The 57,671-nt window shown below is 71.6% G+C and carries 40 protein-coding genes and 1 riboswitch (2 of these 41 running past the window's edge); of the genes, 15 read left to right on the top strand and 25 right to left on the bottom strand.

The features are described 5' to 3' along the window. Positions 1 to 963: the end of an ATP-binding cassette domain-containing protein gene (locus tag ACG83_RS02395; RefSeq protein ID WP_054564503.1), read on the top strand. The gene continues 1,719 nt to the left of window position 1, outside the view; only the last 963 of its 2,682 coding nucleotides appear in the window; its start codon lies off the left edge, out of view; its stop codon occupies positions 961 to 963. 221 nt (positions 964 to 1,184) lie between these two features. After that, positions 1,185 to 2,444 (top strand): triacylglycerol lipase, encoded by a 1,260-nt coding sequence (locus ACG83_RS02400; protein ID WP_054564504.1) that lies wholly within the window; start codon positions 1,185 to 1,187, stop codon positions 2,442 to 2,444. Positions 2,445 to 2,567: 123 nt separating this feature from the next. Here ACG83_RS02400 and ACG83_RS02405 read toward each other — a convergent pair whose 3' ends face one another. Continuing rightward, the gene (locus ACG83_RS02405) at positions 2,568 to 3,440 is read right to left on the bottom strand and encodes a hypothetical protein (protein WP_054564505.1); all 873 of its coding nucleotides are present in this window, start codon (positions 3,438 to 3,440) and stop codon (positions 2,568 to 2,570) included. 221 nt (positions 3,441 to 3,661) lie between these two features. After that, positions 3,662 to 4,828, bottom strand: coding sequence for an alkaline phosphatase PhoX (locus ACG83_RS02410; protein ID WP_054564506.1), 1,167 nt, complete (start codon positions 4,826 to 4,828; stop codon positions 3,662 to 3,664). Positions 4,829 to 5,496: 668 nt separating this feature from the next. Between ACG83_RS02410 and idi the strand changes: the two genes are divergently transcribed. After that, a complete protein-coding gene (gene idi, locus ACG83_RS02415; protein WP_054564507.1) occupies positions 5,497 to 6,147 on the top strand; it encodes an isopentenyl-diphosphate Delta-isomerase in 651 nt (216 codons plus the stop codon). A gap of 70 nt (positions 6,148 to 6,217) precedes the next feature. Here idi and ACG83_RS02420 read toward each other — a convergent pair whose 3' ends face one another. Beyond that, on the bottom strand, positions 6,218 to 6,706 hold the full coding sequence (locus ACG83_RS02420; RefSeq protein ID WP_083472980.1) for a hypothetical protein: 489 nt from the start codon (positions 6,704 to 6,706) through the stop codon (positions 6,218 to 6,220). Positions 6,707 to 7,074: 368 nt separating this feature from the next. Here ACG83_RS02420 and ACG83_RS02425 point away from each other — a divergent pair, with 368 nt between their 5' ends. Then, positions 7,075 to 8,280, top strand: a complete 1,206-nt coding sequence (locus ACG83_RS02425; RefSeq protein ID WP_200931258.1) for an acyl-CoA dehydrogenase family protein — start codon at positions 7,075 to 7,077, stop codon at positions 8,278 to 8,280. Between the two features lie 160 nt (positions 8,281 to 8,440). After that, the gene (locus ACG83_RS02430; RefSeq protein WP_054564509.1) at positions 8,441 to 9,679 is read left to right on the top strand and encodes an acyl-CoA dehydrogenase family protein; all 1,239 of its coding nucleotides are present in this window, start codon (positions 8,441 to 8,443) and stop codon (positions 9,677 to 9,679) included. A 37-nt stretch (positions 9,680 to 9,716) separates the two neighbouring features. Here the strand turns inward: ACG83_RS02430 and ACG83_RS02435 are convergent, their stop codons facing one another. The 5 genes from ACG83_RS02435 to ACG83_RS02455 form a co-directional block, all read right to left on the bottom strand. Continuing rightward, positions 9,717 to 10,235: a DUF3592 domain-containing protein gene (locus ACG83_RS02435; RefSeq protein ID WP_054564510.1), complete on the bottom strand. Its 519-nt coding sequence runs from the start codon at positions 10,233 to 10,235 to the stop codon at positions 9,717 to 9,719. Positions 10,236 to 10,442: 207 nt separating this feature from the next. Further along, positions 10,443 to 11,522 carry an acetamidase/formamidase family protein gene (locus ACG83_RS02440; RefSeq protein ID WP_054564511.1) on the bottom strand — a complete coding sequence of 360 codons (1,080 nt, stop codon included), beginning with the start codon at positions 11,520 to 11,522 and terminating at the stop codon, positions 10,443 to 10,445. Between the two features lie 115 nt (positions 11,523 to 11,637). Further along, positions 11,638 to 12,429, bottom strand: a complete 792-nt coding sequence (locus tag ACG83_RS02445; protein ID WP_054564512.1) for a ferredoxin reductase — start codon at positions 12,427 to 12,429, stop codon at positions 11,638 to 11,640. Further along, entirely contained in the window at positions 12,399 to 12,998 is a 600-nt protein-coding gene (locus ACG83_RS02450) for a molybdopterin-dependent oxidoreductase (RefSeq protein ID WP_054564513.1), read from the bottom strand. Before ACG83_RS02450 ends, ACG83_RS02445 begins: the two co-directional genes overlap by 31 nt. A gap of 496 nt (positions 12,999 to 13,494) precedes the next feature. Then, positions 13,495 to 14,775 carry an ABC transporter substrate-binding protein gene (locus tag ACG83_RS02455; protein ID WP_054564514.1) on the bottom strand — a complete coding sequence of 427 codons (1,281 nt, stop codon included), beginning with the start codon at positions 14,773 to 14,775 and terminating at the stop codon, positions 13,495 to 13,497. 363 nt (positions 14,776 to 15,138) lie between these two features. On the opposite strand from ACG83_RS02455, the gene ACG83_RS02460 reads away from it, so the two are divergent. Then, positions 15,139 to 17,448, top strand: coding sequence for an ABC transporter ATP-binding protein (locus ACG83_RS02460; RefSeq protein WP_054564515.1), 2,310 nt, complete (start codon positions 15,139 to 15,141; stop codon positions 17,446 to 17,448). Here ACG83_RS02460 and ACG83_RS02465 read toward each other — a convergent pair. The 3 genes from ACG83_RS02465 to ACG83_RS02475 all read right to left on the bottom strand — a co-directional run bounded on the left by ACG83_RS02465 (position 17,417) and on the right by ACG83_RS02475 (position 22,094). Next, positions 17,417 to 20,029, bottom strand: coding sequence for an ATP-binding domain-containing protein (locus ACG83_RS02465; RefSeq protein ID WP_054564516.1), 2,613 nt, complete (start codon positions 20,027 to 20,029; stop codon positions 17,417 to 17,419). The genes ACG83_RS02460 and ACG83_RS02465 overlap by 32 nt on opposite strands. 335 nt (positions 20,030 to 20,364) lie before the next feature. Further along, a complete protein-coding gene (locus ACG83_RS02470) occupies positions 20,365 to 21,033 on the bottom strand; it encodes a hypothetical protein (protein ID WP_054564517.1) in 669 nt (222 codons plus the stop codon). A 101-nt stretch (positions 21,034 to 21,134) separates the two neighbouring features. Continuing rightward, the gene (locus ACG83_RS02475) at positions 21,135 to 22,094 is read right to left on the bottom strand and encodes an alpha/beta fold hydrolase (RefSeq protein ID WP_198955635.1); all 960 of its coding nucleotides are present in this window, start codon (positions 22,092 to 22,094) and stop codon (positions 21,135 to 21,137) included. A gap of 165 nt (positions 22,095 to 22,259) precedes the next feature. On the opposite strand from ACG83_RS02475, the gene ACG83_RS02480 reads away from it, so the two are divergent. The 3 genes from ACG83_RS02480 to ACG83_RS02490 all read left to right on the top strand — a co-directional run bounded on the left by ACG83_RS02480 (position 22,260) and on the right by ACG83_RS02490 (position 29,353). After that, positions 22,260 to 23,471, top strand: a complete 1,212-nt coding sequence (locus ACG83_RS02480; RefSeq protein ID WP_054564518.1) for an acyl-CoA dehydrogenase family protein — start codon at positions 22,260 to 22,262, stop codon at positions 23,469 to 23,471. Between the two features lie 1,110 nt (positions 23,472 to 24,581). After that, complete coding sequence (locus ACG83_RS02485) at positions 24,582 to 26,744, top strand: DUF6461 domain-containing protein (protein ID WP_235497734.1); 2,163 nt, start codon at positions 24,582 to 24,584, stop codon at positions 26,742 to 26,744. A gap of 428 nt (positions 26,745 to 27,172) precedes the next feature. After that, on the top strand, positions 27,173 to 29,353 hold the full coding sequence (locus tag ACG83_RS02490; protein ID WP_054564520.1) for a protein kinase: 2,181 nt from the start codon (positions 27,173 to 27,175) through the stop codon (positions 29,351 to 29,353). Here the strand turns inward: ACG83_RS02490 and ACG83_RS02495 are convergent. The 6 genes from ACG83_RS02495 to ACG83_RS02520 form a co-directional block, all read right to left on the bottom strand. After that, entirely contained in the window at positions 29,271 to 30,092 is an 822-nt protein-coding gene (locus tag ACG83_RS02495; protein WP_054564521.1) for a hypothetical protein, read from the bottom strand. The two genes, ACG83_RS02490 and ACG83_RS02495, sit on opposite strands and share 83 nt — an antisense overlap. Positions 30,093 to 30,424: 332 nt before the next feature. Next, positions 30,425 to 32,950: an ATP-binding cassette domain-containing protein gene (locus tag ACG83_RS02500; RefSeq protein WP_054564522.1), complete on the bottom strand. Its 2,526-nt coding sequence runs from the start codon at positions 32,948 to 32,950 to the stop codon at positions 30,425 to 30,427. Positions 32,951 to 33,556: 606 nt separating this feature from the next. Next, entirely contained in the window at positions 33,557 to 35,098 is a 1,542-nt protein-coding gene (locus ACG83_RS02505) for a DUF2993 domain-containing protein (RefSeq protein ID WP_054564523.1), read from the bottom strand. A 324-nt stretch (positions 35,099 to 35,422) separates the two neighbouring features. Beyond that, entirely contained in the window at positions 35,423 to 36,244 is an 822-nt protein-coding gene (locus tag ACG83_RS02510; protein ID WP_054564524.1) for an SDR family oxidoreductase, read from the bottom strand. Between the two features lie 46 nt (positions 36,245 to 36,290). Beyond that, the gene (locus tag ACG83_RS02515) at positions 36,291 to 36,698 is read right to left on the bottom strand and encodes a hypothetical protein (RefSeq protein WP_063792966.1); all 408 of its coding nucleotides are present in this window, start codon (positions 36,696 to 36,698) and stop codon (positions 36,291 to 36,293) included. A gap of 104 nt (positions 36,699 to 36,802) precedes the next feature. Further along, entirely contained in the window at positions 36,803 to 38,512 is a 1,710-nt protein-coding gene (locus ACG83_RS02520; protein ID WP_054564526.1) for an FAD-binding oxidoreductase, read from the bottom strand. A gap of 153 nt (positions 38,513 to 38,665) precedes the next feature. On the opposite strand from ACG83_RS02520, the gene ACG83_RS02525 reads away from it, so the two are divergent. Both ACG83_RS02525 and ACG83_RS02530 read left to right on the top strand, forming a co-directional pair. Beyond that, a complete protein-coding gene (locus tag ACG83_RS02525; RefSeq protein WP_054564527.1) occupies positions 38,666 to 39,412 on the top strand; it encodes a TetR/AcrR family transcriptional regulator in 747 nt (248 codons plus the stop codon). Next, positions 39,409 to 41,055 carry a glycerol-3-phosphate dehydrogenase/oxidase gene (locus ACG83_RS02530; protein WP_054564528.1) on the top strand — a complete coding sequence of 549 codons (1,647 nt, stop codon included), beginning with the start codon at positions 39,409 to 39,411 and terminating at the stop codon, positions 41,053 to 41,055. Before ACG83_RS02525 ends, ACG83_RS02530 begins: the two co-directional genes overlap by 4 nt. A gap of 153 nt (positions 41,056 to 41,208) precedes the next feature. On the opposite strand, the gene ACG83_RS02535 is transcribed toward ACG83_RS02530, so the two are convergent. Continuing rightward, positions 41,209 to 42,429, bottom strand: coding sequence for an acyl-CoA dehydrogenase family protein (locus ACG83_RS02535; RefSeq protein ID WP_054564529.1), 1,221 nt, complete (start codon positions 42,427 to 42,429; stop codon positions 41,209 to 41,211). A gap of 24 nt (positions 42,430 to 42,453) precedes the next feature. Beyond that, positions 42,454 to 43,626, bottom strand: coding sequence for an acyl-CoA dehydrogenase family protein (locus ACG83_RS02540; protein ID WP_054564530.1), 1,173 nt, complete (start codon positions 43,624 to 43,626; stop codon positions 42,454 to 42,456). Positions 43,627 to 44,285: 659 nt separating this feature from the next. Here ACG83_RS02540 and ACG83_RS02545 point away from each other — a divergent pair. Both ACG83_RS02545 and ACG83_RS45925 read left to right on the top strand, forming a co-directional pair. Further along, positions 44,286 to 46,088, top strand: a complete 1,803-nt coding sequence (locus ACG83_RS02545; protein ID WP_054564531.1) for a glycerol-3-phosphate dehydrogenase/oxidase — start codon at positions 44,286 to 44,288, stop codon at positions 46,086 to 46,088. Between the two features lie 113 nt (positions 46,089 to 46,201). Further along, on the top strand, positions 46,202 to 46,345 hold the full coding sequence (locus ACG83_RS45925) for a GPGG-motif small membrane protein (RefSeq protein ID WP_198955634.1): 144 nt from the start codon (positions 46,202 to 46,204) through the stop codon (positions 46,343 to 46,345). Positions 46,346 to 46,389: 44 nt separating this feature from the next. On the opposite strand, the gene ACG83_RS02550 is transcribed toward ACG83_RS45925, so the two are convergent. Then, complete coding sequence (locus tag ACG83_RS02550) at positions 46,390 to 47,889, bottom strand: NAD(P)/FAD-dependent oxidoreductase (protein ID WP_054565362.1); 1,500 nt, start codon at positions 47,887 to 47,889, stop codon at positions 46,390 to 46,392. 321 nt (positions 47,890 to 48,210) lie between these two features. On the opposite strand from ACG83_RS02550, the gene gnd reads away from it, so the two are divergent. Then, the gene (gene gnd / locus ACG83_RS02555; protein ID WP_054564532.1) at positions 48,211 to 49,227 is read left to right on the top strand and encodes a phosphogluconate dehydrogenase (NAD(+)-dependent, decarboxylating); all 1,017 of its coding nucleotides are present in this window, start codon (positions 48,211 to 48,213) and stop codon (positions 49,225 to 49,227) included. 177 nt (positions 49,228 to 49,404) lie between these two features. On the opposite strand, the gene ACG83_RS02560 is transcribed toward gnd, so the two are convergent. Beyond that, positions 49,405 to 50,289: a L,D-transpeptidase family protein gene (locus ACG83_RS02560; protein ID WP_054565363.1), complete on the bottom strand. Its 885-nt coding sequence runs from the start codon at positions 50,287 to 50,289 to the stop codon at positions 49,405 to 49,407. Positions 50,290 to 50,638: 349 nt separating this feature from the next. After that, entirely contained in the window at positions 50,639 to 51,520 is an 882-nt protein-coding gene (locus tag ACG83_RS45210) for a hypothetical protein (RefSeq protein ID WP_158230815.1), read from the bottom strand. Between the two features lie 70 nt (positions 51,521 to 51,590). After that, positions 51,591 to 51,712, top strand: a riboswitch (TPP riboswitch). Positions 51,713 to 51,936: 224 nt separating this feature from the next. On the opposite strand from ACG83_RS45210, the gene thiC reads away from it, so the two are divergent. Then, a complete protein-coding gene (gene thiC, locus ACG83_RS02570; RefSeq protein ID WP_235497735.1) occupies positions 51,937 to 53,607 on the top strand; it encodes a phosphomethylpyrimidine synthase ThiC in 1,671 nt (556 codons plus the stop codon). A gap of 301 nt (positions 53,608 to 53,908) precedes the next feature. Here thiC and ACG83_RS02575 read toward each other — a convergent pair whose 3' ends face one another. The 3 genes from ACG83_RS02575 to ACG83_RS02585 all read right to left on the bottom strand — a co-directional run. Continuing rightward, positions 53,909 to 55,768: a class I SAM-dependent methyltransferase gene (locus ACG83_RS02575; protein ID WP_200931259.1), complete on the bottom strand. Its 1,860-nt coding sequence runs from the start codon at positions 55,766 to 55,768 to the stop codon at positions 53,909 to 53,911. 135 nt (positions 55,769 to 55,903) lie between these two features. Next, the gene (locus tag ACG83_RS02580) at positions 55,904 to 57,094 is read right to left on the bottom strand and encodes a glycosyltransferase (protein WP_054564534.1); all 1,191 of its coding nucleotides are present in this window, start codon (positions 57,092 to 57,094) and stop codon (positions 55,904 to 55,906) included. A 65-nt stretch (positions 57,095 to 57,159) separates the two neighbouring features. Next, positions 57,160 to 57,671, bottom strand: partial view of an alpha/beta fold hydrolase gene (locus ACG83_RS02585; protein WP_054564535.1) — the 3' portion only. Its footprint extends 475 nt past the window's final position; the window shows 512 of its 987 coding nt (coding positions 476–987); its start codon lies off the right edge, out of view — the gene reads right to left on this strand; it ends in the stop codon at positions 57,160 to 57,162.

Below are 57,671 nucleotides of genomic sequence, written 5' to 3' on the forward strand. Positions count from 1 at the left end.
GGCGGCCTGGTCTACCTGGTCATCGCCAAGCTGCACGTCGGCTTCATCACGGACAACTACGCGACGATCTTCGGCGCGGCGCTGGTCGTCACGGTGCTCCTGCACGAGAACGGTGTGGCCTGGCGGCGCAGCTTCCAGCATGACCCGGCACCGATCCCGCCGGGTGACCAGCCGGCGCGGGCCGGTACCGCACTGGTCACCGCGGACGTCTCGGTGCGCTTCGGTGGTGTCGCGGCCGTCAGCGACGTTTCCCTTCGTGCCCTGCCCGGTACGGTGACCGGCCTGGTCGGCCCGAACGGCGCCGGCAAGACGACCCTGCTCGACGCGATCGGCGGCTTCGCGGCCACCAGCGGCGGCCAGGTGCTGCTCGGCGACCGGACCCTCGACGCGGACGGCGCCGACGCACGGGCCCGCGGCGGCCTGGGCCGCGTCTTCCAGGCCGGCGAGCTGTTCGAGGACCTGACCGTCGCGCAGAACCTGCGCGTCGCGGCCGAGAACGCGGGCGGTACCGACGGGCGGCTGACCGCACCGGCCCGGGCCGCGCTGGAGCGCTTCGGGCTGACCGAGGACCTGCCGCGACTGCCCACCGAGCTCCCGATGGCGAAACGTCGCCTCGTGGGCATCGTTCGGGCCCTGGCCAGCAATCCCGCGGTGGTGCTCCTCGACGAACCGGGGGCTGGCCTGTCCATCACCGAGATCAGCCAGCTGGCCGCCCACTTGCGCGACCTCGCCCACGACTGCGGGCTCACCGTGCTGGTCGTCGACCACGACATGGCGCTGGTGATGTCGGCCTGCGACCGGATCGTCGTGCTGCACCAGGGACGGGTCCTCGCCGAGGGCACCCCGGAGGAGATCCAGGCCGACGCCACGGTCCGGGAGGCGTACCTGGGCGATCCGACGGACCCGGCATCGGCATCGGCATCGGCATCGGCGGATGCGATACCGGATCCGTCCCTGGCCTGAGCTGCCCGGCCGGGTGACCCCCGGACGGGGTCACCCGGCGTTGCCTGTCGGGCTGTCGGCGTTTGACGGGGCTGTTGGCGATCGCCACTCGACTCTCTACGGAGAGAGTTCAAATGGACACACTGCGCCACTAGGCTACCGATGGTCACGGGTTCGCGACACCGCAAGAGCCGGGCCGGTCATTCGCCGCATCCACGAGACAGGTAAGGAACCGGTGCAGTATGTCCACTTCTGTCGTCGACGTCTGGGGCCAGCTCGCCCCGCAGGCCCGTTCCTCGTTCCCCCCGGCACCGGAGCCGCACGATGAATGGCCCCTTTCCGGCGGAACTGCCTGGGTGTATTACAGCCCGCTGAACCGTAGGCAGCTGATCAGACCCGTGATCCTGTCCGACGGCTTCTCAGGCGGGGCCAGCAACCTCGACCAGCTCTGGCAGGGCCTGGAGGAGAACGGCGACTTCCGCTTCGTCAGCGAACTGCATGCGATCGGGCGCGACGTGATCATCCTCGGCTACGAGGACCGGACGGCATCGATCACAGCCAACGCCGACACTGCCATCGACTCCATCCGCCGGGCCATCGCCGAGCGCGTGGGCCAAGCCAGGCTGACCGTGGGGGGCTTCAGCATGGGCGGGCTGGTCACCCGATACGCCCTGGCCAAGATGGAGCAGGACCCCGGGCTCCCCGATCACGAGACCGCCGTCCACCTCTCCTACGACTCCCCCCACCACGGCGGATGGCTCCCGGTCTCCCTCCAGGCCTTCACACATTTCGCCGCGGACAACTGGGGGGACAACCCCCAGCTGGGGCCCATCCTCCGCCAGCTCTCCGGCCTGCTCAACAGCCCCGCCGCGCGGCAGATGGCACGCTGGCACATCGCGAAGGTCGGCGACGCCCCCGGGCAGGCGCCGGAGCGGGTGGCGTTCCTCAAGGAGCTCGACGAGCTCGGAGGATGGCCGCGCAACGTCCGCAGGATCGGTGTCGCGAACGGAGTGAGCACCGGCGTCGGGAACGGCATCAAGGCCGGCGCGACAGCCGTGCGGGGTGACGGCCAGACCCTGCGTGACACCTGGCTGAAGGCCCAGGACAGCGGCGATCAGATCGTCGCCAACCTGCAGACGGTCGACGGCAGGCCCACGCCGGTGCGCACCAGTGGACTCCCCGACATCGACGGCGCGCCGGGCGGCCTGTTCACCTTGCCGTCCGCCGCGGGAGACGCCGGCAGCTTCGGCCTGGTGGCCGCGCTCATGGCGCTCCTCGGCAACACCGTCGATCCGGACGTCATCAGTACGTCCTGCTTCATCCCCAGCATCAGCGCCGTCGCGGCCGGCGACATCGCCGACTCGGGCGCGCTCTACCGTCCGATCACCGCGGACAGCAGCGCGCTTGACGCCTTCACGTGCGCCAGCCGCAACGAAGGGCACACCACGATGACCCAGGAACTCGGTGAGTGGATCATGAACGAGATCGCCGCATCCGAATGACCGCCCGGGTGGGCGCGGGCGTTGTCCCCAGCAGCCCCGCCCACCCAGCTCGCCGTCGTAGGCGTCCGGACCGCCGGAGGAGCGGGACCGCGGACGGCCGGCGAGCGTGGTCGCGGTCGCGGGTCAGCTGCCGGGGAACGCGCCGGGGTCGACGGAGCTCGTCGACGCGTTGCCGCTGATGACGCCGTACAGAGTCAGCTCGTAACTCGTGTACCGGTCATACGAGAGCGTCTCGTCGAACTTGCTGAAGTCACAGTCGCGGGTGAAGCGGGCGTTCGCGTCGTCCCAGTCGGTCCCGACCGTGTAGAAGACCTCGTAGGTGCCGTCGGGGATCCCGTCGGCGGTCGTCGAGCCGCCCGCCTGGACATACACGTTGCGGATGACCTCGGTGCCCTGGGTCAGCTTCACCACCGCGTCCGCGTCCGACGACGCGTTGACGGTCAGCTCCCCGCCGCCGCCACCGCGCCCGCCGGGCAGGCTGCCGTTCGCGGGACGACGGGTCTGGTCCGGCGTGCCGACAGGAAGGAACGCGCCGACCGTGAAGGCACGGCCCGAGTCGGCGGTGGTCAGCTCCTGCGCCGCCTGGCGCACCTGGTTGGCGCCGTCGGCGCTGGCTGCCCTCGGCAGCCCGGAACCACCCGTGCACAGTTTCTTGTCCTGCGCGTCCTGGGACAGCGAGGTGAGGTCTCCGGCCAGCTCGTCGAGCGCCTTGCGCAACTTCCCATGGGCAGCGTCGACGGTCTCCGGCGGGCGCACCTGCGCGAGCTTGTCGGCCTGGCTGGTCAGGCTCGTGGCGGTGGCGGTGAGCGCCTTCGACAGGTCCTCGGGGGTCAGCGCCGCCCCGACGCCGTCGAAGGCGGGATCGAGCGACTTGTCCAGATCCGTCAGAACACCCTGGTAGGCGTCGGGTGTCAGCCGCGGTTCGTCGGAGCCGCACGCGACGAGGCCGGAGGCGAGAACCGGGAGCAGGACCAGCAGGAAGGTGTGGCGTCGCACCGTTGGAACCCCTCTATGTGCAATACGGGCACCGAGAGGATATTTCCGGTCACCTTCCGCAGATGAATTTGTCACGTTTTCGACACATGAGGCCACGAAAGGTGGCATTCGCCGGGACAGCTGATCCGTCCCGGCCAGATCGGAGAACACCGGGGGACGACGGTGCCGCGCGGCCGGCGTGGCACGGCACCGTCGTCAGATCACGGGGTCAGATCACGGGCTCAGGTCCGGAACGGCCCGGTCACCTCGAAGGTGATGCCACCGGAGGAGGAGCCGGTGGTGCCGCGCTGGGAGGAGAAGTAGAGCCGGGTGCCGTCCGGGGAGAACGCCGGCCCGGTGATCTCCGACGAGCCGTGGCCGGACAGGCGCAGGATCGGCGCGACGACCTCGGTCGGCGTGATGATGCAGATCTCCAGGTTGCCGCCGTCCTCGGCGACGTACAGGTCGCCGTAGCTGGAACCGGTGATGTTGTCCACGCCGGTCAGCGGCGCGGTGCCGCCGGTCACCAGCGAGTCGTCGTAGGTCAGCTCGAACGCGTTGGTGGCGCAGTTCAGCTTCCATACCCGGTTGTCACCCTTGGTGGTCCACCACACGGTGTTGTTCGCGTAGTGGACGCCCTCGCCGCCGTTGAAGTGCTTAGCGGCGGAGACCTGGTTGCGGGTCGCGGTCGGTGAGCCGTCCGGGTCGGGGACGGTCTGCCAGGTCGCGGTGCCCGAGGTGGCCGACGCCGAGGCGCACAGCACCTCCAGGGTTCCGCTCGACAGGTTGCCCCAGGTCGTCGGGCGGAACCGGTAGAAGCAGCCGCTCGTGTTGTCCTCCGTCAGGTAGATCACCTGGCGGACGGGGTCGCAGGCCGCGGCCTCGTGGGTGAAGCGGCCCATGGCCGGCCGGGCGACAGCGGTGGCGCCGGTCGCCGGGTAGGTCTCCCACACCCGCCCGGTGGAGGTCTCCTCGCAGGACAGCCAGGTGCCCCACGGGGTGGCGCCACCGGCGCAGTTGCTGCTCGTGCCGGAAAGGATGCGCTGGGCCGAGGTGACGGTCCCGGACGAGTTGAAGCGCAGTACCGAGGCGCCGCCGGAGCTGCTGCCGACCTCCGAGTTCGACACGTACATCCAGCCGGTGCCATTCGCGTAGCAGGCCCCGCCGTCCGGAGCGTTGTGCCAGGTGTAGCTCGTCCCGCTCACCGTCTGGCCGGACCTCGCGACAATTCTGCTGGTGAATCCGGACGGCAGCAGAACACCATTGGCATCCGCCGCGAGCAGAGCCCCGTAAGGGCTCGTTCCGGGCTGCGCGGGGGCCGCCATGGCGACCTCCAAAGCAGTTCCGGAGAAGGCCATAACGCCCGCACCGACAAATGCGGAACGTATGAATGACCGCCGGTCGACCATCGATCCTCCTGGATTTTGGGCAGCGATTGTTCACGAACTCCGGGCCGCCCGAGGGACGATAGTCACCCCGCAATCACGCCACCAGCCACCGTCTGGTGAACATTCGGCGCCCCCAACGAAAATCCGCTGAAACATCACGCTAATCACCAGCACACACCGAGTTCACCTACTCCGCGGGACCGAGGTGGGGTCGAGGCGCCGGCGCGAGCCACGAAACCGTGCCGGCGACCGACTGTCTTCCACCCGACACCCCCCTTCCCAGCTGGCACCAGGGCCACGGAGGGGAAGGACAGGCCGCCGAGACGCGCCGGCGCGCGCCGGCGCGTCTCGGCGGTAGCCGGGTGCCACGCCGCCGCCGGAACACAGCTCCGGAAGGCCGACGAGTCGCCGTGAGTGCAGGTACGGTCACCAGCGCAAGCTCGATGTCTCGGTCGGCAACAACCCGGGCACCACAGCGGAAGGCGATTCGGGACAGGTCGGCACGAGCCCCGCGGAATGAGGCCGCCGCACCGGCGGCGAAACGCTGGCGCACGGCAGCCGGACCGCCACCGGAACCATAATTGGCGCGAACCCTCACCCGACGTCGGTGCGGAAAATCACGCGCCCTCACAGCATGACCTGGATAACATGCCCCCATGGCTACCGCGAATCATCCTGGTTCCCAGGACATGATTTCTCGTCCACGTGACTCACACAGGTCGGGCGGGGCGGCAGTAAAGGCGCCGGAACTCGTCATCCTGCTCAGCCCGTCCGGCGACATCATCGGTACCACCCCAAAAGCCACCGTCCACGGGCCGCAGACTCCACTGCACCTCGCGTTCTCCTCCTACGTGTTCGACGACCTCGACCGTCTTCTCGTCACGCGGCGAGCGCTGGAGAAGACCACCTGGCCGGGCGTCCTCACCAACACCTGTTGTGGGCACCCCGCCCCCGGCGAGGATTTCCGCGAGGCCATCACACGCCGGCTTGTGCAGGAGCTCGGCCTGCGGGTGGGGCGCATCGACCTGGCGCTGCCGAAGTTCCGCTACCGCTGCGTGATGGACGACGGAACGGTTGAGAACGAAATCTGCCCGGTGTTCTTCACCCGCACTTCCGGACCTTTCCAGATCAACCCCGAAGAAGTGGCTGAGGCATTCTGGTTCCCCTGGTCGAACTTCGTCGAGGACGTCATGAGCGGCGCACTCGCGATCTCGCCCTGGGCGCGGCTTCAGGTCGAGCAGCTCCGCGCGCTGGGCCCCTCACCGCGGAACTGGCCGTCCGCTCCCGACGAGGAGCTGCCCGCGGCCGCCCGCCAGAACACCGCAAGCCTCGCCAGCTGACGACGGACAGCGGTCGGGGTCGGGGTCGGGTGCCATGGTCAACCCGACCCCGACCGGCGTCGGATCAGGCTCAGTCGAACTGGACATTGCGGATGACGCACCGCAGGTCGTCCCCATCCGGGGCACCGGCGACCGACCAGTCGGCGGATGCGCCCGCCTGCACGTCCGGCACCTCGACGACCTTCGTGTCGACAACGGTGCTGTCGTCGTCGGTCACGAAATCAACGACGATCCGGTAGGCACGCGGCTGCCTACCCTGGTTCCTCACCAGGCCGCCGAAATGCCAGGCACCGTTGTCGCGGTCACAGCTGCCTGCGACGACATCCGTGCGTGCGCCCTTCTTCGGGTCGTAACTCGGCACCGCCGCGGCGGGAAGAGGCCTGATGTGCGGCACCGCGGACGTGTCGCGCCCGGGCACGGACACGGACGCGGGAGACGGGCTCCCGCTGGCACAGCCGGCCAGCGCACCGACCGTGAGGGCACCGGCCACCGCGGTCGACCCGGTCCGCACCAGGCGCACCCGGGCCGATGACCGCCGCCTCCCGCCAGACCCGCTCATCCGTTGCTCCCCACCTCTCGCCGCGCGCGGCGTCGCCCATCCGGGGACCCAGGTCGTTCAGGTCTCCCGGAGGGGCATTGCGCGACCAAACGCCAGCACTCAGAGTGATGAAATGTCGATCATTTCGTGACAGGGCCGGCTGGCTGAGGATCAGTGCCATCCCGGCGGCGGGAGCTTTCCGCCGCCGGGCGCCGGCTCAGCCGGCGATCAGCCTCACAGCGTCACGAGTTCCTCTTCGTGTTTCCCGGGTGTCCCTGCGGCCGCACGGCAGGTGACGGCGGGCAACGCCGAGGCCACGGCCCGGTTGGCACCGATTGCCGCTCTGCGGCGGACCGGTTAGGTTCCGGGCTGGCGGAGAGGAGCGCGCGGTGTCCCAGACCATGACAGCGCAGGGCCTGACCAGCATCGTCGATGATCTCCTGGCCACACATCCACCGGCGGCCACGGACCCGCGCACGTTCCTGGGCGCCCGGTTCGACGCCGGCCTCGCCTGGGTCTGGGTCGGCCGCGACGACGGTGGCCGCGACGCCGATCCGGCGCTACAGCCGCTCGTCGAGGCACGGCTGGCCGCTGCCGGCGCCCCGGCCCCGTTTCGATACAACCCCATCGGCATCGGGATGACCGGGCCCACCCTGCTCTCCCACGGGACGGCGCAGCAGCGCACCGCCTACCTACGCCCGCTGTTCACCGGCGAAGAGGTGTGGAGCCAGCTGTTCAGCGAGCCATCCGCCGGGTCCGACGTCGCCGGCCTCGCCACCCGGGCCCGACGCGACGGCGCCGGCGGCGACTGGATCATCAACGGGCAGAAGGTCTGGACGTCCTTCGCCCACCTCGCTCGCCGCGGCCTGCTCCTCGCGCGTACCGACCCGAGCGTGCCGAAGCACGCCGGGCTCACCGCGTTCGTGGTCGACATGGCCGCGCCCGGCGTCGAGGTGCGTCCGCTGCGGCAGATGACCGGCGAGGCCGAGTTCAACGAGGTCTTCTTCACCGAGGTCCAGGTTCGGGACGCGGATCGGCTCGGCGCGGTCGGTGACGGATGGCGGGTCGCGACCACCACCCTCATGAACGAGCGTGTCTCGCTCGGTGGCGCCCTCGGCCGCGGCGACTCCGGGCCAGGGGCGGCCCTGCTGGCCGCCTACCGTGAGGCGACCGACCGGGGCGACGGCAACGCGGTGCGCAGGGACGAAGCGGTGCGTCTGTGGATCGAGGCAAACGTCAACGCGCTGACCGCCGCCCGGGCCGCGGCGGGCGGCGCCCGCGGGCGCCCCGGGCCCGAAGGATCGGTGCTGAAGCTGACCGGCACCGAGCACAGCAAGCGCGCGGCGGCCTACCTGCTCGACCTGCTGGGCAACGCGGGCGCGCTCATCCCGGAGTACCGGATGGCACGCCCGGACCTGCCGCTCGGCGGCGACGGCCCGCGTGACGCCGCCCAGATGTTCCTGCGCTCCCGAGCGAACACCATCGAGGGCGGAACGTCTCAGATCCTGCGCAACATCCTGGGTGAGCGGGTGCTGGGCCTGCCTGGCGATGTCCGTGTCGACAAGGGCGTGCCCTGGCGCGACGTCCCCCGCTGACCTCAGCCCTCACGGGCACCCCCGCTGACCGTGACGCCCTCGGCCTGCCGCGGCCGCCTCGGCGACCCCTGCCGACCCGCGCCCGACACCGAGTCCCGACCGAACCCCGAACCCGACCCGACCCGACCCGACGAACTCATCAGACCTGTGGAGGAGCACCGTGGGCCTCGTGTTCTCCGACGAGCAGGAGGAACTGCGCCGCACCGTGCGGTCCTTCCTCGAACGCACCTCGCCCGAGTCCGAGGTCCGTCGCCTGATGGAGACCTCCGACGGCTACGACCCGGCGGTCTGGCGCCAGATGGCCGAGCAGCTCGGGCTGCAGGGACTGCACGTGCCCGAGGAGTACGGCGGCTCCGGCTCCGGATTCGTCGAGCTCGGGATCGTTCTGGAGGAGATGGGCGCGTTCCTGCTGTGCGCGCCGTTCCTCGCCTCCGCGGTGCTCGCGACCGGCGCCCTGCTGGACGCGGCTGACCCGGCCGCCCGCGCGGAGCTGCTCCCCGGGCTCGTCGACGGCTCGTCCATCGGCACACTCGCCTTCGCCGGCCCGACCGGGCGCGTGGACACCACACCATCACCATCACCATCACCGGCACCGGCACCGGCACCGGCAACGACGGAAGGCGGCGGAACCACCGGGGTCGCAGGGACCGCGGGAGCCGAGGGGGCGGCGGGGCACGGCGAGCCGCTGATCGTCGCCACCCGTTCCGGTTCCGGCGACGGTGGCTACACACTGCGTGGGACCAGGCATTTCGTTCTCGACGGCGCAGTGGCCGATCTCCTCCTGGTCACCGCCTGGGCCGACGGGGGCCTGTCGCTCTTCGCGGTCAGCGGTGACGCGCCGGGGCTGGTCCGGTCACCGCTGCCGGTGATGGACCTGACCCGCAAACAGGCCGATCTGACGTTCAGCGGGACGCCGGCCCGGCTGATCGGAGCCGAAGGGGACGCCGGGCCACTGCTGACCCGAGTGCTGCGGCTCGCCTGCGTGGCGTTGGCGAACGAAAGCGCCGGCGGTGCCAGGGCCGTCCTGGCGCAGGCCGTGCGGCACGCCCGCGAGCGCGTCCAGTTCGGCCGGCCGATCGGAAGCTTCCAGGCCGTGAAACACAGCTGCGCCGACATGCTGGTCGCGGTCGAAGGCTCCCGGTCGGCCGCGTACCACGCGGCGCAGGTCGCCGCGTCCGGTGACGCCCGGTTGCTGGCCCGCGCCGCGGCGATGGCGAAGGCCTACGTCGGCGAGGCGTACTTCTCGGCCGCCGCGGAGAACATTCAGATCCACGGCGGCATCGGCTTCACCTGGGAGCATCCGGCGCACCTGTACTTCAAGCGGGCGAAGACCTCGGAGCTGCTGTTCGGCGACCCGGTGCATCACCGGGGCCTGCTGGCCGACGAGCTTGAGATCTAGCGGGAGTCATCGCCTGCCAGCAGCTGTGCCAGCAGTGTCAGTACGACGCGGGCAGGACGGTGAGAATCGGCGGTGCGTCGAGGTCGTCGGGCGGGTCGAGGAAGGACAGCTCGGGGACCGGCAGCCCGACGGCATCTCCCAGACCCATGAGACCCGTGCCGATCAGAACCAGCCCCAGCCCGACGGCAAGCGGCGACGTGGCCGCGACGAGCAGCAGGTCGCGCCGGTCCGGGACCGCCGCGTGCGAAGGGTCGCCGGGCCGGTAGACCACCGTCACGAGGCTGCCGACGGCAAGCTCCCGGCCCACCGAACTGCAGGCCTTCACCACCCGCCGCTCACCAGCGCCGGTCACGAAGCTCACCCACGGGGTGCAGGCGACGGAATCGGTATCCCGCTCGATATCGACCCCGACGACCAGCGCCTCGGCTACAAAACCCCGGCGGCGCAGCCGCCGCATCTCGAAGTAAAGCCGGAACGCCCTGGACGTCGTGACGAGCACCGCAATCCCGAAAAGAATCGCGAGAACGCTGCCCGGCGGACTTCCAAAAAATTCCATATTGAGCCCTTTCCATCTCACGGCGCATGGTCAGGGGCACCGGGGTCCCGAGCCGACGACGAAAGGGCTCATTCCCGATGATGCTCCCGGTCCGGAGGCCGTGACCGGTGTCTGGGCGTCAGGTGTTTGGCAGTCGGCCGGGGGACAACTGTCGGATGCTTCTCCTCGCACCCACCAGGTGGCGGGCCCGATCCGGCGCGGCGGCGTTTACCAGGCGGGGAAGTCGCGCTTGCGGATCAGGCAGTGCACGCCCTTCACGTCGTCGACCACCTGGCTCACCATGAAGTCGGCGGCGGCGGAAAGATAGCTGTAGGCGACCATCACCGGCACGTCCCGAACCTGGCTGAGCACCCGCAGCGCCTCCCGGACCGCCAGCCGCATGGCCTCGTCCAGGTCGGTGTGCAGGCCGACGGCGATCCAGTGCTCGGGCGTCTCACCGAACGGCCCACCCACCCCCGCGCCGAACGGTGCCGCCTCGTCACCGGTCAGCACGGTGAGGCGCACGGTGGTCCGCAGCGATGCCTCCAACGCCGTCAGGGAGACCTCCCCGTGCCCCTGGGCGAAATGCGGATCCCCGGTGTAGAAGCCCGCGCCGGGGACCTGGACCGGCAGGTAAAGGGCCGTTCCGGTGACGAGGTCGCGAACATCGAGGTTGCCGCCGAACGGGCCGGGCGGAACCGTGTTGAGCGCCTTCTCCCCCACCGGGGTGACGCCGGTGAGGCCCATGAACGGCGCGATGGGGAAGGAGATCTGCCGCCCCGCGCCGTACCGCATCACCGCCCGGCCGGTCGCCACGTCCACGTCGCAGAACTGGCTGTAGCGGTCGGTGAGGACGCCGTCGTCGTCGATGGGCAGCTCACCGGGCAGCGCGCCCCGGCCGTGCCGACTGGAGACGAGCCCGTAGGGAACCCGCGGGATCAGCTGCAGGTACTCGACCTTGAGGACGTCTCCGGGCCGTGCTCCCTCGATGTGAACCGGCCCCGTCACCACGTGCGGGCCGTCCAGACCGCGGTAGTGCTCGACCTCCCTGGCGATGTCGATCGCGTCCTGGAGCACGGCGTCGCCGGCCACATCATGACCCGCCCAGAAGGCCTTCGGGTCCCGGCCCTGATCCTCCATCAGGCCCTCATGGGACACGGTGTCGATGGTGATCGTGGCACCGGAGGCCACCTGCAGCACCGGCTCGGTCACCGCGGTGGGCAGGCGGCCCCAGGTGACCGTCTTCGGCGACGAAGGCAGGTAGTGCTGCCCCGGCCACTCCCCGGTTCCACACTGCAGTACGGACATGATGACGCGCTCCCTAGTAGCTCGTCCGGGCTCGGAGCACAGGCTTACCGACCACGGTCGATCCACCCAATCCCACCAGGAAACCGCATGTCACGTCCCATATGAGCGCCCCGTTTCACACCTTGGAGGGCCCGGGGGCGGCGCTCGAACCACTCGGCCCGAAACGTTCGGTTCGGATCCGTTCGGATGCGTGGCCGATCTCGACCAGCGCGTCAGCGACCGCCTCGACGAAGCCGGTCGGGCCGCACACGTAGCAGGTCGGCTCGAACTCCGGTGGCCAGCCGGCCGCCGCCAGATCCTCGACGCGCAGGCGGCGCGGCGGCGACGTCCAGTGCTCGGGGACAGCCCTGGTGTAGGCGATGGTCACGTCCAGCCCGGGATCACGGCTCGCCGCCGCGCGCAGCTCGGCCGCGTAGTAGAGATCGCTCGGGGTGCGCACGGAGCAGACCAGGCGGAACGGGCTCCTGCTGCCGGCGGCGCGGCGCGCCCGCACCATGGCCATCAGCGGCACCAGGCCTGAGCCGCCCGCCACCAGCAGCACCGGCGCGGTGTCGGTGGGCCGCCAGACGAACCAGCCACCGATCGGACCACGCAGCTCCACCGGGTCACCGATGGAGTAGGTCTCCGTCAGGTACGGGGAGACCTCGCCACCCGGCACCCGCTGCACCGTCAGCTCCAGGCGATCACCGTCGGCCGGTGCGGCCAGCGAGTAGCTGCGGCGGGTGCTGTAGCCGTCGGCGGCGGTGAGGCGCAGATCCACCCGTTGGCCCGCGAGATGCCCCGGCCACCCGGGCACCTCCAGCACAAGGGTGCGGGCGGTGTCGGTCTCCGCCCGGACGGCCACGAGGCGGGCGACCCGCCAGGCGAGGCGCTCGCTCAGTCGCCCTGGTAGCGCTGCTCCAGCCACGGATCACCTCGATCATGGTATCCGGCGAGCTCCCAGAAGCCCTGTTCGTCCCGATTCAGCAGGCGGATGCCGCGCACCCACTTCGCCGATTTCCAGAAGTACAGGTGCGGCACGAGCAGCCGCGCCGGGCCACCGTGCTCGGGTGCCAGCGGGGCGCCGTCGTAGCGGTGCACCACCCAGGCCTGCCCGTCGAGGAGATCGGCGAGCGGGAGGTTGGTGGTGTACCCACCGTACGAGTGCACCAGCGCGTACTCCGCGGCCGTCTCCACGCCGCCGAGCAGAGTGTCGAGGCTGACGCCCTCCCAGGTGGTGCCGAGCTTCGTCCACTGGGTCACGCAGTGGATGTCCACCGTCGGCGACTGACTGGGCAGCCGCAGGAAGGCGGCCCAGTCCCAGCGGTGCTCGACGCCGGTCTCCGTCGTGATGGTGAACTCCCAGTGGGCCTGCTCGACCCGGGGAGTGGGCCCGGCGGACAGCACTGGAAAGTCCTCGGCAATGTACTGGCCGGGAGGCAGCACCGCCCCGGCGGAGCGAGGTCGGCCCTGAAAGCCCGGAGACACGATTCCCACCTCAGGACTCCTATCACGCAACCCGCACTCGAGCTCGGGCCACTGCCGCGCGGTCACGCGGGCCACCGCGACACTCAGACCACTGTGCTGCTCAAGCCACTGTGCTGCTCAACCCGCTGTGCTGCTCAACCCGCTGTGACGTTGTCGCCAGCCTTGCCGGCCCTCTGATGAGGTTGTCGACCTCTGATCCGGCCCGGCCGCGGCGCGGGGCCTGTCGGCTGCCGGTCACCGCTCGGGAGCCGGTCACCGATCGGGAGCCGGTCACCGATCGGGAGCCGGTCACCGATCGGGATGAGACCCGTCGCGTCGCCCGGGGTCGGGGGGTCCCCGGGCGACGTCTCGATCTTTTCATCACCGACGGCGCATCGGCAATGACGGACAGGTGCGATCCCACTACCTTAGGACGTTAGTCCCAGGACGAAGGTCCCCGGGCGACCTTCTGTAGGTCCTACGAAGGCCGCCGTTTGATTCTGATAGTCGATACGCGACGCGGAAATCAGCTCCTGAGCGTCCCACAGCGCGGCGCGGGCCGCAGCACCTCGAACCGGGTGCCGTCCGAACTCACCCGCATGAAGGTGTAGCAGCGCCCGAGCTCGCCGAACGACGTGGCGAAGTCGATCGGTTCGGGCAGCAGGCCGTCCGCGGAATAGTCACGCACAGCACGCAGACCCTCGACGAAGCGCTGCCGGGTCGGGCACGGGCCAGCCGCTGAGAGACCACGGAGAAACATGTCGGCCGTGATCCACCCGGACAGCGCCGCCTGCTGGTTCGCCGTCGGCAGGTAGGGCGCGTAACGGGCCATCGCCGCAAGGAAAGCCCGATGACCGGGCAGCTCCAGCTCGAACGGCTGGTAATCCACGAACAGATTGACCCCGGCCAGGATCGGCCCGAAAAGCTTGAGCATGCTCTGGTCGTAACCGGAGGGCGTCAGGATCACCCGCAGCTTCGCCCCGGCGGCGTGGGCGCCCAGCACGACCTGGCCGAACGCCGTGCCGGTCACCGCGCCCACCAGGGTGTCGGCCCCGCTGTCGCGCACCTGGTCCCCGATCGCGCGAAGGTTGATGGGGCCGGTCGCATCGACGGTGCCGACGACTCGCACGCCCGCGATCTCCAGACTCGCTCTCAGCTCGTCGGCGAACTCACCGGAGGCGGCGGAAAGGCTCGTCAGCACGATCAGTGCGGTGCGGCCGCCCTGCTCCGCGACGAAGTCCCCCCAGGTGGAGACGGAGCTACCGTCCGCGATCATGTTCGAATAGCTGAACATGTTGTCGTAGACGGTCCAGGCCGAGTCGAGCGACGTCCCCGTGACCGGCACCCCCTTGCTGTGCAGGTACTCGGCGGAGCCCGCGGACGCCGTGGTCGACTCCATGATCCCGAAGACCTGGCGCTGCTCGACGAGCGTCCGGGCGGCCGCGCGGTTCGTGGCGGGCTGTGAACCGTCGTCCTGGCGCAGGTAGGTGACGCGGCGCCCATGGACACCGCCGGCGCTGTTCGCCACGCCGAGACGGGCCTCCACGCCGGCGCGGAACGGAGCGAACAACGAGGCCGCGTTGCCGGAGTCGGGATAAAGCAGCCCCACCCGCACCTCGTCCGCGGTCACGCCCGGGGTGCCCGGGCACGCGGCGCCCGTGCCACTCGGCGACGGAGGCTGCGCGCTGCTCGCGCCGAGAACGCACGACGCGGCGGAACCGCCCAGGACCGCGGCGAGCAGCGCGGCCAGCACCGCCCGCACCCCGCGGCCGCGCGCTCGCGGCACCCGGCCGCGGACTCCCGGCATCCGTTCACGCGCTCGCGGCAGCGGACCGCATGGTCCGGACCCGGCCGTCACTGCGGCCGAGGCTTCGGCACGGTTCGTCCCAGGTCTGGTACGCACAGCACCACAGTGACCCACCAACGTCACCGCCTTGCGCCAATCCGTGTTATCTGTGAACTTCCACTATCAGGCCATATATGACGCAACCCTTCGGCAAGGCTCCGCGTGGGATGTGTCCGCTCGTAGTCGCCGTCGCACTACCGCCGATTTCTGTCGCACCCGCGGGGGACGATCTCCGAGAGCTGATCGACTGGATCTCCCAAGGAGTGATCATGTCGTTTGCGGCAGTCCGCGCCGTCGGCCACGGCAGGTAGGAGGGCAGCGGCGATGAACAGCCGAACCTCACCGGCGCCCACCGGTGGTCGCGGCGAGGAATCCCGCGGCGTGCCCCTGGCACCACGTCTGATGGCTCTGTTGTTGGCCCGCCTCACCGCCAGTGACAGCGCCCGGCGCGGAATCCGCTTCTTCGACGACCAGGGCGGCCGGCTGCTCGCCATCGTCGGTCTCGACCTGGTCGGTGCGTTGTCGATGGCCGTCGCGCCCTTCGTCCTGCGCGCCGTCGTCGACGACGGCCTGCTGGAGGACGGCTCCGCGCAGGGCCGGGCGGCGCTCGTCGGGCAGGTCGCGTTGCTGCTGCTTGCCTTTCTCCTCCAGGCCGCGCTGGGAGCCGCCTCGACCCTGATCGGCGCGGGCGTGGGCGAGCGGGTCTCGATGCGGGCGAACGTCGCTGTTCATGACCACCTGCTCCGCCTCCCGTTCTCCTTCTTTCCAGGCCAGCGGCACGGTGACGTGCTCACTCTCTTCGGGGCCGACATCACGGAGGTACGCAGCGCGGTGTCGCTGTCGGTCCCGCGCGCGATCAGCGCGGCGGTGACAGCAGTGGTGGGGCTGGTCAGCATCGCGGTGCTCGAATGGCGCCTGGCTGTGGTCGCCGTGTGCCTTTCACCGTTGGTCTTCGGGCTGATGACGCTCGGCCGGCGGCGCGGTCGCGAACTCACCCGAGAGCACATCAAGCTGCGGTCAGCGCATTTCGCGGTGATCACCGACACGACGGGGGTGTCGGGGGCACTGCACGTGCGGCTGTTCGGCCGGAGCCTGTACGAGTCCGACCGCCTTGCCGGCATCGCCGAGCAGACCAGCCAGGTCGCCCTGGAGCGGATCAGGGTGTCCGCCAAGGCACAGCTCATGTCCTCCGGCGGTGCGGCCTCGGCCATCGTCGCGGTCATGAGCGTCGGGATCTGGCTCGTCAGCACCGACCGCACGACCGTCGGCACCCTGATCGCCTTCGCGAGCGCGCTGTTGTTCGCCTACCGCCCGGTCACCGGTCTGGCCGAGAGCCGTGCCGATCTCATCGAGGCCGGCGTGGCGTTCGACCGGATCTTCGGCCTGCTCGATCTGCGACCTGACCTGCGGAATCTGCCGACCACCACTACCACCGGCGGCGGCCCGGTCGTCCCTGCCCGTTCCAGGCCGCGCGCCGACCCGGCGGCCCCGGGCAGGCGGGCCGTCGGCCCTCCAGCGGCCGGTTCGGGTTCGGGTGCGGCTGTGGGTGGCCCCGTGGTTCCGGCCCCGCGAGCCACGACCACGCCGCAGGTGCGAACGCCGCTCGGCGAGCAGCGGTCCGTACCAGGCCGATCACCCGTGCCGGATCCAGGCGCGATGCCGGGTGCGGGCGCGATGCCGGGTGCGGGAGGCCGGAGCCCGGCACCACGCGATTCCGAGACCACCGGCCCGGCGCTGCAGGCACCGGAGATCACCGTCGACGGGGTGTGGTTCCGCTATCTCGGTGGCCGTCAGAACGCCTGGTCCGCGGCGGGGCGAGACGTGCGGCGCCGGTGGTGGTACGTCGAGGATGAGGACGAGGCGGAGGCCGAGACGGCGGAGCCGGCCGGCGACGAGGTCCGGTGGGCGCTTCGTGATCTGCACCTGACCGCTCGCGCCGGTGAGAAGACGGCGATCGTCGGAGCGAGCGGCGCCGGCAAGACAACCCTCGGCTACCTGCTGTCCGGAGTGCACCTGCCCGACCGGGGCCGGCTGCTGCGCGACGGTGCCGACTTCGCGGAACTCAGCTGGGGCGAGCTCCGCGCGACCATCGGCGTCGTTCCCCAGGATCCGCATCTGTTCAACGACACCATCGCCGCGAACGTCCGCTACGGGCGGCTGGGCGCGAGCGACGAAGAGATCACCGAAGCCGTCACCGACGCGGGCCTCGGTCCGCTGCTGACCCGGCTGCCCAGGGGCATCGCCACCAAGGTCGGGGCTCGGGGCTACCAGCTCTCCGGCGGTGAACGCCAACGGCTGGCCCTCGCCCGAGTGCTCATCGCCGACCCACCCGTGCTCATCCTGGACGAGGCGACCTCGCAGCTCGACGCGGCGACCGAGCACACCGTCCAGGAGGCACTGGGCCGGCTGGGAGCCGGGCGCACCCGCATCGTGATCGCACATCGCCTGTCCACCATCGTCGACGCCGACCGCATCTACGTCATGGGTGACGGCTCGGTGGTCGAGCAGGGCCGCCATGTCGATCTCGTCGAGGCTGGAGGCGCCTACGCGCGCCTGTACAACCGTCAACTCCGCGGAGATGCGGACAGGGCCACCGACGATCTCACCAGAGCAGATGAAGCTGGCGTCCCGTGATGGTCTCCTCGCCCGCTTCGGCCGCCGGCGCCACGCGCCCGAGATCGGTTGCCGCGGCCGCTGTCGCCACGCTGTTCTCGCCCGACCCCGACCCCGACCCCGGGCCCAGCCCCGAACCCGGGCTTGGGCTTGGGCTTGGGGCGCAGGGCGACAGACTGTGCAGCACCTCGGGAAGGTCCTGGGCATGCACCACGGTGAGAGCCCGGGTGGCCCGGGTCAGGGCCACATAGAGGTCGGCCAGGCCCCGCGTCGGCCCAGCCACGATCTCGGCTGGTTCGACCAGGACCACCGCGTCGAACTCCAGCCCCTTGGAATCGGCCACAGTGAGGACCACGACCGGGGCGTCCAGCAGGTCAGGCTCCGGGCGGGCCCGACCTGCACGTGCGTGACCCGACCCGTCTGTCTCGGGCTCGTCAGGCTGGCCTGGTGCCGCGAGCGCCGGTGCCGCGTCACGCAGAGCCGCCCTGAGGGCCGCGACCCGCCCGGGTGTGCTGATCACCGCGACCCGCCCGCCACTCACCTCCGCCGCAGCGTCGATGGCGGCCGCGACCACGCCGCGCACAAGCTCGCCCTCGGCCGCCGGACCACCCGCCGCTACCGAGGAACTCCCAGCCGCTACCTCCCCCGCGCTCACGGCGATCCGCACGGCGCGGGGACGCCGCCCCACCGAACGGACCGAGCGCGGGGCCACGGCAGCCGGGTCGGCGGCGATCAGGACGTCGGCCGCGACGTCCATGATCTCGCTGGGCGTGCGGTAGTTCACGGTGAGCCGCTCAACGGCGTAGTGGGTCACCGCCGGCCCCAGCAGCTCGCCCCAGCTGGTCGGGGCCCCCGGGCGGGCACCCTGGGCCAGATCGCCCACGAGGGTCGCCGTCCGGCCGGGGCACCGCCGCCACAGCAGGCGCCACAGCATCGGCGAGACCTCCTGCGCCTCGTCGACGATGAGATGCCCGAAGGTCCAGGAGCGATCACCGCTCGCGTGCTCGGCGGCGGCCCGGCGCTGCCGCGGTGCCGTCCAGCGCTGCGCGATCGTGTCCGCGTCGATCCTGTCGTTCAGGCCGAGCATCTCCAGCACCCCGTGGGCGTACTCGCGCTCCGCCGTGCGCTCCGCCTCCGCCCGCCGCTCCTCCGCCCGGCGGGCCTGTTCGTCGAGGTCGCCGAGCAGTTCCGCCGCCTCGTCGAGCAGCGGAACGTCAGCCGGGGTCCAGCGGACCTCCTCGGCCTTGGCTCGGCGCAGCAACGCACGCTCGGCCGCGGTGAGATGGGTGCCCGCGGCGCGACCGAGCAGGTCGGGCGAGGCATAGAGGTCGGCCAGCAGCCGGGCAGGGGTGAGCACCGGCCACAGGTCGTTCAGCGCCCGGCGCACCTCGCGGTCCGTCCACAGGTCCGACCGGATCTCGCCGCGCTCCTCCTGGTCGAACAGCCCCTTCGGCAGCTGGGTCACGACCTGGTTCGTCAGCACGTTCAGCAGCTCGCGCAGGAAGATCCCACGGGCGGAGTTGTGCGGGCGGCGGCTGCGGCGAGCCCTGGTCCGGGCCCGGGCGACGGTGTCCCGATCGAGGTGGAGCTCGTACTCACCGTGGCGCAGCCGAAGCCCGCGGCCGGGGACTCGCTGCCGGTCCCGGACCGCGCCGGCGATCACCGCGGCCATCCGCTCGTCGCCCTTGAGCACGGCCACCGCGACCGGTTCCTCGCCGGTCGCCTCGATTCCGGGGAACAGCCGCGCCGGCGTCGCGAACATCACCCCGGTCTCGCCGAGGGAAGGCAGCACCTGCTCGATATACCGCAGGAAGACGGGGCTGGGGCCGACCACGAGCACACCGGAGCGCAGCAGCCGGTCGCGGTGGGTGTAAAGCAGGTAGGCCGCCCGGTGCAGAGCCACCGCGGTCTTTCCGGTGCCAGGTCCGCCGTCGACGACCAGCACCGCGTTCGCATCGGCGCGGATGATCCGGTCCTGCTCCGCCTGCAGGGTCGAGACGATGTCGTGCATGCGTCCGGTACGGGGCGCGGAAAGCGCCTCCAGCAGCATCGTGTCCCCCGACTCGGGCACGTCGCTGCCAGCACCAACTCGAGCTCCAGCGCCGGTGCCGGTGCCAGCATCGGTTCCGGCGCCGGTGCTCGCGGCGGCCATGAACGCCTGCGGGTCCAGCGGATCGTCCGCGATGCCGGTGACCCGCCGGCCGCGGGTCCGCAGATGGCGCCGACGCACCAGCCCGCGTGGGTCGGCGATCGTGGCCTGGTAGAAGGCGGTCGCGACAGGTGCACGCCAGTCCACCAGGATGGGCTCCTGCTCCTGGTCGGAAAGTCCGATCCGGCCGATGTAGGTACGGCCCCCGTCGACGTTGTCCATCGCTCCGAAGCACAGCCGCCCTTCGGCGGCATCGAGCCGCGAAAGCCGGTCGGCATGCGTCGCGGCAAACACGTCGCGCTCCACGATCGACTGCGGAGTACCGGTGCCGGCCTCCATCAGGACCTGCCTGAGCTGGGCACGCGTGGTCTCGCGGATCTCGTCGAGTCGCGTGTAGAGGGTGTCGACGTAGGCCTGCTCGCGCGCAAGCTCCGCGTCACGTGTCGTCGGCACCTTGTTTCCTTCCCCACGGCTGGCTGGCCGAGGTCGAAACGGGCGGCGGATGGCCGATGGTGGGCCCGGACAGCCCACCACACTCAGATCATCCCGTCTGATCATCCCGTCTGACGACGCCCCGGCCAGGACGTGTCCTGGAGGCCCGACCGCCGCCAGGCGGCCGTCCAGGCCAGCACCCCACACGCCGACACACCGACCACTGCGGGGCGAGGCATCGACGCGCGGCCGCGGACGCGACTTTCGTCCCACCACACACGCTACGTCCGTCCGGCCGGCGGGGGACGGATGGAAGACGTGACGATGAACGTTTTCTCCCGGACGCCCGGCCGGCCTCATCCTCCGTGGGAGGCCGCCTGCCTGCGCACCTCCTCGGCGTCGTGTTCAAGCCGGGTGCGCACCAGCGCCGCGACCAGCCGCGGGATGTCCTCGCGCTCGACCAGCGCGCTCAGTGTCCGGACGTCTCTGGGCAGCCCCAGGTCGCCCGCCGACTGCAACGCACGTTGATCCGCATAGGGCACCAGCTCGTCCCAGGCCGCCTGGGCTTCGCGCAGGAAGATGTCCGCGCCCACCGGCCCGATCCCCTTGATCTTCTGGAGCAGCAGCCGTTCACGTTCCGGCGTGTGGTCCGCCTCGTCCCGCAGGCGCCGGATGTCGCCGTCGTAGGTGTCCAGCAGATAGCCGCACGCGTCGGCGAGGATGCGCGAGGTGCTCTCGTCGTAGCGCGCATAGCCGCTCTGGTTGAGCACGCGGGTCCGGTCGGCCCAGCTCGTCTCGCTCATCGCGGCAGCGGTGGTGGTCCAGCCCTGCTCGCGCAACGCCCGGAAGGCGTCGACGGCGACTGACGTACGGATCCGCGCGCTCGCCAGCAGAGCGAAGAGCAACAGCTCGAACATCGCCTCGGCCGTGTCGGCGGGGACGTCCACACCGAGCTCGTCGGCGAAGGTGCGGCCGTGCCGCGCGAGCAGCTCTCCCACGACCACCTCGGGGTCTGTTCCAGCCATGAAGCTGGGTTACCCGCCGTCAGGCCGGCCGACGCTCGGCTGTCAAGCCCAGGTGCCCCCGATTCTCAGCCGGCCCGGACGTCTCAGCCGGCCCGGACGTCTCAGCCGGCCCAGAAGTCCTCGATCAGCCGGACGAGCTCGTGCGGCCGGTCGCTCTGTACCGAATGCCCCGCACCGGCCACCACGACGGTACGCATCGACGGCAGGCGGCGGCGGAACCGCTCGACGTCCTCGTCGTGCACGAACGGCGACTCGCCGCCCCGCACGAGCAGCAGCGGAGCGGTGATCGCGCCCACCTCCTCCCACAGCTGCCCCATGTCGAGGACACTGTTCTTTCCTGTGCTGGCGTTACCCAGGTCGTAGCGCCACGCCCACCGGCCGTCGGGCCGCTGGTAGGCGTTGTGACGCACTCCGCGGCGCACGCCCGACGCCGGGCGGTGCGGGCTGAGGCTGATCGCGGCCTGCGCCATCTGTTCGAACGAGTCGAAGGTGGGCGGGCCGCCGACCAGCGCCACCGCGCCACGCTGTGTCGTGCTCATCGCCTGGACTCTGGCGGCCGACTCCGGGGTGACGTCCACGAGCACCACCCGTGGGCACAGGTGCGGGCGGGTTGCCGCCAGGCGGATGGCGGTCGCGCCACCCAGCGACATCCCGACGACGAGCTGGGGTTTCGGCGCGACGGCCACCATGCCCGCCGCGATCGCGTCGGCGTTCGCCCACGGTCCGTAGTCCCGGTCCTGGCGCCAGGAGGAGTGCCCGTGCCCGGGCAGGTCGAAGGCGACCGCCGGACGGCCGAGCGCCAGCACCACCGAATCCCAGGTGTGGGCGTTCTGCCCGCCGCCGTGCAGGAAGACGACCTCGGGTTCGGCCGAGCCCCACCGCAGGTAGCTCAGCCGGCGCCCCGGCTCGATCTCGAGGTGACCGCGGCGGACGTCCGGCCTGCCATGGTGCGGAAGACCCAGCTCCTCGGCGTTCTCGTGGAGCAGCCCGAACTCGTCGTAGTCGATGGTGGCGTCAGGGTGCTCGACACCCGGCGCGTTCGTACCCGGCGCATCCGTCACGTTGCCGCCTCGCTCTCGTCACCGTCAGTTCGGTCGCCGGGAATCGCGGCCAAGGCTACCCGACGGTAGGTTCAAGGAGTTCAAGGAGAATGTAGGACCTGTCGGGCCTTTCACGTGTCGATCCGGGGCGCGCCGGAACGCCGGCCGGGATGACGGAGGGACACCATGAGCTTCAGTCTCGACCTCACCGACGAGCAGACGGAGCTGCGATCGTGGGTGCATGGCTTCGCCGAGGAAGTGGTGCGGCCCGCCGCCTCCGAATGGGACGAACGGGAGGAGACTCCCTGGCCGGTCATCCAGGAAGCGGCGAAGATCGGCCTCTACAACTTCGACACGCTGTCCACGCTCTGGTTCGAGCCGACGGGGCTGTCCCTGCCGATCCTGTCCGAGGAGCTGTTCTGGGGCGACGCGGGGATCGGCATGTCCATCATGGGCACCTCCCTCGCGGTCGCCGGGATCGCCTCCTCGGGCACGCTGGAGCAGGTCGGTGAGTGGGTGCCCGCCTGCTTCGGCGACGCCGCCGATCCGAAGGTGGCCGCGTACTGCGTCTCCGAGCCCCACGCCGGCTCCGACGTCTCGTCGATGCGGGTCCGAGCCCGTTATGACGAGGCCACCGACGAATGGGTCCTGAACGGCCAGAAGGCGTGGATCACCAACGGCGGCATCGCCAACGTGCACGTCGTCGTCGCCTCGGTGGACCCGGCGCTGCGGGCGCGCGGCCAGGCGTCGTTCGTGGTCCCCCCAGGCACTCCCGGCCTCAGCGCCACCCGGAAGATCAAGAAGCTGGGGCTGCGCGCCTCCCACACCGCCGACGTCTTCCTGGACGACGTCCGCGTCCCGGGGCGCTGCCTGCTCGGCGGCAAGGAGAAGCTGGACGAGCGGCTCGCCCGCGCCAGGGAGGGCACCGGTTCGGCGGGGCAGACCGCGCTGGCGACCTTCGAGATAAGCCGCCCCACGGTCGGTGCCCAGGCCGTGGGCATCGCCCGCGCCGCCTACGAGTACGCACTCGACTACGCCCGCGGCCGCGAGCAGTTCGGGCGCCCGATCATCACCAACCAGGCCGTGTCGTTCGCGCTCGCCGACATGCGGATGGAGATCGACGCGGCGCGCCTGCTGATCTGGCGCGCGGCCTGGATGGGGCGCAACGAACGCGAGTTCACGGCCGGCGAGGGCTCGATGTCGAAGCTGAAGGCCGGCGAGGTCGCGGTATGGGTGACCGAGAAGGCCGTCCAGATCCTCGGCGGAGCCGGCTACAGCCGCGAACACCCCGTCGAAAGAATGTATCGAGACGCAAAAATTTACACTATTTTCGAGGGTACGTCGGAAATTCAGCGGCTCGTGGTCGCCCGAGCGATCTCCGGAATGCGCCTGTCCTGACCCTTCCGCCGACCGACGCGTCCCCACCACCGCGACCGGCGCTGTCGCTCTGTCACTGGACAAGCTCCGAAGATTCTGATCGCCGGGGAGTCGGCCACAGGATCGCGAGCTTCGCGTTGGCCGCCATGCCGGCGGGCAAGCATTGAGGATTTTGGTTACGAGAACGACCAAAATCCTCACCTCCTGTCGATCACCACGTTACCCCGCACCCCTTTCGCGCCTTTTGTTACAAATTTTCGGAGCGGTGCGGCGACACGGATCCCCCTTAAGGATCATCACAGCTCCCGCCGCCAGTCGACGACAGACTCCGGGGCGACGAACACCCTCAGCCCCTCGAACCGCCGTCCCGAGCCCCCGACACCCAGACGGGGCGGCGACCCGAGGCCCGATGGGGCCAGCCAAAGCCGGACACCCTACCGAAATAATATCTCTATACAAGAAAATTTATACCATTTTCGACGATCCCCCAGAGATTCGACAGCCAAAAGCAACCCGGGCGACCTCAGGAATGCGACCGTCTCGACCCGGAACACCGCGACCACCGGGCGCGACACCCGCACACAACACCTGACCGACGAAAGATCCATCAGTCATCCACGATGGCACCTCGGAGGCCGCGGCAGAGGCGCCGCTCGCCGCACCAGTCGCCGCAGAACAATTTTCCCCGCGAGATGGACAAAAACCGGCAAGCTACGAGGTTCGACGGCGCAGTTCCGTCTTGGATCAGACTTGTCGGACCGCCGATGCGGGACGGGGAGGGTGTTCGGGGGCACCTGCCGCGTCGGCGGTCCGACCGCGACCGACCGCGAAGCACCAGCCCCAGCGCCGCTGGTGACCGCGGTCGTGTCATCCCCGGCCGACTCATCCAGGCCGATTCATCCTGGTCGTCTCGTTCAGGTCCGCTGCCTCCCGTGTTCTTCCGCGTCTGGATACGCCGAAGCCGGCGGGCCCGGGAACCGGCCATCGGAGCGGGATCCATCCCGCGCAGCGCCGAATTGTCGGTGGCGCCCGCTACGTTCACGCCATCGGGGAACGGCCCGACCACCAGGAGCAGTCGATGGTCGCCGGCCGCTACAGATGACGACGATCGGGAGCGATGCAGTGACGGACATGGCGGCCTTCGCTGGCCCTCCGGACCCTGCTCAGTACTGGGCGACCCGCAGGCCCCTGCCCGTCGACAGCGGCCCTGCCTCGGCCGCCGATCGGATGCAGGCTCCGGCACCGGTGCTGGCTGCTCTCGCGGTGGCCGTCGCGGCGGTGCTGCCAGATCTCGCCGGGCGGGTACCGCTCGGGCCGGCCGCGAAGCTCGGGCGCCTCCGTGTGCAGGCAACCGAGGCCGGCATCCGGCCGGGATCGCGGCGGGCCGGGGCACCCCTACCTCCACGACCATGGCCGCGCGGCGTTCAGACCGGCCAACTCGGGTCGGTGCAGCCGAGGCCCGCACCCGCCCCGCGCGCGCCCGGGCCAGAGGTGGTCGTGCCGCCGTGGCCGGCAGGCTCCGCAGAGTCGCCTGTCGTGCGGGCTCTGCGCGCGCTCGGGTCGCCACTCGTCAACCGTCTGCTCGGCGCGCTGGAGCTGGCCGTCGACGTCCTCCCCACCGCGGGCGCCCCGACCGGGGTGGCCGGGCTCCTGCCGCCTCCGCCGTCGGGCTCGGTTCTCTACGCCGGTGTCTATGTCGGCGAGGACGATGAGGCGGGCCGGGCCGTCATCACTCTCGATCAGGTCCGTCGCGGCGCGACCACGCTGGTGACGGACCTGGCCTGGGCACTGGCCGGGCATCCTCAGATCGCACCGCTGCTGACCGCCGCACCCGACGCACCCACGCCCACGCCCGACGCACCCGCACCAACCGTGCCGACCCGGGACGCGGCCGCTGCCGCTGCCGAGGCGGCGGTGGCGGCGCGGCATGGTGCGGCCCATCTCGCCCTCGGGGTGGCCACCGCGGCCGTGGTGCTGCGCGAGCTGGCCGTGCCCGGCGTCGGAGCCGACGCACCGGCAGTGATCGGTGTCGGGCTGGGCGCGGCGGTCGAGCTGCTGACCAACACACCGATGCCGCCCGCCTACGCGCAGGCGGCCCTCGCCAGGCGGCGCGCCGAGTACCTGCTGCCACGCACGGCGCACGGGCAGGTCCAGCTGGCCGGGCACTGCTTCGGCCTGCTCGAGGGCGCCTTTCCGGTGGCTGCGGTTCCCGGGGACGGTGCCTTCGCCGGCAACGGCCTGGTTCAGGTGGTCCCTGGCGGTGCTGTCATCCGGGCCGGTTCCGCCGCCGCGGTCGTCCACGTGACCATCAAGGTCCTCGCGGGTCCACCGGAGCAGGTCGAGGTCGTCGGGTGGGACGAGGTCGTCGATGTGAGCTGGACCGCAGCGGCCGGCGCGGCCTCGGTACTGGGCCCGGCACAGCCCGGGGAGCCGGTGGAGCCGGGCGGTCTCGCGCAGCAGACGCCCCCCTGGCCCGGCGAGTACCGGCTGCGGGTACACGCAACGGGCCGCGACGACGCGGTGGAGGCGGCGGACGCGGGGGCGGCGGACGCGGGGGCGGCGGACGCGGGGGCGGCGGACGGTGACGTCGCCGCGACGCAGGCACTGGCGCCGGCCGGCGGATACATCGTGAGCCGCGCCGAGTCATACCTGCTGACGGTGTGGGCTGCGCCGGCCACCGCCCCGATCGTGCACAAGCGGACCGACAGCCTCGGTTACCGGCTTCGCGGGGAGCAGGAGCCGGTAACCCCGCCGCGGCCGGAGAAGACCTACTCCTGGATCGGGCGGAGCGGCCTGAGCGAGGCCGCCACCATCACCGTGATCACCGGCCTGGGTCTCGATGACGTGGTGCGTGCCTTCCAGGCCGACCCGCAGTCGGCCACGACCCTGCAGTCGGCCCGGGACCAGGCCGGCCACCGGTTCTCGGTGTCCTTCCTCGCCGTGGACGGCGCCGTGCTCGCCGTCGAGGACAACGGCTTCATGGGCAGCGCCGCCGAGGTACTGCGCCCGCTGTCTGCGCAGGGCCGCGCGGCCAGCATCTTCTGGAACATCAACGCGGTCCGACGGCTCAACCTTGCCGCGGGCGGCGAGCTGCTCGCCACGCTGGAGCTTCCCCACGACGGCCCGGTGCCCGCCGCCGCGGCTCCTTACCTCGCCGACCTGGACCTGGCCGACTACCGTGACGGGGCCGCCAAGGGCCTGGCCGCCGTCGCACGCTTCACCGGATACCAGGTCCGGCCGGCCGACCTCACCCGCATCGAAGAAGCCGACCGCGCCTACCTCATCCGGTCGTAACGCCCCGACACCCGCCTGAGGCTCGCCGCCGGAGGCTCGCGGCCGGAGGCTCGCGGCCAGCACCGTGCGCCGGCATGGTGCTGGCCAGCACCATGCACTCCAGCACCATGCACTCCAGCACCGCGCAGCCGGCGACGCCCTCCTGCCGGCATCGCCCCACACCGGCAGGAGGGCGAAAAGAGCCAGTCTGCTCGTTGCGGAAGGACTGGGCGCAGACAGCTTCCGGACAGCGGGGTCGGTGCACCGCCATCACCGCGCCCGCATACAGTGTTGCCTGTTCGCGGCGATTTCCTTTCCGGATTCCGCCGGAACGGTACGGCGGCCGCTTGTGGTGGCATTGTTTACGGCAGGATCAGGAACCGGAACGCGGCGGCGGCCCTCCTGCGGTGAGGCACCGAACCCCGCCGCCACAGGTGAGGGTGAATTCGATGTCATCGGATGCCGGCGTGACCGCCCGCACCACTCCGCTCGGCAGTGGCGACCCTCGCCAGCTGGGTTCCTACCAGCTGCTCGGCAAGCTCGGCCAAGGCGGCATGGGCACGGTCTACCTGGGCCGGTCGCAGCAGGGCCGACTCGTCGCGATCAAGGTGATTCGTGCCGACGTGGCGGACAACCCCGAGTTCCGTGCCCGGTTCTGGTCGGAGGCGGAGACCGCGCGCAAGGTCGCCCGGGTCTGCACCGCGGAGGTGCTCGAGGCCGAGCCGCACGCCCCGCAGCCGTACCTCGTCACCGAGTTCATCGAAGGCGAGACGCTGGCCCGGTTCATCGCCCGCAACGGCCCGCTGGCCGCCGCCAACCTCGAGCAGCTCGCGGTCGGTGTCGCCGCGGCACTCACCGCGATCCACCGCGCCGGCATCGTGCACCGCGACCTCAAGCCGTCGAACGTGGTGCTCTCCCCGTTCGGCCCCCGCGTCATCGACTTCGGCATCGCGCGCGCCCTCGACGCCGCGACGAGCATCACCGGCGACCTCCAGCAGCTCGGGACGCCCGCCTTCATGTCCCCGGAGCAGATCCAGGGCGGGGCGGTCACCCCGGCCGTCGACATCTGGGCCTGGGGTGGTCTGGTCACCTTCGCCGCGACCGGCCGTTACCCGTTCGGGGAGGGCACCTCCCAGGTGCTGCTCTACCGGGCACTGAATGACGATCCCCAGCTCGACGGCATCGACCCGGCGCTGCGTCCCATCGTCTGGCAGGCGATGCGCAAGGATCCGGCGGGCCGGCCCTCCGCGCAGCAGCTGATGCTCCGCCTGCTCGGTGACTCCGCCGCGGACCCGGACGCCACCGTCGACCCGAGCCAGGTCACCCACGTTCTCGAAGGCTGGGACCTTCAGGCCGCCGCCGGTGCCGCGCTCGGCGCCACGCCGACGCCCCGGTCGCCGACGACCGACCCGCGGGCAGGCACGGGCCGGCACGCCACGGCCGGCACGCAGACCCCGGATGACCGCACCGCCGTCACCGCCCTGGCCAGCGGCGCCGGAGTCCGGGCCGGAACGGGCCCCGGGGCCGGCACCGAGACCGTCGATACTCCGACTCAGTCGCGGACCCGGGTCGGTGGATCGCCCACGGGCGGCAGGCGCCGTACCGCGATCGCCGTCGGCGGCGCCGCGGCCGCGGTCGTGGTGGCGGTCGCCGCCATCCTGATCACGCAGACCGGCGGCGACAAGAAGGACGACACGACCACCGTCGCCGGCAGCAGCAGCGCACCGCCACAGAAGTTCGCCCTGCCGCAGGCGAAGGTTCCGCTCGATACCGAGACGATGGTCTTCGCCACCAAGGACAGCGGAAACTACGACCTGTACACCGGCCGGCTGCCGGACCAGGGCGAGCTCACCCCCGTCAAGAAGATCACGACCGCGCCCCAGGACGAGCTGCTGCCCTCGATCAGCAGGGACCGCCGGACGGTCGTCTTCTTCCGCAAGGAATCCGAGACCGAGAACGCCCTGTACGCGGTGGCAGCGGACGGTTCGCAGGACCCCGTCAAGCTGTTCACCAGCGGTAAGGCCACGAGCCTGACCATCGCCGACGACGCCCGGCCGTCTCTTTCTCCTGATGGGAAGTTCGTCGTCGTCAGGTCGACGACGAACGCGGACGGCCTGCCGGACGCCGGGCTGTACGTAGCCAAGCTCGACGGCAGCCAGGTCTTCCGACTCAACACCGCACAACAGGCGACCGACCCGGCCTGGTCACCGAGCGGCGAGCGCATCGCCTACTGGGCCTCCGAGTCGGAAAGCGACCGGGGCTTCATCGTCACGATCCTGGCCACGCCCACCGCCACCCCGACACCGCTGACGAAGGGGCAGGGCAATCGTGATGCCGACCCGACGTTCTCCCAGGACGGCCAGCGAATCGCCTTCAGCCGCCAGGAGAAGGACGGGGATCTTGAGATCTACCAGATGAACACTGACGGCACCCAGGTCACCCGGGTCACCGCCGAGAAGGGGCAGGACCAGGACCCCGCCTACTCCCCCGACGGCAAGTGGCTGGTGTTCACCGGCGAGCGGGGTGGTGCGCCCCGCAGGATCTTCCTCACGGACCCGGCTGACACGACCACGCCGGATCGTCAGCTGACGACCGTTCCGAGCTTCCACGTCCGCTGGTCGACCGGCTGATCTCGCCACCGCCACGGCCGGGCCGGTGCACCTGATCGGCCTGGTCAGCGTCGCCGGGCACGGCCATGCCGGCCTGGACCAGCCGCCAGAACTCCGGACCCCCACCCGGCCCGGCGCCACCGTCATGGCGCCGCAGGACAGCGTCCTTGAGAGCCACGAAGTGAGGGGAGGGATCGGCTCCCGGCCGGCCCTCCCCCACCGGCACGGCGGCCCGAGGTGGGTGCCCGCCGGCTTCCCGCAGCCAGCCGTGGCGCAGCACCGCCCGCAGCATCGGCACGGCGATCGCTCGATCCAGCCACAGGACGACGTCCTGCAGGGTGCGGTGCACCGCTGTGACGGTGATACCGCCCAGATCGGTCACCTCTGGCGGGGACAGTGTCATGAGATGGCGGCGGCAGCCGCGCCGACGCCGCACCGCAACCGCGGGATCCTCGAACGCGACATCCACCGGCTCCGCGGCCTGCCACGGCGGTAGGCCGGGGACGCCGTGCAGCCGGGCCGCGGTCAGTAGGCAGATCACGCCGCCCGCGGCGGCGAGTGCGGCTCGGGCATACGCACGCACCCGGTCGCGCACGGGCGGGACGAGCAGGGTTCCCCGGATCGGAGCCCACCAGCCACCCGTGCGCCGGCGCGAGGCGATCGCGGCGTCGGACATGCCGAGCCGCCGGGCCTCGCACCGGGTGACCATGTCGTCCTGCCGGCGGGCGAGGGCGACGACGTGTGCGTAGGCATCGGGCATGGGCCGAGTCTGCGGCGCCGAGCGGCGCCCGGGCGGCCGACGCCGGCCGCTGTGGACGAACGAAAGTGGAACCGGCTTATCCACCGCGCCCGCGCCCGCGCGGCTCGCGGGAGCAGCGGACGTCGGCGGACCGGCGACCGGCGGGCCCGCGGACCCGCGACCGGCTCGCCGGGCACCGGCTACCGACTATCGGCCACCGACGCCGTCTGCCCGCCGCCCGGGAGCGGGAACGCCGAAGGGGCGACGCCCGCCCGCATGGTGCCGGGTGAGCGTCGCCCCTTCGGATTCGTTGCTGTGACCACCCACGGCGGCCCGCCGCGGGCGAGCCCGCGTCAGCGCGTGGGAGCGGCGGCCGGGCGGCGCTTGTTGGTCTTCGGGTCCATCCTGCGGACGAGCAGGGAGGTGATCACTACGCAGACGACGCCGACGGCGAGCGCACCCCCCATGTCGATCGCGAACTGGGTGGTCGTGAACCTGTAGAGCGGGTCGGCCGGGAAGTCCGGATTCAGCGGGCCTCCGAAGCCGGAGATCTTGTTCAGGTCGATCACCGAGGACAGCCCCGCGAATCCCCATCGTGCGGGCGCGATCCAGCTGGCCTGCTCCAGGCCGGCCGTTCCCTCCGCGGGCACCAGACCGCCGGAGAACACCAGCTGGGCCATCGTGATGAGCACCAGCAGCGGCATCGTCTTGTCCGCGTTGTCGACCAGTGCCGAGATGACCAGACCGAGCATGGCGGAAGCCAGTGACAGCGCGATCACGGCGACCATCGCCTCGAAGAACGGGAAGCCGAACAGGCCGTCGCCCATCTTCCGGCCGGCGAGACCGATTGTCGTGAACACCGCGGCCTGCAGGGTGGTGATGAGGATCAGCACCACGATCTTCGAACCGATGTAGGCCGTTCTGGACAGACCGATCGCCCGTTCTCGGCGATAGATGGGTCTCTCCTTGACGATCTCTCGCACCGAGTTCGACATACCCATGAAACAGGCACAGAGAGTCAACACCAACAGCACGGTTGGCGCGTCTCTGTTGGGCCCGTCAGCCACCACCTCCAAGTCCCCGGGAATCGCTCTGGGAATGGCTCCCAGCAGGAACGGGAAGGCGATGATCAATCGGAGATAGGACTTGTCGGAGGCGACGACGGCCATCATTCGTCTACTCAGCGTGACAAGCTGGGAGACCACCGACTGCTGCCGGATCGACGGCAGGTCCTCCGGCGCGGGCCGCGCGGAGGGCGCCGTGACCGACGCCGGCACGTAGTACCGCGACTGGCGGAAGCGGGCCGCGGACTCGGCGCCCGGGGTCGCCTCCAGCGTGAGGAAGACGTCGGGGTAGTCCCTGGCCTGGAAGAAGGGCAGCGCGTCCGCCGGCGGGCCGAAGTAGGCCACGTAGCCGCCGGGCGCCAGGACCAGGACGTAGTCGCAGAGGTCGAGCTGGGCGACGCTGTGCGTGACGACGATGACCGTTCGGCCGTCGTCCGCCAGCTTGCGCAGCGACTCCATGACGTTCTTGTCCATGCCCGGGTCGAGGCCGGACGTCGGCTCGTCCAGGTAGAGCAGGGTCGGCTTGGTCAGGAGCTCCAGGGCCACCGACGTCCGCTTCCGCTGGCCACCGGACAGCCTCGAGACCTGGGTGTTCGCGTGGTGGGTCAGACCCAGCTCGGCGAGCACCTCGTCAACGCGCTGACGGCGCTCGGCCTTCGTCGTGTCGGGCGGGAACCGCAGCTCCGCACCGAACTCGAGCGCCTTGCGGACGGTCAGCGAGGTGTGCAGGAGGTCCTCCTGCGGCACGTAGCCGATCCGGCGGCGCAGTTCGTCGTACTCGGAGTACATGTCCCGGCCGGCGTAGCGGACGTTGCCCTTGTCGGCGGGACGGAACCCGGTCAGCGCGTTGAGCAGCGTCGACTTGCCGGCACCCGACGGGCCGACGACGCCGAGCAGCGCACGCCCGGGAAGCTTGAAGGTCATGTCGTGCATGAGCTGCTTCTCGCCGGCCCAGACGTTGAGGGCGTCGACCTCGAAGCTGACGTCACCGGAGTCGAGGTACTCGACGAGCAGGTCGCCTTCGAGCTGGAAGACGTGGTGGCCGACGGCGATCACGTCGCCCTGGTTCACGTTCGCCCGGTTGATACGACGGCCGTTGACGAAGACACCGTTCGCGGACTCGAGGTCGGCGATCTGCAGGCCGGAGCGGCCGATGTAGAGCTCGGCGTGCCGCCGTGACGCGAGCAGGTCGGTGATGACGATGTCGTTGTCGCGGGCGCGGCCCATCGTCATCGTTCCCGGGCGCAGCCGGTAGGTGGTCCGCCGCTCGTGCTCCTGGTCGAGGCTCGTCGAGCCGGACGGGGTCTGCGCCGGGTCGTAGCCCTGCTGCGGGGCGCTGCCGCGGCCGGCCGGTACGCCCTGCCCCACCTGAGCCGACTGCCCACGCCCGCCGCCCTGGCCTCGGGTCGGCGCGGTGGGCCGCGGCGGCTGGTAGTTGCTGGAGCCCGGGAGCATGGTCTCCATCTCGTAGGCGCCCGGGTCGTAGTCGCTCTCGCCGTACCCGCCGCGGCCGGCCGGGAACTCGGGCATGACGACGACCTCGGGGCCGCTGGGCGTGCCCAGCCTGAACCGGACCTCGCCCTGGACGCTCACCGACTCGGGCATCCGCTGCCCGTCGACCCAGGTGCCGTTGGAGCTGATGTCGCGGACGGACCAGCCGGCGCCCGTCTGCTCGACCAGGAGATGCCGGCGGGAGACGCGACTGTCCGCGATGACGTAGTCCGCGGTACGGGCCCGGCCGATGATGAACGGCTCACCTGCAGGCACAGTGGCGGCACCGGCCTCGGTGACGACTCTCAGATACGTCGTCTGCACGTCTCTCCCCCTTCGCGACGGGACGCAGGCCGGGATGCCCCGCCGAAACCCTCTTCAGCACGTCGTCCGGATCGGTCTCCGAACAGGACGGGCAACGGTGCCACCACCGATGGATCCTCACTACCTTGACCGATCTTGCGGGATGTCGCAGATCGTAGCGTTGCGCACCGACCTTGATCCAGCCCGGGTGACGCGGACACCGTCGAGCGGACCGCCTCAGCCGATTCTGGGGTCGACACCTCTAACCTTCCTCACGTCGTTCGTTCACGCCCGGAGCCTTTCCTATCCTGCCGGCACCGGATCCGTGACCGGGTGTGGCAAGTCAGGCACGGCCACCGACGAGGCGAGCCGCTCCGCGCGCCACCGACAATGCCCGCTGGGAACTGTCGGAAGCTACTTCTGTCGCCGATCTGACCCGCTACCGTACGCGCCCGACCGAGGGGCCGGGCGGCCGATCGCACCGGCCGTCGGGAGGCCCGCACCGGCGCCGCCTCGGCTCGCCGCGGTGAGCCGAGGCCGCCGTAGCGATCCTGGCGGACGCTCATCCGCACCCCCGAAAGGGGGACCAAATCGGATGATCCACCCAGATCGACCACACCGCGTGTCTCATTTGCCGCCGGTCGACTCGGGAGCCGCCGGGAGCGTGACGTCCTTCGCGGTTGCGGTCAGTGACAGCCCGTCCGCCCCCGTCGATGCCTGGACGATGTTCAGGTCGAACGGGAGCCCCGCGATCGGGATGGGAATCGAGTCAATGGAGACGCCGCCCGGCAGCGGGATCTCGAACCCAAGCACCTTGATCTCGGACGGAATGAGGGTGAGCTTGTTCTCGTCGACCTGGAAGGTGGTCACACCGCCGACCTGCTGGCCCGCGACACTCGCCGAGATCTCCACCTTCTTGCCGCCGTCGACCGGCGTGACCTTGGTGGGTGGATCCTGCTTCGCCAGGTACGCGTTCAGGTCGTCATAACTGATCCGGACCGTCGCCCGGACATCGTCCACCGGGACCTCTCCGATGTTGTCGGAGATCGCGTCCTTGAAGGGGACATGAAGACCCTTCAGATTCGCGTCGACGGACGATATCCGCGGACCGGGCGTCGGAATTCCGTCGATCGTCACGCCGATGTTGGTGAACTTCCCGAACAGCACCTGGGTGAGGAACGGGAACCCGCCGATCGAGACCTTCCGCACCGTCGGCTGGGTGTCACCCGGCTCCAGGCTCGCCGCGACGCTTTCGGCGATCTGCTTTTCCATCTGGTCCTTGGCGATCGCGACCGCCACCCGGTCCGCCACGACGAAGAGCACCAGCAGGACCACGAGGACGAGCGTGAGAACGCGGCCACGACGCCGTTTGCGGCGGGCGGGCGGCCCGGCCGCCGCACCGTCGCCCTGACCACCTCGTCCCGGGTCGCCACCGGAACCTCCACCCGGCCCCCCGGGCGGCTGCTCGGCGCTCAGGCCCCCGGCCAGCACGTCGGCCTCCGCGGGACCACGACCCGCCTCACCGAACCCACCGCCGCCGGGCACCGGCCGGACATGGCCGCCGCTGTCGGTGTAGCTACCACCGGTGTGCGCGGGCCGGTCGTAACCGGGCCCCGGGCGCTCGAACGACGTCGTGGCCCGGTCGGGAGCCGGCGTCGGCGCCGACCAGTCGTAGCCCGGACCCGGCTGGCTCTGACCCGGAGCGGGCTGGTTGTACCCCGGGGCGGGCCGGCGGTCATAGCCGAGACCCGGAGCGAGGCCAGGCTGGGCATGCGGCCCGGACTGCTCGGGGGCCGCAGGCCGGCCACCGGCGGCCCGCGGGACACTCCCCCGCCGAACCACCGTGGTCGCATCGCCGACCACCGCATCGCCGAGCACCCCGTCGCCGAGCACCTGGGTCGCGCCGCCGGCCGGGTCGTCCTGATCACCCTCGTCCGCGGGGCGCACCGGGCGGCCGGGGCGAAACGCGTCCGCCGGCGGCGGCGGGCCCGCGGGCCGGGAGGAGGCGGCGGGCGGCGGGGGCGCCGAGGGGGCGCCGGGCCGAGCCCGACGCTGCACGTCCTGGGTCGGCCGGGTTCCGTGCTCCCTCCCGGCGGGCCCGCCGGGAGGCATGACATGGGTGACGTCCGCAGGGTCCTGCGCGTCGTCGTCGCCGCGGCCGTGGTTCACCGGAACATCTCCCGCTCCGCGCCGCACCGGGCCCCCCGGCATGGCGCCGCCGTGTCACAGTCGGTCATGTCGAAGAGCGTCCGACCCGCCAACCGGCGTCCAATCCGTCGGCCCATCAAAGGATGGTCGCACGTGGAAGGGGCGGACAGTGAAGTCGGGTGCGATCATCTGTGTCTCGCCCGTGTCGGATTTCCGACCCGCTGGCACACCAGTCACGCACCGTCCCGAGACTTCGTGACAAGCCGCCCAATCCGCTGACAGCGGGTAATGGGCAGAGCGGGCGCAGTGGCGGGCAGCGTCGAGGCAGGGCAGCGTGCGGCGGGCTCAGACCTCGAGGGGCAGCTGGGTGTTGGCTCGCCGCCGCCGCGCCGCCGGCGCGAGCCGGAACGCGGTGCCCCCCGGCGCGGCGAACGCGTCGAAGAAATGATCCGCGACGGCGTCGGGCAGCAGCGGTCCGGCGGGCCCGACCCGGCCGTCGATGACGACGGTGCGCAGACGGATGCCCTGTGCGGCAAGCAGCGGCGCCATCGACTCGCCCATCGCCGCGACGCCTGCCTTGCCGACCGCGAGCGCGAACCGGCCCGCCGCCGGCTCGCTGCGCGGGCCCGCGACCGTGAGCAGGATGGTCGCTCCCGGCCGGTCCGCCATCAGCGGCGCGGCGATCTGCACGGACATCAGCGCCCCGGTCACGTTCACCGCGAGTGTCTGGTTCATGGAGTCGGCCCGCACCGAGAAGGCCGTCCCCCGGATACTCAGCTTCGCGTTGTAGACGAGGACGTTGAGGCCACCGATCTCCGCCGCGAGCCGGCTGACCGCCGCCGAGAACGCACGTTGGTCGGTGACGTCGGCGACGGCGCCGGCGATCGGATGCCCCGCTTCGCCCAGTTCGGCGCTCACCCGGGAGATGGTGTCGGACGAACGGGAGATCATCCCGAGCGCGAAGCCCTCACCGGCGAACCTGCGCAGCAGCGCCGTTCCGAACGCGGCACCCGGGCCGACGACGACCAGCCCTCGGGTCGCCCCGGCCCCAGCCGCCGCCCCGGCCCCCGTCGCAGCCCCGGCCCCCGTCGTAGCCCCGGCGGCCCCTACCGCAGTCCCGGTCGCGCTGCCGTCCGCGGCATCCGTCGTGACCGCGCCGTTGTCCATGCAGCCATCCTGACGGGCGCCGACGGAGGCCGTGGCGCGATGTCCCTCATTCGCCCGGTCGGGGCCCCGATCCGGTGCTCACGCTGTCCCTCCGGCCTGCGTCCTCGACGCGACCGGCACGGCGGGCACGGGTCCGGGAGCGGCTTCGGCCGACCGTGCGACGCCCGGCGCGCAGCCCCTGGGTTAGCAGCCGGCGGCGCCGCGACACCCGGCCGCGGCCACCGTCGCCCCTGCGCTCGACCGGCCGGGCGCCGGCCGCGGCGCGACCGCGTCTGCCGGGGGCGGTGGTCGCGGCGGTGGCGGTGGCCGCCTCCGCGGCCGCCTGCCGGGCCGCCGCGTTCCTGGCTCGGGTGGGTGCGGCCTTGCGGTAGGCGATCATGAGCGCGGTCAGCACCAGGCCGACCACCATGGAGATCAGCAGCAGCGCCACAATGACGGCGGCGAATGTCCTCACCCGGCATATGTACCCCTGGTACCAGGTACGTCACTCCCCGGCGGTGAAGGTCGGCACCGAGGAGTGACCGGCGCCCACGGCGCTGCTCGGCCTGCGGCGCGGCGCTACTCGGCCTGCGGCGGAAGCAGAATGCCCGGGTTGAGGATGCCGGCCGGGTCCAGCGCGGCCTTCACCGCGCGCAGCACCGTGACGCCCACGTCCCCGATCTCGGCCCGCACCCAGGGTCGGTGCTCCGTCCCGACCGCGTGGTGATGGGTGATCGTCCCGCCGTTCGCCATGATCGCGTCTCCGGCGGCCTGCTTCGCCCGGCTCCAGCGGGAGATCGGGTCGGGTCCCTGGGCACAGACGATCGTGAAGTACAGCGATGCTCCAGCCGGGTAGACATGCGAGACATGGCACAGCACGACGGCCGGTGACCCGTCGGACTCGATGGCGTCGGTCACCGCCCGGCCGACGGCCGCGTACAGGCGCGCCACGTCCCGCCAGTAGGCGGCGGTCTCCAACGTCTCGGCGAGGATGCCCTCGTCGAGCAGCGCGTCGCGCAGATAGGGCGCGTGGAAGCGGCCGGCGAGCCAGTCCTGCCCCACTCTCTCGCCCAGCGGCAGGCCACCCGCGGCGGTGATCACCGTCCCGACGGCGGTGGCCCGCTCGGTCACGTCCGCGTCGCCCCCCTCGTAGCCGGTCAGCAGGTAGCAGCCGGCGATCACGGGCAGCGAGGTGGGGGTCACCGCCGACGTCGCCGGGACGGTCACATCCGTCCCGGCGGTGACGGCGTTGGCCAGGCCGGCGGCGGTCTCCACCTCGTCGGAGAGCCGGCAGACCGTGGGCAGCAGGTCCCGTTGGGCCAGCTCGCGCAGCAGATCCAGCCCGGCGGCCAGGTTCGCCACCCGCCAGCCCTCGAACCGGCGGCGCCGCGGCAGTGGCCGCACCCGGACCGTGACCTCGGTGATCACCCCGAAGGCCCCTTCGGAACCCAGCGCGAGCTGGCGCAGATCGGGCCCGGCGGCCGAGGCGGGCCCCCGCCCGGGCTCCCAGGTGCCCACCGGGGTCGCCACCCGAAGACCGGTGACGAGCTGGTCGAACCGGCCATAGCCGGCCGAGGCCTGGCCGCTGGAGCGGGTCGCGGCGAAGCCGCCGATCGTGGCGTACTCCCAGGACTGGGGAACATGCCCGAGGGTGAGCCCGTGCTCGGCCAGCAGCGCCTCCGCGGCCGGCCCACGCAGCCCCGCGCCCAGCACCGCCGTGCCCGACACCGGGTCGACCTCGCGCACGCTGTCGAGTCGGCGCAGGTCAAGAGCCACGACACCGATGTGGGTGTCCGCCGGACCATCGGCCGGCGACGTCCCGGCCGGTGTGCTCGGCACCAGCCCGCCGACGACGGACGTCCCACCGCCGAACGGGACGACGATCACCCGGTGGTGGGAACAGATCCGCAGCACGGCCAGGACCTGGGCGTGATCGGCGGGGACGACCACGACATCCGGCGCGTCCGAGGCGTCGCCGGCGCGTAGCCGCAGCAGGTCGACGGTGGAGCGCCCCCGGCAGTGGCGCACCCTCGCCTCGCGGTCCTCCAGCACGTGGTCGGCGCCCACGACGGCACGCAGTTCGATCAGCACCTCGACCGGGAGCCGCACCTGGGCGAGAAGGACGTCCGCGAGGTCCACCGGCGGGCTCGGGCGTGCCGCGATGCCGAGTGCGGCGAGCAGGTCGCGGACGGCGGCGGGCAGTGGATGGTGCGCCTCGGCCGCCCCCCAGCCCCACCAGACCGGGTCGCCGCCCGGTGCGTCGCTGTGCTCCCCCGACTCGGACGTCATCTGCGCTCCCGTGCCCGCTCGCCCGCTCTGCCTGGATCGAGACGGCGCCGTCGATACACTGTGACACCTGACGGCACAGTGTCACATACGATCGCTTCGGGAGCACCCTCAACACGGCAGGCCGGCACAGCGGCGGGGGGAGGAGCAGGACCGATGGATGGACCGACCCACCCACACGCCGGCACCGCCGCACCTACCGCCGCCCAGCGCCCCGCGACCTCAGTCGTTCCCGACGATGTCGTCCTCGACGCCGCGGCGGCGTTGTTGATGACCATCGGGGTGCGCCGGACGACCCTCGCCGAGGTCGCCCGGCAGGCCGGCGTCAGCCGGATGACGCTCTACCGCCGCTGGCCCGACCTGCGCTCGCTGGTCCGTGACGTGATGACCCGTGAATGGGCTCGGATCGTGGTGCCGGGTGCGATGGCAGCCGGCGACGGCGAGACCGGCACCGATCCGGCCGCGACGCGCGCCGAGCTGGTGCGTTCCCTGGTCGCGACCGCGCAGGCATTCCAGTCCAATCCGCTGTTCCTGCGGATCTGTGCCACGGACGGCGAACTGCTGGCGCCCTACATCCTGGAACGGCTGGGCACGACCCAGCTGCTCGTGCTCGACCTGCTCCGTGAGCGCCTCGCTGCGGCGCGGGCGGTCGGCGCCGTACGGGCCGGCGACCCGGCGGCCCAGGCGCGGATGGTGCTGTTGGCGACGCAGTCGTACGTTCTCTCCGCGGGCGCGCTGGGCGACGAGGTGGCCAGGGAGACCCTGGCACACGAGCTGTACCTGATGTTGGACGGATATCTGTCACCACCGGATCCGGAAGGTCCTCCTCCGGTCGTCGAGGGCCCACCGCCAGGCGGGAGCCGGCCGGCCGAGCATCGCGAGCACCCTGGAGCGCAGAAATGACCGGTCTTCTCGAACGCGCGTCGCTGACCGCCGAGCGCCGCACCCGCGAGCTGGCCGAGCTGGCGGGCGGTGAGGTTGTCGACCTCCTCGTCGTCGGCGGCGGCGTCACCGGCGTCGGGGTGGCGCTCGACGCGGCTTCACGTGGGCTGTCCGTCGCCCTGGTAGAGGCCGGTGATCTCGCTTTCGGCACGAGCCGGTGGAGCTCGAAGCTGGTGCACGGCGGGCTGCGCTATCTCGCCTCCGGCGACCTGCGGCTGGCGCGGGAAAGCGCGGCCGAGCGCGAGATCCTCATGCGCCGCACCGCGCCGCACCTGGTGCATCCGCTGCCGATCGTGCTGCCACTCACCCCGGACGTCCCGGCCACCTCGGCGCTGGTCACCCGCGCGGGCCTGGGCTTCGGTGATCTGCTGCGCCGCGGCGTCCGGACGCCGAGCACGGTGCTTCCGCCGCCGCGGCGGCTGTCCGCGGTCGAGACGCTGGGCATGGTCCCCGGTCTGCGCGAGGCGGGGCTTCGCGGTGGGCTTCTCTACTGGGACGGGCAGCTCGTCGACGACGCCCGGCTGGTCGTCACGATCGCCCGGACGGCGGCGGCGTTCGGCGCCCGGGTCCTCACCCGGGTCCGGGTCCTCGCGGTGCGGGACGACGCGGGCACGGGCCCGGACACAGACACGGGAACGGGCACCAGGACGGGAACGGGAGCGGGCGTGCGCTCCGGCGGTGGTCTCGGGCCCGCCCCGATCGCCGTCCAGGCACTCGACACCCTCACCGGGCGGCACTGCCGGCTACGGGCCCGTGCCGTGGTGAACGCGACCGGGGTCTGGGCGCCGGGCCTCGCGCCGGAGATCCGGCTCCGGCCCAGCCGAGGGACCCACCTGGTGCTGCCCGCGGCGGTCTTCGGCGGCACCCCCACCGCGCTGTCGGTGCCGATTCCCGGCGAGCGCAACCGGTACGCGCTGGTCCTGCCGCAGGGTGACGGCCGGGTGTACGTGGGTCTGACCGACGTGCCGACCGACGAGGTCACCGAGCAGCCCGTGCCGGACCACCAGGAGATCACCCAGCTGCTGAACGTGGTCTCCGGGGTTCTGGCCACCCCGGTGGATCGTGCCGACCTGCTGGGAGTGTTCGCCGGCCTGCGGCCACTGCTGGACGGACCGGACGGGCGCACGGCAGACCTGTCCCGCCGGCACACCGTCCATGTCGGGCCCAACCGGGTGATCACCGTGGTCGGCGGCAAGCTGACGACCTACCGGAGGATGGCCGAGGACGCGGTGGACGCCGCGGTCGCCCAGGCCAGCCTGGACGCCGGCCCCTGCCGGACGGGCCGGCTCCCGCTGGTTGGCGCGGCCTCCCGCCGCACGCTCGCCAGCGTGCCGGCCCCGCGCCGGCTGGTCGCCCGCTACGGCACCCAGGCGCCGGCCGTGCTGGAACTGGCCCGGCACGACCCGCGGCTGCTCGAGCCGGTCACCACCGGGGTGGACGTCACCCGCGCCGAGCTGGTCTTCGCCGTACTCCACGAGGGCGCCCTCGACGAGGGTGACCTGCTCGATCGGCGGACCCGCATCGGGCTCGTGCCCGCCGATCGAGCAGCCGCGCTCGACGCGGCCAGGGACGCCCTGTCCTACCGCGCCGCCCACACCAGCTGAGCCGCCCGCACCGCCGCCTGAGCCGCCCGCACCGCCTGCCGCCCGGCAGGTCACCTGGCCGGGCAGTCAGGCGCGGCCACCGGTCCGTGGTCGGCGGTCGACGGTTGGCGGGCCGTGGTCGGCGGTCGGCAGGCCGTGCTCAGGCCAGCGTGGTCAGACCACCGTGTCGACGGTCAGCGCCGCGACGCGCTCAAGGTGCGCCGTCGGGTCGCCGAACGCCCCGTACAGCCGGCGCGCCCGCTTGTAGAAGAAGTGCGCGTCGTGCTCCCAGGTGTAGCCGATGCCGCCATGGAACTGGATCATCGTGCTGGTGGCGTCACGCGCCGCCTGGCTCGCCTTCGCCTTCGCCACGGCGACCGCCAGCAGCAGGTCGGGCAGCTCCGCGTCGATCGCGTACGCGGCGTACATCACCGCGTGCTCGGCCATCGTCACGGCGACGTGCAGATCCGCGAGCTGGTGCTTCAGCGCCTGGAACGAGCCGACGGCCCGCCCGAACTGGATCCGTTCCTGGTCGTAGCGCACGGTCCTGGTGAGCGCCTCACGGGCGATCCCGGCGAGGTCGGCCGCGGTGAGCACCGCGCCGCGGCGCAGGAGATCGTCGAGAACCACGGTCGACGACCCGGGCAGCCGGCGCGCCCGCACCCCGTCCAGGGCCAGGGTGGCGAGCCGCGTGGTCCCGTCGTAGCTGGTCAACGGCGTGACGGTCACCCCCGGTGCTCCCGGGTCAACCAGGTAGAGGCCGACAGCAGACCCGACGCCAGCGCCGGTGCCGGTGCCGGATGTGGCGGAGGTGGCCGCCACCCGCCCCAGCTCGGTCGCGGCGACGACGACCAGGCCCGCCACCGCCAGGTACTCGACCGGCGACGCGGTGCCGGTGAGCAGGCCGGCCTCGGCACCGGCCTCGGCACCGGTGCCGGCGGACGGCGCGGACTCCTCTGCCGGGACGCTGGCCGTCACCCCGACACCGGCGGCGTCATAGCCCCGGCCCGGCCCGCGCAGGGCGACCGTCGCCACCAGCTCGCCGGAGGCGAGGCGCGGCAGCAGCTCGGCGCGTTGCCCGTCCGAACCGGCCAGCCGGACGGCCTCCGCCGCCAGCACCGTCGGCAGCCACGGGCCGGGCGCGACACCGGCGCCGAGCGCCCTGGCCACCACCTGGGCGTCGAGGATGCCGAGCCCGAGCCCGTCGAAGCTCTCGGGAACGCAGACGGCGAGCCATCCCTGCTCCCCGACCGCCTTCCACAGCTCCGGCGGGTGCCCGTCACCGGCGGCGTCCTCGAAGACCGCCCGGACGGCGGTCAGGCCGAAGCGGTCCGCCAGGAAGTCCCGGACGGTGTCGCCCAGCGCTCGTTGCTCGTCAGTAAGCGCGAAGAACACTTCAGTGATCCTTCCGGAACGGGCTCAACGGGGCAGGCCGAGCACCCGCTCGGCGACGATGTTGCGCTGCACCTGGGACGAACCGCCCCAGATCGTCACGGACCTGCTCCAGAACCCCTCGGCCTGCAGTGCGGTCACGTCGAGGTCCGCCAGCGGCGCGTCGATGGCCACATCCGAACCGAGCAGGTCGTCGAAGGTCTCGAACAGGTCCTGGTACGTCTCGGACCACTGCAGCTTCGTCATCGACGACTCGGAGCCGAGATCGACGCCCTGCTCCACCTTCGTCAGGACGTCCATGGCGTGGTAGCGCAGGCACTCCAGCTCGACCATCCGCCGGCCGAGCTCCTGGCGCAGCACCGGGTCGGAGTCCCGCCCGAGCGCTCGGGCGGCCCGCACGATCTCGTCGTAGGAACGCCGGAAGGACGTGTACTGCAGAATCCCGGACGCGCCCCGTTCGAAGGAGAGCAGCAGCATCGCGGTGGCCCACCCGTTGCCGAGGCCGCCCAGGCACTCGGTGGCGGGCACTCGGGCGTTGGTGAAGAACACCTCGCCGAACTCGGTCGCTCCGCTCATCTGACGCAGCGGCCTGACCTCGACGCCCTCCTGGTGCATGTCGATGAGCAGCATCGACAGGCCGCGGTGACGCTGACTTCCGGCCTCCGTGCGCACCAGGGTGAAGATCCGGTCGCCGTGGCTCGCGTTCGTCGTCCAGACCTTCTGGCCGTTGACGATGATCTCGGGGCCGTCGGCCACCCCGGCCGTGCGCAGCGAGGCCAGGTCGGAGCCGGCGTCCGGCTCGGAGAAGCCCTGGCACCAGATGACCTCGCTGCGCAGCAGCGGCCGGATGATCTCGCGCTTCTGCTCGTCGGTCCCGATCGCCATGATGGTCGGCGCGAGGAACGCGAGGCCGAGCGCGTTGACGGTCGACGGTGCCCGGGCGCTCGCCGTCTCCTCGTCGTAGATCGCCTTCATGCCGGGGGTTCCGCCGCGGCCGCCGTACTCGGTCGGCCAGTCGATGCCGGCGAACCCGGCGTCGAACTTGCGCTGCTCCCAGTCACGGCGCATCTCGAAGCCCTCGTCCTCGGGCACGCCCGCCCAGAAGCCGGGACGGCTCCACGCGGCGGGGATGTTGTCCGCGAGCCAGCCACGGAGATCCGCGCGGAACTCCTCCTCCTTGGCACTGAAGGTCAGGTCCATGCCGCCGCCTCCTTTCGGATCGGGCCGTCCCGAGAGGGTGTACCCCGACGGCGCACGACTAGATCGGTAACGATTCGCGCCCAAGCATCCCCCATCGGGGGCCCCTGCGTGCCGTCCGCGAGATCATCCGCGCGATACGACCAATCCGGTGGTCGCGAAGCCGTGACCGGACGGCGGGCCCGCGGATGCACGGGCTTCACCGCGCCCCGGCACGGACGGATGCACGCCGGGCAGGTCCTGTGAGCCCCGCAGGCCCTGTAGGGCGGGCCACATTTCACATATTCATCACTTATCGGAACTCTCGGGCAGGGGCCCGCTGGGCATCATGGAGGCGGACAACCTGACGTGACAGGCGGCAACCGGGCAGGTACCCGATCTCCACCTGATGTTCACCGCAGCGTGAGCGGTGTGCACCAACTGCCGGCACGATGGGTGGGTGCCCGCCCGCCGCCGCCCGGTCCGCGTTCCCGCACGTGAGCATCGCCGACCCGCCGTCCGGGCACGCACCGGCAGAGCACGCGCCAGCAGAGCACGCGGCAGCAGAGCACGCTGCAGCAGGACACGCACCGACCGGACACCCGCGGACACACCAGGAACCAGGGCACCAGGAAGCACAGACCAGGGCACCTGAGGCACGGTCGAAGGGGGATCAACAAACGATGACCGGTACCGCACGCCTCGACCCGGCGAACCGGGCAGCAGCGCTGCGGCGGATGCGCGCCGAGCCGCTGGACGTCGTCGTGATCGGTGGCGGTGTCACCGGGGCCGGGGTGGCGCTCGACGCCGCCTCCCGCGGCCTGTCAGTCGCGCTGCTGGAGGCCAGGGACCTCGCCGCCGGGACGTCCAGCCGGTCCAGCAAGCTGATCCACGGCGGGCTGCGCTACCTGGAGCAGCTCAACGGCGCGCTCGTCCGCGAGGCGCTGCGGGAACGCTCGCTGCTGCTGGAGACCCTGGCGCCGCACCTCGTCCGGGCGATTCCCTTCCTGCTCCCGCTGACCCACCACGGGTGGGAACGTGCCTACATCGGCAGCGGTGTCCTGCTCTACGACACCCTGGGGCAGGGGCTGGGCCGCATCGCCCCCCTCGCCCCCCGAACGGGCGGGGACGCCGGTGCCCCCCGCAGTGGTGGCGTTCCCCTGCACCGGCACCTGACCCGCAAGGCCGCCCTGCGCGAGTTCCCCTCGCTGCGGCCGGACGCGCTGGTCGGCGCCATCCAGTACTGGGACGGCCAGGTCGACGACGCCCGGCACACGATGTTCGTCGCCCGCACGGCGGCCCGGTACGGCGCACTGGTCGCCACCAGCGCCCAGGTCACCGGGCTGGTCCGGGAGGGCGACCGGGTGGCCGGCGTCCGGGTGCGGGACCTGGAGAACGGTGTCGACCTCGAGGTACGCGCCGCCACGACGATCAACGCGACCGGCGTGTGGACGGACGACATCCAGGCGATGGTCGGCGGCCGTGGGCGGCTGTCGGTCCGGGCTTCCAAGGGTGTGCACATCGTGGTGCCGCGCGACCGCGTCCACGGCTCCACCGGGCTCATCCTGCGCACCGAGAAGAGTGTGCTCTTCGTGATCCCGTGGGGCAGCCACTGGATCATCGGCACCACCGACACCGACTGGAACCTCGACCTCGCCCATCCCTCGGCCACCAGCACGGACATCACCTACCTGCTGGACACCGTGAACCGGGTGCTGCGCACGCCGCTGACGACCGACGACATCATCGGCGTCTACGCGGGTCTACGGCCGCTGCTCGCCGGCGAGTCCGACGAGACCGCCCAGCTGTCGCGGGAGCACGCCGTGGTCAGCCCGGTTCCGGGCCTGACGATGGTCGCCGGCGGAAAGTACACGACCTACCGGGTGATGGCCGCGGATGCCGTCGACGCGGCGGTCGCGGGCCTGAACCACACCGTCGCACCGTCGTGCACGGAACGGATCCCGCTACTCGGCGCGAACGGCTACCCGGCGCTGTGGAACGCCCGGGAACGGCTCGCCCGCACGGTCGGGCTGCACGTCGCCCGGGTGGAGCATCTGCTGCACCGGTACGGCACCCTCGTCGAGGAGGTGCTGGAACTGGTCGCGGCCCGGACCGAGCTCGGGCAGCCGCTGCCCGGGGCGCCGTCCTACCTCGCCGCGGAGGCCGTCTACGCCGCGTCGCACGAGGGCGCGCTGCACCTGGAGGACGTCCTGACCCGGCGGACCCGCATCTCGATCGAGACCGCCGACCGCGGGCTGGAAGCCGCTCCGTTCGTGGCGGAGCTCATCGCGCCGGTGCTCGGCTGGAACACCGAGACGACGACGCGGGAGATCGAGCTCTACCGGTCGCGGGTCGCCGCCGAGCTCGCGTCCCAGCGCCAGCCCGACGACGAGGCCGCCGACGCCGCCCGGCTGGACGCCCCGGAGCCACGCCCGATCGTCCGCCGCGACCTGCGGGAGGGCCGCGGCGCCGCCGCTCCCGCCTGACCGGACGCTCACCGCGGCGCTGGCCCGTTCCCGGTCCGGCACCGGGTCCGGTCTGAGACCGATTCGACAAGGACCCGGCGTTTTGTCGCCCTTTGTTTTGGAAGAAGACGACCATGGAATTCATCCTTTGGCTGATCGCCGTGGTCCTCGTCGTCGGAGGCATCGTCTCCCTGCTCCGGGGCACGATCCTTTATGGAATCGCGCTTATCGTGGTCGGTCTCCTCGTCGGTCCGGGCGGGGTCTCGGTGTTCACCTGATTTCCGGCGTGGGCGACCGCGGTGGCTGCGGCGCCACCGGCCGGTCAGAGGCCGTAGGCCTCCAGGAGGCGGAGCCAGACCTCGCTCACCGTCGGGAAGGACGGCACCGCGTGCCACAGGTCCTCCAGCGTGACGGCCCCGACGATGGCGATGGTCGCGCCGTGCACGAGCTCCTGCGTGTCATGGCCGACGAACGTGGCGCCGACCAGCACCCGCCGGGCGACATCCACCACGAGCTGGCAGGTGCCGACGGCGTCCGTTCCCCGCACGGACGAACCAGCCACCGACCCGGTCGGGACGGCAACCGCCCGCACGTCGAGGCCGGCGGCACGCGCGGCCTGCTCGGTCAGCCCGACCGCGCTGACCTGCGGGTCGGTGAAGGTCACCCGGGGGATCACCGCGAGATCGCACCGGTCCGCGGCCGGCCGGCCCGCCGGATCGGCCCGGCCGCTGATGACGTCGGCCGCGACCCGTGCCTGGTACTTGCCCATGTGGGTGAGCAGCGCACGGCCGTTCACGTCACCCGTGGCGTAGAGCCAGCCCCCCGCGACACCCCGGACCCGCAGCTGCTCGTCGACCTCGACGAAACCGTGCTGCGCGGTGGACAGGCCCACCGCCTCGAGACCGAGGTCGGCCGTGGCCGGCGTACGGCCGACGGCGACCAGCAGCTCGTCCGCCACGATCTGGCGGGGGTCGCCGGCCTCGTCCAGCCCCACCACGACCGGCCCGCGGGCGGACCCCTGCGTGGGCCGGTCCCGCCGGACCGTGACCACCCGGCGGCCGGTGTGCACGATGATGCCCTCCGCCTCGAAGGCCGCGCGCACCTCGTCGCCCACGAACGGCTCCTCGTGCGCCAGCAGCCGCGGGCCGCCCTCGATGACGGTCACCTCCTCGCTGCCGAGCCGGCGGAACGCCTGTGCCAGCTCGGAGCCGACCGCTCCACCGCCGAGCACGGCCAGCCGGCGGGGCACCGCCCGCGCACCGGTCGCCGTGCGGTTGTCCCACGGCTCGGCCTCGGCCAGGCCCGGGATCGGCGGCATCGTCGCCCTCGTCCCCGTCGCCAGCACGACCGCGCGGTCGGGGCGCAGCGTCCGTTCGGCGCCGTCGGCCGCGCGGACCACCACGGTGCGCTCACCGGCCAGCCGGCCGACCCCCCGCACGACCGCCACGCCCCGGTCACGCAGCCACGGCAGCTGGCCCTCGTCGGAGTAGCCCCCGACCATCTCGTCCCGGCGGGCGAACGCCGCAGCCGCGTCAACCCGGCCGGGTACGCCACCCGCACCGGCTGCGCCAGCCGCACCGGGCGCGACCTGGGCCGCGGCGAGGACCTCGCCCGGACGGATGAGCGTCTTGCTGGGTATGCACCCCCAGTACGAGCACTCGCCGCCGACCCGCTCCCGCTCGACGACCACCACCGACAGCCCAGCCTCGGCGCACCGCCCCGCGACGACCTCACCCGCCGGACCGCCCCCGATCACCACGACGTCGGGCTGGCCCGGGGCACCGGCGGGATCTCCCGGCCCGGGCACGTCGCCTCTGCTCATCGGTCCGCCCTCCTCGTCGCGCGCGATCGGCATGGTGTGCGACCGGCATGCTGTACCGCCGGCATGGCGTGCAGCCGGCATGACGTGCAGCCGGCATGACGTGCAGCCGGCATGGCCTGCGAGCACCGCGGCGCCTTCGGCCCGTCGCACGCGACCGTTGCGACCCACCCTCTCACCCTCCGGTGCCCCGCCGGCCCGGCACGCGGCGCACGATGCACCAACAGTGACCGAGGCCGCGCTGTCGTGCCTCGAGGTCAACGGCAGGATGGTGGGTGAGGACCTCACCTTCGACCGGTCCGTGCAGGACCACCGGGAGTTCACATGCAGCTCGCAATGATCGGACTCGGCCGGATGGGCGCGAACCTCGTTCGCCGGCTTATGCGCGACGGGCACGAATGTGTGGTCTACGACGTGAATCCGGAAGCGGTGAAGGCGCTCGCCGCCGAGGGCGCCGTCGGTGTGCACTCACTCGCGGACCTCGCGGGGGCGCTGCGCACCCCGCGGGCGGCGTGGGTGATGGTGCCCGCCGGCCTGACCGGCCAGACCGTTTTCGACCTCGCCGAGCACTTCGAGGCCGATGACGTGATCATCGACGGCGGCAACTCCTACTACCGGGACGACATCGACCGGGCCGCGAAGCTCGCCGAGCGCGGCGTGCACTACATGGACGTCGGCACGTCCGGCGGCGTGTTCGGCCTGGAGCGCGGCTTCTGCCTCATGATCGGCGGAGAGCCGCGGATCTTCTCCCGGCTGGAGCCGCTGTTCGAGACGATCGCGCCGGGTGTGGAAACCGCGCCGCGGACGCCCGGGCGGTCAGGCGAGGTCACCCAGGCCGAAAAGGGCTATCTGCACTGCGGCCCGAACGGGGCAGGCCACTTCGTCAAGATGATCCACAACGGCATCGAGTACGGCATGATGGCGGCCTTCGCCGAAGGCATGGGCATTCTGGAGAAGGCCGGCATCGGCCGGTCACAGGCCGGCCAGCACGACGCGGAGACCACACCGCTGGCTCATCCGGAGTACTACCAGTTCGACTTCGACCTCCCCGCGGTCGCCGAGGTGTGGCGGCGCGGCAGTGTGGTCAGCTCCTGGCTGCTGGACCTGACCGCCACCGCGCTGGTCGAGGACCCGGAGCTGGCCGCCTTCAGCGGGAGGGTCTCGGACTCCGGCGAGGGCCGCTGGACGGTGCTCGCCGCCGTCGAGGAGGGCGTCCCGGCGCATGTGCTGACGGCGTCGCTGTACGAGCGGTTCAGCTCCCGGGGCGAGTCGCTGTTCGCGGACAAGCTGCTCTCGGCCATGCGCAAGCAGTTCGGCGGCCACGCCGAGAAGAAGGCCTAGCCCGAGCTGCGGCTGGTGCCGGTGCCGGTGCCGCCGAGCAAGAAGTGAGGATTATGGCTGCGGCAGCAACCGAGATCCTCACTTCTTGCGGGTCACCAGGGACCCTGCCGCCCCTTTCGCCCCCATCAGCGTGAATTGTCGACACGGTGCGGGGCCCTCGCGGGCGGCAGGGCGCGCTCACCGCACGTCGGCGGAGGCCTCGACGCTCGTCCGGTCACCCATGATGATCATTGGATGGCTGCTCGGCGTCAACCAGTGGAGCACGGTCTCCATCGAGGCCTGCGGGAGGCTGACGCAGCCCCGCGTGGGCGTGTTGTGGTCCACATGCAGCCAGATGTCGCCCCCGGCCGAGTCGCCAAGCGGGCGGGTCGGATCCGACGGCGGATGGCCCGGCAGCCGGTTGTAGTCGATCGCCACGACGTAGTTGAAGGCCTCGCCCATCGGGTCACCGTCATAACTGCCGGCCTGGTAGAAGGACGGACGGTACTCATAGGGCAGCGCCGTGCCGGGGTCCGGGTAACGCCCCCCCGCCGCGGTGAGACTGAAGACGCCGATGGGACTGCGCAGATCACCCTCGACGTGATCACGCGTCCATCCGTTGGCACCGTTGCGACCCGCGATCTGGGCGCCGACAGGCGCCCAGGGCGAATCCTCGTCGGTGCGCTGCCAGAGCATGACCTGGTTCACCGTCGCGGATTCGTCCGCTCCGGTGACGACGATGGCCTGCCGGGTGGATGAGGGGATCCGCGACATCATCAGATCGCCCACACCTGGTATCGCGCCGCCTGCCATGTCCCCGATCGTGCCCTCTTCCTTGAGGCCGGATGCTCCGTAAGCTGCCGGGGCCGGACTGGCCGACGGCACCTCACTGCGGGCGGCCGCCGCCGAAATCTCCGGATCCGCTCCGGAGTCGACCACATGTATCGCGCCGGCGGCGCCGACCACCAGTGTCGCACTGACCGCGGCCAAACCGATCGCAATCGACTGCGCGGGCACGCGACCGCCGCCCCCGTCTCCTCTCCGGCGGCCCAAGGACCGGCCGGACCTTCGGTGTGTCGACATTCCTCCGACCTCCGGGCCGAAGCCGCGCGTCTCCGGCCACATCCACGCCCCGCACTGGACACCACCATCACACGTGCAAGCAGACTGCCGCGCGGCAACACACCCACAATTTCGCGCAGGTGTCGGTCGCACACGATACGGGCCCGCGGCACCCGCCCTCGAACCGCTCCCGACCTGGCCCGACCGAATCGTTGTATGCGTTTACGGAATAGGGGCCTGGAGCCAGTCCAGGAGTAGTTTTCCACAGGCCGGCAACCCGCCATGGACACAACGGATCGACAATGACCATTGTCTGGGTATGACAGCCCGTCCCGGCCGACTCCCCTGGCAGGAGATCGCCGACCTCCAGTCAGGTGTCATCAGCGAGCGCGACGCGATCGGCGCCGGTCTCACCCGGGCCGACATCCGGGCGCGGGTCACCGCCGGCATGTGGCGGCAGCCCGCGCCGGGAGTGCTGATCACGGCGGTCGGGCCGGCCCTGGTCCAGCGAGCCTGGGCTGGCCTGCTCGCGGGCGGCCAGGGAGCGGTGCTCGGTGGGGCCACCGCCGCCGAGCTGGACGGTCTGGTCGACCACGATGACGAGGTCGTCACGGTGCTGGTTCCACCCGAGCGCCGTAACGCGCCGGTGCCCGGCGTGGCCTTCCGCCGCACGGCCCGGCTCACCCCGGCGGACGTGCACCGCGCCCGGCTGCCACCCCGCACCGTGCCGGCCCGTTCCGTCGTCGACCTGGCCGAGTGGTCCGGCGACCGCGGCGCGGCCCGCACCGTGGTCGTCGATGCCCTGGGCCAGGGTTTCGTCACCGTCGAGGCGATGCGGCGGGCGCTGGCGCGCCGCGGGCCGATCACCCGGCGCACCCTGATCGGCGAGACGCTCGACGATCAGAGCCGCCGTACCCCGAAACTGCTGTCCCGCCTCTACCGGCAGATCGAGATCGCCTTCTCGCTGCCCACCGGGCAGACAGTGGCCGTCGGCTCCCCCGACCTTCCCACCGGCCGGCTCGACGTCTGGTATCGGCCCTGGCGGGTGCTTGTGCGCGTCGGCAGACCCGGTCCGGCCCGGGTGCTTTCGGCCACGAAAGTGGTCCTCACTGTGCCTGCCGAACATCTCTGGGAGACCCCGGAGGAGGTCGCCGCCCTGGTCGGGGCGGCGCTGCGGGAGCTCGCCCCGATCCGTCCCGCCGCTGGTCCCGACGCCTGCACCGACCACGCCGAGCCGTCCGGCGAATGGCACGAACCGGTACGTGACGAACTTGGCGAAGATGACCAAGGGGGTGGCGAAGGGGTGGCGCCTGCCGTAGCGTCGAGGCAGATGCGGGAGCTTCCACCCTGGGAGGCTGAGAGGGCGGCCGGGCAACAGCCGGTGCCGCCGACCGCCTGAACCTGTCCGGGTAATTCCGGCGTAGGGAGTGATCAAAGGTGGTGCGTCCCATCCAGCCCGCGCAAGCTGAGTCCACTTCGTCCGAGAATGCACCGATTTCCTCCGGGCCGGGGCTTGCGTCCCAGCAGCCAACGGCCACGATTCCCGCCCCCACTCCGGCCTCCACCCCCGGCCCGGCCGGCGCCGAGGCGGACGGAATTCTGGCCCGGCCGTTCCCCGGCAGCCGCAAGACCTATCTGACCGGTTCCCGGCCCGACCTTCAGGTGCCCATGCGCGAGGTCGCGCTGAGCACCGGCGACAGCCTCGTCCTCTACGACACCTCCGGGCCGTACACCGACCCGGGCGCCGGGGTGGATGTGCGGCGGGGCCTGCAGGCACTGCGGTCCAGCTGGATCATCGACCGCGAAGACACCGAGGAGATCACAGGTCGGGCCGTCCAGCCCGCCGACGACGGGCGCAGCAGGACGAGCGCACCCGAGGCCGACCTGTTCATCGGTTCCGCACGCGCGCCGCGGCGGGCACTCGCCGGCCAGGCGGTGACGCAGCTCGCCTACGCCCGGCGGGGCGAGATCACCCCGGAGATGGAGTTCGTGGCGCTTCGGGAAGGCCTGGCGCCGGAGCTGGTGCGGGACGAGATCGCCGCCGGGCGGGCGGTCCTGCCGGCGAACGTGAACCATCCGGAGAGCGAGCCGATGGCCATCGGCCGCAACCTCCTGGTAAAGATCAACGCGAACATCGGCAACTCGGCCGTCGCCTCGTCCATCGAGGAGGAGGTCGAGAAGATGGTGTGGGCGACCAGGTGGGGCGCCGACACCGTGATGGACCTGTCGACGGGCAGGAACATCCACACCACCCGCGAGTGGATCATCCGCAACTCGCCCGTCCCGATCGGTACCGTCCCGATCTACCAGGCGCTGGAGAAGGTCGGCGGCAAGGCCGAGGAGCTCACCTGGGAGGTCTACCGCGACACCGTCATCGAGCAGGCCGAGCAGGGTGTGGACTACATGACGGTCCATGCCGGCGTGCTGCTGCGGTACGTGCCGATGACCGCGAAGCGCAAGACCGGCATCGTGTCGCGGGGTGGCTCGATCCTGGCCGCGTGGTGCCTCGCCCACCACCAGGAGAACTTCCTCTACACGAACTTCGCCGAGCTCTGCGAGATCCTGCGCGCCTACGACGTCACCTTCTCCCTCGGTGACGGGCTGCGCCCCGGGTCGATCGCCGACGCGAACGACACCGCGCAGCTCGCGGAGCTGGCCACGCTGGGCGAGCTGACCCAGGTGGCGTGGGAGCACGACGTCCAGGTGATGATCGAGGGCCCGGGCCACGTCCCGATGCACAAGATCAAAGAAAACATGGACCTGCAGGCCGAGCTGTGTCATGACGCGCCCTTCTACACGCTCGGTCCGCTCACCACCGACATCGCGCCCGGCTACGACCACATCACCTCCGCGATCGGCGCGGCGATGATCGGTTGGTACGGCACGGCGATGCTCTGCTACGTGACCCCCAAGGAGCACCTCGGCCTGCCGGACCGTGAGGACGTCAAGGCCGGCGTAATCGCCTACAAGATCGCCGCCCACGCGGCGGACCTGGCGAAGGGGCACCCGGGCGCGCAGGCCTGGGACGACGCTCTCTCCGACGCCCGGTTCGACTTCCGCTGGGACGACCAGTTCAACCTCTCGCTGGACCCGGAGACCGCTCGGGAGTACCACGACGAGACACTCCCGGCGGCGCCGGCGAAGGCCGCGCACTTCTGCTCCATGTGCGGCCCGCACTTCTGCTCGATGCGCATCACCCAGGACGTCCGCAAGTACGCCGCCGAGCACGGCCTCGAGACCGAGGAGGCCGTGCAGGCCGGGCTCGCGGAGAAGTCCCGGGAGTTCGCCGAGCAGGGCTCCCGCATCTACCTGCCGCTCGCCGACCAGCAGGCGACCTGATACGTGAGCCTGCTGATCTCTGCGGCTGCTGATCTCTGAGGTTTCCGGTCCCTTGGGCTACCCAGCCGGCCGTCGCCCCCGTCCGGGCGGCGGCCGGTTCGCGTTTCAGGCGGATCCGAGCCTCCGTGCAAAGAACATGGAATTTTGGTCGTTCTGACGACCAAAATCCTCAACTCTTGCCCAACTCTTGCCTGGCAGCAACGGCGGCGGCTGCCGCAGCCCGCGGCGGCGGCTCGAATAGCCGCAGAACGGCACAGCGGCCCAGCGGCACAGCGGCGAACCGCTGGGGTGCCAGGCCGGGTCAGCCTTCCTTGCGGGCGAGCACCCGATAGGTGTTGGAGCGTCTCCCCCGTGCCAGCATGGGCCGGGTCAGCCTGTCCAGCCCCCAGGCCAGCCCGAACGGGACGACCGCGGCCAGCAGCAGGACCGCCCGCAGCACCCGCCGGCCGATCCCGGCCCGGCTGGCGTGCACCCACGGCTCGGGCTTCGGGGCGAGGTTCGCGATGAGCAGCCGCAGGGCACGGGTGAGGTCGCCGGGGCGCTGCGCCGGGCCGAACTGGACCACGATGGGGCGCATCCCGCGGTCCTCGAGCGCCGCGAGCAGGTTGTCGACCGGTATGTAGTGCTGCCGTCGCGGCACGTCCCAGCCAGCCCAGTAGCGCCCCAGCCAGCGGGCGGCCGGGCAGGACGGGTTCGGCAGCTCGAGCAGCAGATGGCCGCCGGGCGGCAGGGCCTTCACCGCGCCGTCCAGCTCCTCGGACGGATACCGGGTGCGCTCCAGATAGCCGAACATGCTGATCACGTCATAGCGCCCGGCGATGCTGTCCGCCACCTGCACGAGCTCGCCCTGGTAGGCGGCCTCCACCCAGCCGCGCGCGCACGCCTCGTCGATCGCGTCGGTGACGTCGAGCGCCCCGAAAGTGGTCATCGGCCAGTGCCGCCGCGCGACGTTGCAGAAGTGCCCGAAGCCGGCGCCGACGTCCAGCCAGGCCCGCGGGGTGACATGGGGTCGCAGCAGCTCGGCGCGGGCACGGTCCGCCGGCGCCTCGCGCATCCGGGAGTGCTCGGCGGCCTCGACGGCGAAACCGTCCCGCCAGTCCCGCTCGTAGTAGTCCTGGCCGTCCGGGGTGAGCGCCGGGTTCAGGAAGATGTGGCCACAGCGCCGGCAGGCGTCGAGCCGGAAGCTGCCGGGCTTGCCCATGGTGAGATCCACCGAGCGCAGCCGGACGGTCAGGTGCCCGGAGCCGCACCACGGGCATTCGGTGCCGGTCGCCTCGCGCAGCCGCCCGACGCGGCGGGCGCGGGCGACGTACCAGGCCGTCGTCTCCTCCCGGTGGCGGCGCCGGTCCTCCTTCACCGGGTCCGCGGGCAGCCCCGCGGCCTTCGCCTCGGCGGCGCGACGCCCGGCACGCACCGAGTGGATGACGAACAGCACGATGCCGAGGATGCGCACGATCGGGCTGCGGATCAGGTCCCGCGGGGCGAGCGGAACCTTTCCCGCGCACACGAAGAACGGCTGGAACCAGAAGAGCAGCATCGCCACATACGCCAGGTTCTGGCTGACCTGGGATCCGATCGCCGTCCCGATGTGCGGCGCGAACGGCATGTACAGGCTGGCCGGGGTGCACGCGTAGGCACGCTGCTGGACCCGCACCCGCATGGCCGCGTCGTCCCGCGCGGCCTGCAGGCCGTGCACGACCACGAGGTCCGTCGCGTCCGGGGCGTACCGCTTGAGCGCAGCGGTGATGTCGACCAGCTCGACCGGGTCGAAATTCTCCCGGGGCGTGATCCCGATCCGGTCCAGCAGAACGCGGTGGACGAGGATCGCCTGGAAGGCGCCCCGGCCCGCGGCCGTGCGGTCGGCCCGGTAGGTGCGGGTGTCGACCATGCGGGCCACGTCGAGCGCACGCTCGACCGTCAGATCGCCGGGGATGAGGTCGAGCGCCAGCAGCCGCTCACGGCGGGCATGGTTGCTCGCGGCCCGGCAGGCTGCCTCGGACAGGCGCACACCCTCGGCGACGAGGAACACGTGGGCCGGGTCCACCGGCCGGCCGGACGCCACCGCGGTGTCCAGCCGGCGCAGCCGGCCACGCAGCCGGACGCCGTTCGCCACGAGCCCGACACACACCAGAACCGGCACCAGGAGCAGCACCGTTCTCATGCCGCCACCGATCCTCCCGCCGCCACGTCACGCCCAACCGTCGCAACGTCGCGCCCAACCGTCGCACCGGTCTGAGCCGTTGCACCAGTTCCAGCCCCGACACCAGCTCCAGCCGTCACCCGAGCTCCGGCCACGCTAGGGCAGCAGCTTCTCAATTTGGTGGGCGGCGGTCACGACCCCGCCCGCGGCGGTGAACTCGTCCCGCAGCCGGGTGGCCGCGGCCCGGTAGGACGGCTCGTCCAGCACCGCGCCGACCGCGGTCGCCAGCGTCGCCGGGGTCGAGCGCCCGAAGCGCACCCGCAGCCCCGCACCGGCCCGCACCACCTGCTCGGCGATGATCGGCTGATCGTCCCGGACGGGTGCCACCACCAGCGGCACGCCGTGCGAGAGCGCCTCGCACACCGTGTTGTTGCCGGCGTGGCAGACAACCGCGTCCAGCGAGGGCATGAGTTCCACCTGCGGCACGAACGACCGGACCAGCAGGTCGTCGGGTGCCTTCTCGGCCAGGTCGTCCAGCGACCCCGCCGGCGCGACAATGACGCCCTGCACCCGGTCGGACATCCCCAGCAGTGCTTCGGCCGCCGCGCGCAGGAACCGCCCGCCGGCTTCCCTGGTGACCGTGCCCAGCGAGACCAGCACGGTGCGGCGGTCGGAGTCGAGCCAGGTCCAGGGGAAGTCCGGGGACTCCCGGCGGACACCGGCCGCGCACCCGACGAACACATGGTGCGACGGGTGGCCCCCGGGACGCAGCAGGGAGGGCACCGAGCAGATCAGGGTCAGTTCCTCGGAGAAACGCAGATCGGTGCGGGTCGCCTCCGGTTCGGGCACGCCGTTCGCGACCTGGAACTGGTGCAGCTGCTGGGCCACCCAGTTCCCGATGCCCGCGAGCACGGCATACGGATCGTCGGACTCGGCCGACGTCGTCGCGAGGGTCACCCAGCGGGCCTCGCTGCGGCGCACGGCCAACGCCGCACCGACGGCCTGCTGATCGACGACGACGACGTCCGGACGCCACTGGTCGATGATCGTGGTCACGTCGCGGGCCATCGAGTCACCCAGCGGCAGGATGAACTCCTCCCACAGGAACTTCAGCGACGCGGGCCCGCGCAGCGAACGGGAGCGGGCCTCCAGCTCGCCGCGCTGCTCCGCGGTGATCTCGCCGGGCAGCGCGATGAGCGACACCTCCGGCGGCACGAGCGGTCCGACGACACCCGTATGCCCGACCAGCGCGACCTGCTGGCCACGTGCGGCCAGTTCGCCAGCGATGCCCACCGCCGGGTTCACGTGGCCGGTCAGCGGCGGCACCACGAAGAGAATGCGGCCCATCAGTGCTCCTGGTCAGATCGGGCGTCCACCGCAGGCGTCCGCTCAGGGCTCAGGCGCTCAGACGCTCAGGCGTCCGCCGGCAAGCCCGCGGCGGCGGTCGGCGCGGCCGACACAGCCGGCGAGGCTGACACAGCCGGTGCGGCTGCCGCGGCTGACAGCGAGGCCGTCCGGTGCTCACCGTTGAGATCGGGCGGCGGGATCATCTCCCGGATCCAGGCCGGGGTGTTGAAGCCGGCACCCCGCACCTGGTGGCGCGGCATCGGCTCGTCGCGCTGGAACAGCCACCACCGCAGCAGGTCCCGCATGTAGTCGGCGGCCTCCCGCAGCACCATGTGGGTGGTCTGCTCCAGCACCACCAGCGTGCAGTCGGGCACCAGCTCGGCGAGCCCCTCGGCCTGGTCGATGATCTCCGAGTTCGCGCCGTAGACCGCCAGGACGGGCATCGGCAACGCGGCCAGCGCCTCCCGCGAGAACGGCGGCGTGGCCAGCATGTCCTCGGCGACCGAGGTCTCCTTCAGCAACGCCTGGGCGGAGCGCGCGATCCTGGTGAGCGCGCGACCGGCCGTGTTGGCGAGCC

The sequence above is a fragment of the Frankia sp. R43 genome (assembly GCF_001306465.1).
In the GTDB taxonomy this organism is placed as follows: Bacteria; Actinomycetota; Actinomycetes; order Frankiales; family Frankiaceae; genus Parafrankia; species Parafrankia irregularis.

What these genes read in the sequence shown, in the direction of transcription:
- ACG83_RS02400 (WP_054564504.1), top strand. Translation starts at nt 1,185, where the DNA reads ATGTCCACTTCTGTCGTCGACGTCTGGGGCCAGCTCGCCCCGCAGGCC.
- ACG83_RS02410 (WP_054564506.1), bottom strand. Translation starts at nt 4,828, where the DNA reads ATGGTCGACCGGCGGTCATTCATACGTTCCGCATTTGTCGGTGCGGGC.
- idi (WP_054564507.1), top strand. Translation starts at nt 5,497, where the DNA reads ATGATTTCTCGTCCACGTGACTCACACAGGTCGGGCGGGGCGGCAGTA.
- ACG83_RS02420 (WP_083472980.1), bottom strand. Translation starts at nt 6,706, where the DNA reads ATGAGCGGGTCTGGCGGGAGGCGGCGGTCATCGGCCCGGGTGCGCCTG.
- ACG83_RS02435 (WP_054564510.1), bottom strand. Translation starts at nt 10,235, where the DNA reads ATGGAATTTTTTGGAAGTCCGCCGGGCAGCGTTCTCGCGATTCTTTTC.
- ACG83_RS02440 (WP_054564511.1), bottom strand. Translation starts at nt 11,522, where the DNA reads ATGTCCGTACTGCAGTGTGGAACCGGGGAGTGGCCGGGGCAGCACTAC.
- ACG83_RS02455 (WP_054564514.1), bottom strand. Translation starts at nt 14,775, where the DNA reads ATGCCGGGAGTCCGCGGCCGGGTGCCGCGAGCGCGCGGCCGCGGGGTG.
- ACG83_RS02460 (WP_054564515.1), top strand. Translation starts at nt 15,139, where the DNA reads ATGAACAGCCGAACCTCACCGGCGCCCACCGGTGGTCGCGGCGAGGAA.
- ACG83_RS02470 (WP_054564517.1), bottom strand. Translation starts at nt 21,033, where the DNA reads ATGGCTGGAACAGACCCCGAGGTGGTCGTGGGAGAGCTGCTCGCGCGG.
- ACG83_RS02480 (WP_054564518.1), top strand. Translation starts at nt 22,260, where the DNA reads ATGAGCTTCAGTCTCGACCTCACCGACGAGCAGACGGAGCTGCGATCG.
- ACG83_RS02485 (WP_235497734.1), top strand. Translation starts at nt 24,582, where the DNA reads ATGGCGGCCTTCGCTGGCCCTCCGGACCCTGCTCAGTACTGGGCGACC.
- ACG83_RS02490 (WP_054564520.1), top strand. Translation starts at nt 27,173, where the DNA reads ATGTCATCGGATGCCGGCGTGACCGCCCGCACCACTCCGCTCGGCAGT.
- ACG83_RS02495 (WP_054564521.1), bottom strand. Translation starts at nt 30,092, where the DNA reads ATGCCCGATGCCTACGCACACGTCGTCGCCCTCGCCCGCCGGCAGGAC.
- ACG83_RS02510 (WP_054564524.1), bottom strand. Translation starts at nt 36,244, where the DNA reads ATGGACAACGGCGCGGTCACGACGGATGCCGCGGACGGCAGCGCGACC.
- ACG83_RS02520 (WP_054564526.1), bottom strand. Translation starts at nt 38,512, where the DNA reads ATGACGTCCGAGTCGGGGGAGCACAGCGACGCACCGGGCGGCGACCCG.
- ACG83_RS02525 (WP_054564527.1), top strand. Translation starts at nt 38,666, where the DNA reads ATGGATGGACCGACCCACCCACACGCCGGCACCGCCGCACCTACCGCC.
- ACG83_RS02530 (WP_054564528.1), top strand. Translation starts at nt 39,409, where the DNA reads ATGACCGGTCTTCTCGAACGCGCGTCGCTGACCGCCGAGCGCCGCACC.
- ACG83_RS02540 (WP_054564530.1), bottom strand. Translation starts at nt 43,626, where the DNA reads ATGGACCTGACCTTCAGTGCCAAGGAGGAGGAGTTCCGCGCGGATCTC.
- ACG83_RS02545 (WP_054564531.1), top strand. Translation starts at nt 44,286, where the DNA reads ATGACCGGTACCGCACGCCTCGACCCGGCGAACCGGGCAGCAGCGCTG.
- ACG83_RS45925 (WP_198955634.1), top strand. Translation starts at nt 46,202, where the DNA reads ATGGAATTCATCCTTTGGCTGATCGCCGTGGTCCTCGTCGTCGGAGGC.
- ACG83_RS02550 (WP_054565362.1), bottom strand. Translation starts at nt 47,889, where the DNA reads ATGAGCAGAGGCGACGTGCCCGGGCCGGGAGATCCCGCCGGTGCCCCG.
- gnd (WP_054564532.1), top strand. Translation starts at nt 48,211, where the DNA reads ATGCAGCTCGCAATGATCGGACTCGGCCGGATGGGCGCGAACCTCGTT.
- ACG83_RS02560 (WP_054565363.1), bottom strand. Translation starts at nt 50,289, where the DNA reads ATGTCGACACACCGAAGGTCCGGCCGGTCCTTGGGCCGCCGGAGAGGA.
- thiC (WP_235497735.1), top strand. Translation starts at nt 51,937, where the DNA reads ATGCGCGAGGTCGCGCTGAGCACCGGCGACAGCCTCGTCCTCTACGAC.
- ACG83_RS02575 (WP_200931259.1), bottom strand. Translation starts at nt 55,768, where the DNA reads ATGAGAACGGTGCTGCTCCTGGTGCCGGTTCTGGTGTGTGTCGGGCTC.
- ACG83_RS02580 (WP_054564534.1), bottom strand. Translation starts at nt 57,094, where the DNA reads ATGGGCCGCATTCTCTTCGTGGTGCCGCCGCTGACCGGCCACGTGAAC.